Raw genomic sequence first — 57,671 nt, forward strand, 5'->3', positions numbered from 1 at the left:
AAAGAGAGGATCCTATAATCCTCTCTTCCCCGGCAACACTATTTACTTTCTACAATTAAGGTCACCGGACCATCATTGATTAAAGAAACATCCATCATTGCTCCGAACTGCCCTGTCTCCACATGTAGTCCTTGTTTACGAACTTCTTCATTAAAGAAATCATATAAACGCTCTGCATAATCAGGTTTCGCAGCATCCATAAAGTTTGGACGTCTTCCTTTACGGCAATCTCCGTATAATGTAAATTGCGAAATAGATAGAACTTGTCCCTTCATATCAAGTACAGAGTGGTTCATCTTTCCGCTCTCATCTTCAAAAATACGTAGGTTTGCAATTTTTTCTGCGATATAAGTTGCATCTTTTTCTGTATCTTCATGCGTAATGCCAACTAGTAATGTTAAACCGAATGGAATTTGTCCTACAATCTCACCATCTACTGTGACAGACGCTTCCTTTGATCGCTGTAAAACAACTCTCATCTTTTCTACACTCCCTATTAATGCATCATGCGTCGTACGGCATAAATTTCTGGAACACGTTTAATGCGCTCCACTACTTTTTTCAAGTGTTGTAAGTTTCGAATAGAAATCGACATGTTAATCGTTGCCATCTTATTACGATCACTTCTACCAGAAACAGCTGAGATATACGTCTTCGTTTCTGTAACAGCTTGTAATACTTCATTCAATAAACCACGACGATCATAGCCTGAAATTTCAATATCAACATTGTATTCAATTTCTTTTTCAGGACTACCTTCCCAATCTACTTCTAGTAAACGCTCTACCGCTTCTTCTGTATGCACATTGACGCAATCGCAACGGTGAATTGATACGCCTCGACCTTTCGTAATATACCCAACGATATCATCGCCTGGAACTGGGTTACAGCATTTTGATAAACGAATTAACAAATTATCTGCACCACTTACCTTTACACCAGAATCCCATTTTCGAATTTTCATCGGTTTACGAACTTCTTTAACTTCAACGATTTCTTCTTCTTCACGTTGTTTACGGAACTTGTCCGTTAGTCGCGTAACAATTTGTGCAGCTGTAATTCCGTTGTATCCAACTGCTGCAAACATATCTTCTTCATTTGCAAAGTTAAACTTCTCAGCAACACGTTTTAAATTATCAAGTGCTAATACTTCTTTCATTTCATACTCTAAGCCACGCACTTCTTTTTCAACAAGTTCACGGCCTTTTTCAATATTTTCATCTCTACGTTGCTTCTTAAAGAATTGACGTATTTTATTTTTCGCATGAGATGTTTGAGCTAGCTTTACCCAATCTTGACTTGGGCCATACGAATGTTTCGATGTTAAAATTTCAATGATGTCACCAGTTTTCAGCTTATAATCAAGTGTCACCATTTTCCCGTTTACTTTTGCACCAATTGTTTTGTTTCCAATTTCCGAATGGACACGATATGAAAAATCAATTGGGACAGAGCCAAGAGGTAATTCCATTACATCGCCTTTCGGTGTAAAGACAAATACCATATCAGAGAACAAATCAATTTTTAATGATTCCATAAACTCTTCTGCATTAGAAGCTTCATTTTGCCATTCTAATATTTGACGGAACCATGTTAGTTTTTTCTCTAATGTACCCGTTGTTTCTGCTGCTTTACCTTCTTTATACGCCCAATGTGCCGCAATCCCGAATTCTGCAATTTCGTGCATTTCTTTCGTACGAATTTGCACTTCAAGCGGGTCACCTTTCGGCCCAATTACAGTCGTATGAAGAGATTGATATAGATTTGCTTTTGGCATTGCAATATAATCTTTAAAACGACCCGGCATTGGCTTCCAGCACGTATGAATAATTCCAAGCACCGCATAGCAATCTTTAATACTATTCACAACGACACGTACAGCTAGTAAATCGTAAATTTCATTGAATTGTTTATTTTGCAATGCCATTTTACGATAAATACTGTAAATATGTTTTGGTCTTCCAGAAATCTCAGGTTGAATTGAAACCTCTTTTAATTTCTCACGAATGCCAGTCATTACTTCATCTAAATATTCTTCACGCTCTGCACGTTTACGCTTCATTAAATTCACAATACGATAATATTGCTGCGGGTTTAAATAGCGAAGTGACGTATCCTCTAGCTCCCATTTAATAGTACTAATTCCGAGTCTATGTGCTAAAGGTGCAAAGATTTCTAATGTTTCATTTGCAATGCGTCGCTGCTTCTCTTGAGGCAAATGTTTCAATGTACGCATATTATGAAGACGATCAGCTAGTTTAATTAAAATAACTCGAATATCTTGAGCCATTGCGATAAACATTTTGCGATGGTTTTCTGCTTGTTGTTGCTCATGAGATTTATATTTAATCTTTCCGAGCTTTGTAACGCCATCGACAAGCATAGCGATTTCTTTATTAAATTCCCGTTCAATATCTTCTAATGTAATTTCTGTATCTTCCACTACATCATGCAAGAAACCTGCCGATACTGTAGCCGGATCCATGTGTAAATCAACTAAAATACCTGCAACTTGAATTGGGTGAATAATATATGGTTCACCCGATTTTCTATATTGTTCGCTATGTGCATCGCGCGCATATTCATAAGCACGTGCCACTAGCTCAATATCTTCATCCGCTAAATATTGACTTGCTTTCTCGAGTACCTGTTCAGCTGTTAGTACCTGCTCATTTGCCATCGAATCACCTTTTATTGAAAATTGACTTTATCTTTATTAAGTAGAATAAATTATATTCTATCATTATAACCCAATGATTGTGAATTGTGAAAAGGAAAAGATTTTACTGACATTTCACCTTATTTTTTTGTGCAATTATACAAAAGTACCCGTTCCTCTCCAAGAGATTCACGGGTACTTTTTATCACCGTAGTTTTACCTATATAGCGATTAGTATTTTTCTAATACTAATACATCGTAACCATCTAACATTTTACGACCATCTAAGTAAGTAAGCTCTACTAAGAATGCAATTCCTGCTACAACTCCGCCAAGTTCTTCAACTAGTTTAATTGTCGCTTCGATTGTTCCACCTGTAGCCAATAGGTCATCTGTAATTAATACACGTTGACCTGGCTTAATTGCATCTTTATGGATTGTTAAAACATCTGTTCCATATTCTTTACCGTAGTCAACTGTAATTACTTCACGTGGTAATTTCCCTAATTTACGAACTGGTGCGAACCCTAATTCTAATGCATAAGAAACTGGGCAACCGATAATAAAACCACGCGCTTCTGGCCCTACTACAACATCAATGTCTCTTTTTTTTGCATAAGCAACGATTTCATCTGTTGCTGCTTTGTATGCTTTTCCGTCGTTCATTAAAGGTGTAATGTCTTTGAACACAATACCTTCTTTCGGATAGTCTGGTACAATTGCGATATGTTGCTTGAAATCCATATTTCTGAATCCTCCTCAGATATAAAAGGTTTGTAAATGCAAATCCTTTACCCTAACTGTTCTACTTATTTATGATTACGAATCGTTTCAAACCATGTATATAGTTGCTGATATGTGCTATAAACCAATTCTTTCTCTAATTGTAAGTGGTTCATTTTCTCACGATATGTGTTCGATTCAATTAAATCACGCTTTTGTTTTTTTTCTGCCATAAAAATGACACCGTCTTTTATTGTAACAAATTCTAACTCAAAAAACACCTGTGTCATGAAATTTACTGTATCTTTTGACCAACCTTTATGACGACACAGTTGTTCCCCATATTGCTTTAAAGAAAATGGTGTTTTTTGGCTTAAGAAAGAATAGTACCATTTAAAGTGTTCCCTCGTTGGGACTGTACTAAATAAATGATTGTTCTCTTGATAGAATAGCGTGTAAATTCGAGATGGAAATCCTACTTTAAATAAATCACGCAATTCATCTGTTCCTTTCGGCAAATCGAGTAACACAATATATTGATCATCTAAATGCGTTACCTCTGATGCATGCACGAGCTGTTCTTTATAGCCTTCTAAAGAAAACTTATTCAATACCTCTTCAGAAAAATACACCATGGTTATTTTTTCTTTCGGAAGTTCTGCTAAATTTGCTTCTACATTACGCATACTACGCCAGTCAAATAATTGCCATGCCTCTACAGCAATATCTTGCACCATTAATTGCGGCTTTTTAAAGTTATTCCATTCATTAATGGACGCTTCTCCTACTACAGAAACCTTCGCAACTGGAGAGATTTCTTTCGCATAAGCACCAAATCCAAATCCAATTGTATCCAGTGTTGCTTGTCCATCACGAAGAGCCATTTTTAAATGCGAACCATCAGATCCAATTGCACGGATACTTTCTAAGTCAGCATCTTTCACCGCAATACGCGGTTTCGGATTTCCCACGCCAAATGGCGCTAACTTTTGCATCTCCTCAATCGCGGCAAGCGTTACATCCTCTACTTTACAAAATGCATCCACTGCTGTAATCGGAATAAAATCTTCTTCTGTTAAAACCGCATCTGCTTGCTCATTTAACCTGCGTCTTAATTCATCCACATCATTCATATTAAGCGTCATTCCCGCCGCCATCGGATGACCTCCGAAATGCGGTAACAATTCACGGCAATCTGAAAGGTTTGCAAACAAATCAAATCCTGCAATACTACGAGCCGATCCCTTTGCTGTTTCTTTATGAGGATCAATGCTTAATACAATCGTCGGACGATAAAAACGTTCAACTAACTTAGAAGCGACAATTCCAATTACCCCTGGATTCCAACCTTCTTTTGCAAGGACTAATACTTTATTTTCTTCCGGCGGGAATTTATTTTCGACTTCAGCGATAGCTTCTTCTGTAATTTGCTTTACAATATCTTTTCGAAGTGTGTTCAGCTCATCAATTTCTTCAGCTAGCTCTTTCGCTTCCTCTGGATCTTCTGATAATAAAAGGTGTACAGCAGGTGTTGCATCTTCCAAACGACCAACTGCATTAATACGAGGTGCGAGTGAGAATCCGATGCTTTCTTCTGTAATTTCGCTTTGCGAAACGTTAGCAACTTTAAATAACGCCTTTAAACCGATATTTCGAGTCATTCGCATATGCTTCAGTCCACGCTGTACTAACAATCTATTTTCACCGTGAAGCGATACTAAATCGGCTACCGTACCGATTACTGCAATTTCCAATAAATGCTCTGGTACACGGCCCAAAAGTGCATGTGCAACTTTAAATGCAACACCAACACCCGCTAAATAATGAAACGGATAAACACCGCCTTCTAATTTCGGATGAATAATCGCAAATGCCTCTGGTAACTCTGGTGGCGGCTCATGATGATCTGTAATAATAAGATCTATCCCAAGTTCCTTCGCTACCTTCGCTTCATGTACCGCTGCGATACCAGTATCGACAGTAATAATTAGTGAGAACCCTGCACTGTGCGCCCAACGAAACGCTTCTTCATTTGGCCCATAGCCTTCAGTAAAACGATTTGGAATATAAAATTCTACTTCTGCACCTAATTCTTTGAGAGCAAGATATAACACAGTCGTACTACTTACTCCGTCCGCATCATAATCGCCAAATATTAATATTTGTTCTCCATTTTCAATGGCCTTTTTCACACGTTCTACAGTCCGATCCATTCCTTCAAGTAAAAATGGATCATGAAATTCTTGATCTGCTGTATTTAAAAAGTCTACAATCTTATCTTCTGTATTTAAGCCTCTACCGAGAAATAATGAAGTCACAAGAGGTGATAGTTGCAATTTATTTGCTAATTCACTCACTAGTTCCTCATTATATTCTTTTTCTTTCCAACGCGTCTTCGGTTGTAACACGAAATCACCCCTTAACCTATCCATTATACAAGACAGATTAAGGGGTGACAATATAATGCAAACTACGATTCGATATCTATATAATTAAATATCCGTTATGTTTAATTTGGAGAATACGGATTAATATGTACAAAAACATTTTGTACGTTATCTTGTTTCATAAGTTTTTCTTTTACATGTTTTCCGATGCGATGACCTTCTTCTACAGTGATATATGGATCTACAGATACTTTAATATCAACAATAACATAGTGGCCATGTTCTCTTGCATATAAAGAGCCGATTTTTTTCACACCTTCCACTTGAAAAACTGCCTCCCTAAGCGGAACAACATCTTCTTCATGCAGAACATGATCAAGCGTTGCATGAATAGCTTCTGCTCCAATACTCCACGCCATCTTAGCAACGAGAATTGAGACAAATAATCCCGCAATTGGATCGGCATATACAAGCCAATCTATACCTAACTTACCGCCGATAATAGCTGCACAAATGCCGATTAAAGCTGCAATTGAAGAAAACACATCCGAACGATGTTCATATGCATTTGCAATAATTGCATCACTATTTATCCTCTTCCCTAATCGATATTTATACTGAAACATCCCTTCTTTCACTACAATCGAAAGAATAACTGCAAAGATCGTAATTCCTTTTGGTGGTTCTAAATCTTGTGAAAAAGCTTTTATAGACGAAATCGCTATCTCTAGTCCAACAATAAATAATAATACCGCAACAATAATCGCTGAAATCGATTCCGCTTTACCATGACCATACGGATGATCTTCATCAGGCGGTTGCTTTGCTGCTCGTAATCCAAAAAGTACAGCTAACGAGCCAATTACATCTGATCCAGAATGCACCGCATCCGCTAAAAGTGCCTTACTGTTTCCAATATAACCGATTACCGCTTTTACAATCGCTAATATAATATTACCAACGATTCCGACAATAGCACCAAACTCGGCCTGTTTAAAACGTTCATCTTTTTCCATAATTAAAATCCCTTCTTTTCTTAACCTCTCTTTTTATCCCACTTTAACGAGCAGTAAGACTCCCACTGATTAAAGCTTCACTTTATTGTAACAAAAATAAAGATAACATCACCACTTTCTTCCATTTATCTCCCCTTAAAAAAGGCGCTACTTTATTGTGTCCGCAAACGAAAAAGAGATGCCTCATATAGAGACATCATCTTTTTATATGTTTTATGTTTTATTTTTTATACTTGCGGTTCAGATACTTCTTTCTCAACCTTCTTCTTGTTTTTGCCCTTTTTCAAACGGCGGTTTTCAAGCATTAACCAAATTTGAGAAGCAACGAAAATAGAAGAGTACGTACCTACAACTAATCCAATTAATAATGCAAGTGAGAAGTTACGCAGTGATTCACTACCGAAAATAAGTAGTGCAATTACTGGGAATAACACTGTTAACACTGTATTAATTGAACGACCAATTGTTTGGCGAATACTTGCGTTTACGATTTCTTCTAAATCTTTTATATCGCGAACTCGTTTTTTCTGTTTGTATAACTCACGGTTTCTATCAAACGTAACGATTGAGTCATTGATAGAGTAACCAATAATCGTTAATACCGCAGCGATAAACGTTAAGTCTACCTCTATCTGGAAAAGACTAAACACAACAATCATAACGAACGCATCATGTAACAATGCGATTACCGCAGATAATGCATATGTAAAGCGGAAACGAATACTTACGTATAAGATGATAACCAATGAAGCTATCAGAACCGCGATGAATGCATTTCGTGCAATCTCTTTACCGATTGTCGGTGAAACTGTACTTACGTTTGGCTCTGTACCGTATTTATCGTTAAAGAATGTTTTTGTTTTCGCAATTTCATCTTTCGATAAAACGCCTAACGTACGAACGGCGAATCCTTTATTGTCATCACCAGTCGGTACAATATCTTCTTCTTTCACATCAATTTTCAGTTCTTTCAAATCTTTATGAACGTCAGACACAGTAAGTGCTTGTTTTGATTGCAAGTCGATACGTGTACCACTTGCAAAGTCAATTCCAAGGTTCATTTTGAAAATCGGTAATATAATTGCCCCAGCAATTACAACTACAGTTGAGAATAAGAAAAATTTATGACCAATATTTACGAAATTAATACGATCAAATCTCGTCGGTGGATGTACTGCACCTTTCGTTAATGGAATAATATCCTTTTCCTTAACACCAAAGTAAGATAGTTTCTTATCAAAGTAACGGCTCTTTACAAGTAAACCTAGTAAGAAACGAGTACCGAATACGTTCGTAACGAAACCAACTAAAATACTTACGATTAAACTTGTTGCGAAACCTTTTACAGAGCTTGTACCGTAAACGAATAAAACACCCGCTGCTGCAATTGTTGTAACGTTCGCATCTAAAATTGTCGATAATGAACGATGGTTACCAGCACGAAATGCTGACATCATCGACTTACCAATTTTCAGCTCTTCCTTTAACCTCTCGTACGTAATGATATTCGCATCAACTGCGATACCTACCCCGAGCACTAATGCCGCAATACCTGGTAACGTAAGAACTGCATGCATCCAGTTAAAGACAAGCAGTGTAACGAAAATGTATAACCCTAACATAATAACCGCTACAAGTCCTGGTAAACGGTAGAATACAAGCATGAATAAGAAGATAATAGCAATACCGATCGCACTAGCGAAAATCGTTTGCTCTAATGCTTGTTGACCAAATTTCGCTCCAACAGATGTTGAATACATTTCTTTTAAATCAACAGGAAGTGCACCTGCATTTAATAAAGATGAAAGTTCTTTCGCACTTTCAACTGTAAAGTTTCCACCTACGATAGATACTTCAGCTTGGTTAAATACTTGGCTTACTGTTGCTGCTGATAAAAACTTCGGATTCGGTTTTGCAGATTCTGCTTTATATGAATCTTTTCCTTCTTCAAAATCAAGCCAAATTACCATTAAATTCGTTGGTGGTGGCATTTTTGAAATCTTTTCAGTTACTTCACGGAATTTTTCAGCGCTTTTTAGTGTAAGACCTACGCTCGCACGACCTTGCTCATCAAATGTTTGCTTCGCTCCGCCGCCTTTTAAATCCGTTCCGTCCATAAGCAGGTTATCATCCACATCACGGAATGTTAGTTTCGCTTGTGTTGATAACATTTCACGTGCTTTTTGCTGATCTTGTACACCAGCAAGCTGTACACGAATTCGATCTTCCCCTTCGATTTGAATGTTCGGCTCACTTACACCAAGAACATTGACACGATTTTCAAGAGCACCTACTGTACTTACAAGTGCATCACGATCGATTTTATCACCTTTTTTGGCTGGTTTTACTTCATACAGAATTTCAAAACCACCGCGAAGGTCTAGTCCTAGACTAATTCCTTTTGCTATGTCTTTTCCTGCCGCACCAATTACTCCACCAATTAATAAAACGATGAGGAAAAAGGCGGCAATTCTTGTACCACGCTTTGCCATATGTACCCTCTTTCTGCTACTAACACTTTCAATAAATCTCTTACGATTCATTTTTGCACGTGTGCATACGCCTAGTTAGTAGACTTACTTTCTATAAAATACATGTATTTCCGCTAGTTCATCACTAGCTGTGTCGGTAAGCTTTTCACAATACCTACACTTTCATTATTTATTTTTCCTCTTCACTACCTCCTTTATATATAATCTTAGACATAATTAATTCCTCTTTATCAATACCTATCATTATACTGCAAAAGGAAGAACAAACCAATTACAGTCGGTTATTTATTTTCATATTCATCAAACGACCAAAGTGGCGCTTGATATGCTTCAACAGTTAAATAATTCATATATTCATTAGTACTTACTCTTAATACATCATTTACTAATTCATATAACCTAACATCACTGTCTATCTTTTTCCACTTTTTCGCCTTGAGAAACTTCCAAATATCATTATCTGTCACTCGGTCGTAACCGAACATTTGAAACTCTTCTACTTTACTTTCTAAAACGACTTGTAACTGTCCGCGGTATGATTCTACCAAAGCCTCTTTATCCAACATATATAACATCTCCTTCTTATTTCAGCACGAAAAGTCGCTTTTAATCCCGCTCTAATGGACAGTAATAACTTCTTTCAAGAGTACCATTCATACTTTACTCTCTTAAATGCTTGTCATTCTTGTCTCATACGTGCATATAAATTATTGTAAATCATTCCATTGATTTTGAGAAGGTAGGAGAAGAGTATGACGAGACAAAGCTTTTTAAAAGGTGCATTTATTTTAATGATAGCTGGCTTTATTACAAAAATTCTTGGATTTATTAACCGCATTGTAATGGCACGTATTTTAGGCGAAGAAGGCGTTGGCCTTTATATGATGGCTGTCCCCACCTTCATTTTAGCAATTACATTAACACAAATTGGTCTTCCTGTTGCAATCGCAAAATTTGTAGCAGAAGCGGAAGCAGTGAACGATAAACAAAGAGTTAAAAAAATATTAACTGTCTCGCTAGCCGTTACATCCATTATTAGTATCATTTTAACAATTGGGATTATGCTACTCACACCTATTTTAGCAAAAACATTATTAACAGATGAAAGAACTTACTATCCATTAATGGCTATTTTACCTGTCGTCCCTGTTATTGCAGTTTCCTCCGTTTTACGTGGTTATTTCCAAGGGAAACAAAATATGAAGCCGAGCGCTTATGCTCAAGTCATAGAACAAGTTGTCCGCATTACAATTATCGCTGTATGCATTCGGTTATTTTTACCTTACGGCGTAGAATATGCTGCAGCCGGTGCCATGCTATCAGCTGTTCTTGGCGAAGTTGCATCTTTATTATTTTTACTTACTTTATTCCAACGCGAAAAACATTTATCTATACGTTCTGGATTTTTCACTACTGTAAAGGAGAGCAAAAATACATTTTATTCCCTTATGGACATTGCATTACCAACTACAGGAAGCCGTTTAATTGGTTCCGTTTCTTATTTCTTTGAACCTATCGTCGTTATGCAAAGCTTAGCGATCGCCGGCGTTGCTGCTTCTGTCGCAACTCAGCAATACGGTATATTAAACGGATATGCGTTCCCGCTTCTATCACTGCCAGCCTTTATTACATATGCTCTTTCTACAGCACTCGTCCCATCAATTAGCGAGGCAATGGCAAAGAGACAACACAAATTAGTGGAACACCGATTACAACAAGCACTTCGAATTTCCTTAATAACCGGCGGATGGTCAGTTGTTATATTATATGTATTTGCTTCTCCAGTTTTAACTCTCATGTACGGATCAGACAACGCGGCCGCGTTCATCCAGCTTCTTGCACCTTGCTTTTTATTTCATTATTTTCAAAGCCCCCTTACATCTGTGTTGCAAGCTTTAAACTTAGCACGCGCTGCTATGATGAACACCTTTATTGGCGCTATCGTAAAATTAATCGTTATTTTTTCACTCGCTTCACGCCCAGAGTTCCAAATGATGGGGGTTGCCCTCGCCATCGCAGCAAATATAGTAACCGTAACGTTCCTTCACTACGCCACTGTTTTAAAGAAAATTGCATTTACCATTTACGCAAAAGACTATATTTTCGGCGGAATTGCTATCGGGATTGCTGGTACCTTCGGTTTTTATCTTCATAAGCATATCGTTTTTTCTCATTCACTTGGCGTACAAACATTATGGGAAATCACCTTAACAACAATCGTTTATATCGTTCTCCTCTTCGTTTTCAAACTCATTCGAAAAGAAGAATTAAGTCGTCTCCCTATCATTCGGAAACTTTCATTTTTGAAGTAAGCGGGCTTGCCATTCAAAATGGTAAGCCTCTAATTTCCTTTCAAATCAACAAAAAATTGTCCATTTTGAAAACTACAATATACAATCTGTTTCACATCTTTATAACCTAAGTTATTCAATTTCTCAACGAGCCACTCATTTGTATGCTCAATCATTTGCAAATGATTGTATTGAATTTCTCCATCAATAATTAGTGGGAGTGTAAAAATTGGTGTATCATTTTTGCTCTTTTTACTTTTTTGTTTTTGAAAGACAGATAACTTTCCAGATGGTTCTAAAATAGCGTATTCTACATCACGCACATCACCGATTCCTTGCTCACGTAATTGCATCAATAAATCATCTATGTTATATCGCTGCTTCCGCATCTTTTTTTCATCAATTTTACCTGCATTCACAAGAATCGCAGGCTCCCCTTCTATTAAATGCCGAAAACGCTGGAACTTTAAAGAAATGACCGACAAAATGATTTGTATACACATTAGAAAAGTCATTGGAACTAATTGATGCCAAAGTGATTTATCTGTATTTTCAATTGCCACTACAGCCATTTCACCGAGCATAATGAATACAACCAAATCTAATACACTTAATTCTCCAATTTCACGTTTACCCATAAGACGAAAAATAATTAAAATGATTATATACAAAAGCATTGTTCGTCCGATTATTGATACCCATTCCATTTCTACATCCCCTTTTTTTACCTATAGGTTCCCCTACAAAAAAGAAACTAGTCTAACTTAAACAAAATGAAAATATGCTTGTATTAAAAAGGGGGAATGCATAATGGATGGAACGAAAAAATTATCGGGTGCAATCGGCTTCGGTATTATTACCCTATTAATCCTCGCATCTATTACAAGTATGATCATGGCTCTTTTATTAAAATTTACGAATATTAATGAAGGGACATTAGTAATTACTATTTTTATACTAGCCCTTCTATCTATGCTTATGTCTGGATTTATTGCTGGTAAAAAGGCACAAGGAAAAGGTTGGTTAGTAGGTTTCACTACAGGGCTCACATTCACTCTTCTCGTCTTTCTCGTTAACTATTTAGGCTTCTCTCAAACTTTATCGAACTCACAGTTACTCTACCAATTAGCATTAATGGGTGCGAGTACACTCGGAGGCATTTTCGGTGTAAATATGTCAAAACAAAATAATTAAAAAAAGGCCCTGCACATTTCATGCAGGGCCTTCATCATTAGTTTTTCACAACTTCACGAATCGCATTGCGATCGAAAGTTAAGTGTGAACCACCAGATTTAACAACGATTTTCGTTTCGTCTACTGATTCGATTGTACCGTGTAAACCACCGATTGTTACGATAGCATCACCTTTTTTGATTTCATTTTGCATTTGAGCAACTGCTTTTTGACGCTTTTGTTGCGGGCGAATTAATAAGAAATAGAAAATCGCAAACATCGCAACAATCATAACGATATTCATCATACCTGCATTCATCTTATGTTCCTCCTTTTAAATTATGTATTAGAAGTTTTTAGCATTCGGTTTATTAAAGCCATACTGTTCAAAGAACTCTTCGCGGAAATCGCCAAGACGGTCTTCACGAATAGCTTGTCTCACCTGCTCCATTAAGTTTAACAGAAAATGAAGGTTGTGATAAGACGTTAAACGAATTCCGAATGTTTCATCGCATTTCATTAAGTGACGAATGTACGCACGTGAATAGTTTTTACATGTGTAGCAATCACAGTTCGGATCAAGCGGCCCGAAGTCTCTAGCGAATTTCGCGTTTTTCACAACTAGACGGCCTTCACTTGTCATACATGTACCATTTCGAGCGATACGAGTTGGAAGTACACAGTCAAACATATCAACACCGCGAATCGCACCATCAATTAACGAGTCGGGAGAACCTACACCCATTAAGTAACGTGGTTTATCATCAGGAAGAAGTGGTGTTGTAAACTCAAGAACACGATTCATAATATCCTTCGGTTCACCAACAGATAGACCGCCTATAGCATAGCCAGGGAAGTCCATTGAAACAAGATCTTTCGCACTTTGGCGACGAAGTTCTTCAAACTCTCCGCCCTGCACTATACCGAATAAACCTTGATCTTGTGGACGCTCATGCGCCTTTAGACAACGCTCTGCCCAGCGGCTTGTACGCTCTACAGACTTCTTCATGTATTCAAAAGTAGCAGGGAACGGTGGACACTCATCAAATGCCATCATGATATCTGAACCTAATGCATTTTGGATTTCCATTGCTTTTTCTGGAGATAAGAATAATTTATCGCCATTTAAGTGATTGCGGAAATGAACACCTTCCTCTTCAATGCGTCGGAAATCACTTAAGCTAAATACTTGGAATCCACCTGAATCCGTTAAGATTGCACGATCCCAGTTCATAAACTTATGCAAGCCACCTGCTTCACGAATAATTTCGTGGCCTGGACGTAGCCATAAATGATACGTATTGCTTAAAATAATGCCAGAATCCATTGCTTTTAATTCTTCTGGTGACATCGTTTTAACTGTTGCAAGTGTACCAACTGGCATAAATGTTGGTGTATCAAATGAACCGTGTGGCGTATGTACTCGACCTAAACGCGCACCTGTCTGTTTACAAGTTTTAATAAATTCATAACGAATTGCTGTCATAATTTACTCCTTTTATTTGTTTCTCATTTTAGCGTGAGATGCAACGAACATCGCATCACCAAAGCTAAAGAAACGATATTTTTCTTTTACTGCTTCATTATAAGCATGAAGTACATTATCTCTATTTGAAAATGCACTTACAAGCATAATTAATGTTGATTTCGGCAAATGAAAGTTTGTAATTAAACCATCAATTGCTTTGAATTCATATCCTGGGTACATAAAAATATCTGTCCAGCCAGAAGCTGCGCAAAGCTTACCACTATGATCTGTCGCAATCGTTTCTAACGTACGAGTTGATGTCGTACCTACAGTAATAATACGTCCGCCATTCTCTTTCACACGGTTTAATAGGGCAGCAGTCTCTTCAGACATATGGTAATACTCTGCATGCATATGATGCTCTTCAATCGTATCTGCAGAAACTGGTCTAAATGTTCCAAGTCCTACATGGAGCGTAATGAATGCTAACCCGACGCCTTTTTGCTTCAATTTCTCGAGTAAATCTTCTGTAAAGTGAAGTCCAGCCGTCGGTGCTGCTGCTGAACCGATTTCCTTCGCATATACCGTTTGATAACGATCGCGATCTTCTAGCGTCTCTTTAATATATGGAGGAAGTGGCATTTCTCCAAGCTCGTCTAAAATTTCATAAAAGATGCCGTCATATGAAAACTCAAGTTGACGCCCACCTTGATCTGCTGTTCCAATGCAAGTTGCTTTTAACTTTCCTTCACCAAAAGAGATAACAGTTCCTTCTTTTACACGCTTCGCTGGCTTTATAAGCGTTTCCCACTTATCGCCTTCTTCTTGTTTCAAAAGAAGTACTTCAATGTGTGCACCTGTATCTTCTTTCACACCGTGCAAGCGAGCAGGCATAACTTTCGTTTCATTTAAAACTAAGCAATCCCCCTCATGTAAGTAAGAAAGAATGTCCGTAAAATGTTTGTGCTCAATATCTCCTGTTTCACGGTCTAACATCATCAATCTTGATGTTTCACGCTCTTCAAGCGGAATTTGTGCAATGAGCTCTTCTGGTAAATGAAAATCAAACAAATTAATATCCATAACTGTATCCACCTATTTCTTATTTGAATCGATTTATTATATACATAATAAAAGATAATACAATACTTAACACAATACATGTAATGATAGGAAAATAAAAGGTAACGTTACCTTTTTTCACAAAAATATCGCCTGGAAGCCTTCCTATGAACTTCCAAGCTAATCCAGCAACAATGAGCAAAATACCAGCTGTAATAAGCAACTTTGGCATCTCCGTCATACTTTTGGCATCTCCATTCCGAAATGCTCATATGCGAGCGGCGTTACGATCCGGCCTCTTGGCGTTCTTTGTAAAAAGCCAATTTGTAATAAATACGGCTCATACACATCTTCAATCGTATGCGATTCTTCCCCTATCGTTGCTGAAACAGTTTCTAATCCAACTGGACCACCGCGGAACTTTTCAATAATACCAAGTAGTAATTTATGATCGATATGATCAAGTCCTAATTTATCTACTTGTAATAGTTCTAACGCCATTTGTGTAATTTCCATCGCAATGGTTCCGTCACTGCGAACTTGTGCGAAGTCACGTACACGTCGTAATAGACGATTCGCAATACGAGGTGTACCACGAGCACGCCTTGCAATTTCTAATGCAGCTAACGAATCTATTTCAACTTCAAACACTTCTGCTGTACGTTCTACAATCGCAGAAAGCTGATCTACTGTATAGTACTCTAATCGTGAAAGTACACCAAAACGGTCACGAAGTGGTGCTGATAATGCACCTGCACGCGTCGTTGCCCCAACTAGCGTAAATGGAGGTAAGTCTAGACGTACAGAACGAGCTGACGGTCCTTTCCCAATAACGATATCAAGGCAAAAGTCTTCCATCGCTGGGTATAACACTTCTTCAATAGATCTATGCAAACGATGAATTTCATCAATAAATAATACATCCCCAGGCTGAAGTGCTGTTAATACAGCCGCTAAATCTCCTGGTCTTTCAATTGCGGGACCTGACGTTGTTCGAATGTTAACACCCATTTCATTGGCAATAATATTCGCAAGCGTCGTTTTACCAAGTCCAGGTGGTCCATATAAAAGTACGTGATCTAACGTTTCTTCGCGCATTTTTGCCGCTTCAATAAACACTTCTAAATTATGTTTCGCTTTATCTTGGCCAATATACTGACGGAGCGTCTGTGGCCGTAATGAATACTCTAAATCCGCATCTTCATATCCAGATTCCCCTGAAAGGAGACGTTCGTCCATTATACTCACCTCTTACCATTTAGTAAAAGACTAAGTGCCTTTTTGATATACTGATCCGTTGTAAGTGATTCTTTTAATAGTTCTGGTACAACGCGAGAAACTTCTCTCTCCGCGTAACCAAGTGCTCGTAGTGCTTCAAGCGCCTCATCAAGCTCAGTTGATGAACCTTTCTTCTGATCAAAACTTTCGGCATCCGAGAACAGGTCAACAAACGCATCTGGCACGACATCTGCTAGTTTTCCTTTTAAGTCTAAAATCATTTGGCGTGCTGTTTTCTTTCCGACACCTGGGAATTTCACTAAAAACTTCTCATCTTCATGTTCAATCGCTTGAACAACCTGTCCTGTTTGACCAGAAGCTAGAATTGCAAGAGCACCTTTTGGTCCAATCCCCGATACACCTAACAATTTTGTAAATAATAAACGCTCTTCACGTGTTTTAAATCCGTAAAGTGCCATAATATCTTCTCTCACATAATGATATGTATAGACACGAATTTCTTGCTTACTTCTTTGAAATACATACGGATTTGGTGTGAAAATTTGATAACCAATTCCATTATGATCAATTACGACATATTCCGGTCCTACATACTCCACGTAACCTGTAACATATTCAAACAAAATACGATCTCTCCCTCTCAAATCATGTATTCCATTTTAACATATTTAACAATAGAAAAGCGAGACTGCCCCAACAAATGTTCTCTATTTGAAACTTCTGTTATTTTCCATTGACAGAAAGTATAAAGCACCTTAATATACAGGAGTCAATAATGATTATCAATATTAATTAAAGGGGTTACATCAGGATGAAACAAAGGCTATTTATTTTATTTACTATTATGCTAGTTGTTCTTTCTATTGTTGGCTGTTCTTCTCAAAAAGAAGAATCCAAAGCAAAAGAACAACCGAAAACGAAAGTTGTAAAACATGCTAAAGGGGAAGCGACAATTCCAGTTAATCCAAAGAGAATTGTTGACTTATCTGGATCAACAGAGGAATTATTAATCCTTGGACATAAGCCTGTTGGTACAGCAAACACATATAAAGATAAAATCCAAAATCACTTAACAGACAAGCTAGACGGAGTAAAAGCAGTTGGCTGGTACTGGGCACCTAAAGTTGATTTAGAAGCTGTTACTGCTTTAAAACCAGACTTAATTATTTTAAACAATCGTCAATTGAAAATTTACGATCAATTAGAAAAGGTTGCACCGACAGTTGTTCTAGAAACAAATCTAGAAGACTGGCGCGGTAAGTTTAAAGAAGTAGGTAAACTATTTGACGAAGAGAAGAAAGCTGACAAATGGATTGCAGACTACGATAAAAAAGCAGAGTCTTTATCTAAAAAAATTAAAGAAAAAACAAAAGATGAGAACTTTATGTTCGTTGCAGTAACACCACAAAACTTCCGTGTATACGGTAGCTTCGGATATGGTGACATACTCTTTAACGATTTAAAGCTTCCAGCAACAAAAGGTACAGATTTAAAACAAACGATGGCACAAGTATCACTAGAAGGTCTTGTTGCATTCCAGCCTGATCAAATGTTTATTGTAAACTTCGGCGGAGAAGCTGATAAAGTGTACGAAGACTATAAAAACAGTGCCGTTTGGAAAGATAATAAAGCAGTAAAAAATAATCACGTATATGAAGTATCAAATGAAGCCTTCAATACGAAAGCCTTCAATCCAATCGGAAAAGATATGCTAATTGATGAAATCGCAAAAGAGATTTTAGCTAAGAATAAATAAGAAAAAGCAGCTCACCCTGAGCTGCTTTCTTTCTTATTTTGCACTGCGTACTGCTTCATTTTTTCGATTGTCTTTACAAAACCTTCTTTTGATTTTATGCGAATACCACGTTTCAATTCCGCACGCTCATAACTTTCAAGCCTTTTCATATCAATTTGAAAGAAGGAATGGATCGCGTTATCACTTTTCGGTACCCCTTTGAAAATTTGCAATATCCCTTCCTCTGAAACACCAAAATAACCGCTCGTTTTCAGTAAAGGAGAAATATCATCCACTTTCTTTTGTAATACGATTTGCACATCATCACGATCAACAAGTTGCCATTCTTTATATTGCTGCAAAAATTTTTCTAAATCCGCTACTTTCTCTGTCAGTATTTCCTCGCTTACTTCTCCATCAACATACATACGCTCTAATAAAATTGTAACTGCAGGTTCTTTTTCTGTTATTTCTGCCCTCACATCGGATCCATAAGCTAAGCAAAACATCATAACGAAAGCTTGCACTGCAATTAGTATCCATTTCATTTCCATTCACCTCTTCTAGGCAAAATCATACTTTCATTTGTAGCTTTTCCGGAAATGGGGGTTTTATCCATATAAAAAATCGCATTAAATTTCTAAGGAAAATAAAAAATGCAGATAAGAATTTATCCTATCTGCATTTATCATTTACTTTTATATAAAATGAAAGACGCCTGCAAAGCAGGCGTCTTGATGCGTTTACGGCGAGAAACCAGGCGACCACATTCGCGTGTTTAGCACTTAAGCATATCTCTCGACTTACGTAAATTAGCTCATCGCTTTGCTAATATAACATTAATAATGTATAACTGCAACATGTTTATAAAAATATTTCATTTCCTCTTCCATCCAAATAATTTTATGTAAATTATAAATTGATAATTGTAATATATATGTTACAATTAGTATGACAGCGAAATCATAATAAACAGGAGATGGATATTGTGAAAAAAATAAAGGATGAACGTCTCATTCTTCAAACGTTAAAAAACATACGTATTGCCTTTCTTTTTCAATACATTGGTATAATTGGAATTTTAGGCTATATTGGATTCACTGAAGGAGCTAATCAAATTACGAAATCTCCATTATGGTTATTATTTATTCTTACAAGTATGTTATTTAGTTATTTACAGTTAAGTGTTTCAATAGATGTAGAAGAAAGTGAAAAGGAAATAAAGTTAACTCCTTATTACAAACTTGTCTTACGCTCTCTTATTGTTGGAATTATCATAGCTATTATTTATATCATTTTCAGTCCAGAAAGACCTCTGTTTGAAGCCATTCTAACAGGTAGTATTTTCTTCATATGCTTTTTAGTTTCTTACTCCGTTAGTTATTTTATTAAAAAACGTCGTTTACAAGACGAAGATGAATAAAGAGGAAGGGCTATCCCTTCCTCTTTGTTTTGTTATCGTACTGTACCAGTTAAGCCATAACGAATGTCTCGGAACATATTTGTTATGTCACGATTAAAATCATTTGTAACTGTGCCGTTACGTAGACGTGTACTCATTGCATCCACACGAGTAAACATGTCATTTCTTACAGAAACATAAACATTTCTATTTCCAACTTCATTCGCAACAGCTTGACGAATTTCGTTTGCCATTGCTGTTTCATCTGTCGCCGAATTACGCGGTTTTACCGCAATCGCTACATCGTTTCCATATACAACTGTAGAAACTCGATCTACGTTATTCATACGTTTTACACGATTCGTAATTTTCTCCGCAGTTTTACCATCATTGTTAATGTATGAATTGTTCATTGTAATATTACGAGTTGGGTACGGATTAGCAATTTGCCCATTGTAATTTACATCACGGTAATAGTTGGATCCTGCGTCATTACGACCGTTTCTATATGTTACATAATCTGTAGAACGATCGTTACGCGTTACATTATCATTATATCGGTGTGTGTCATTATAAGATGTACGCTCGTAATTATAGTTACGTCCATCCATCGCATTATTATCTTTCGGTGTACCACATGCAGCTAATGCACTGGTAACTAACAAAGAAGCAGCAATAACTTTTACTTTCGTATTCAATACAAAAACCCCCCTTGTTAGAATGAACTTCTCTTTCGAAAAGCTCCCCCTTATGATGAGTAATAGAGAGGGTTTTTACACTGTTAATATTTCACTAGGAATTTTCTAGCACTTAATGTAAATTCACCATATTCCTGACTATCATGAATACAAAAAAGGTGGGAATAACCCCACCTTTTTTAAACTTCCTCTTCATCCTCTTCTTCTGAAACTGGTTCACCAAATACATTTGGTGGGTCCGGCTGATAATACATCGTTCCTGGCTGCGGTGCATATGCTGGCTGAGTCGGTTGATAATATAAAGGATTGGCGTATTGTGGTCCACCCGGTTGCGGACTATATAACCTACTCTCTCCTCCGCATCCACAATCTTCTTCCCCTTGTACGAGTGGTGGCATATTATTATCCATTGGCATCATATTTGGATTTGGCATAGAAGTATATTGCGGTGCCATTTGTTGATACGGCATTTGATTGTATGGATTTTGTTGCTGATAATGCGGATATTGCGGCATCATTGGCTGTTGATATGGCATTTGATATGGCATCATATTTGGTGGTTGGTTGTTATCCATTATTGGCATCATGTTTGGCATTTGATTGTTATCCATTATCGGCATCATGTTTGGCATTTGATTGTTATCCATTATCGGCATCATGTTTGGCATTTGATTGTTATCCATTATTGGCATTATATTTGGTGGTTGATTGTTATCCATTATTGGCATTATATTTGGTGGTTGATTGTTATCCATTATTGGCATTATATTTGGTGGTTGATTGTTATCCATTATTGGCATTATGTTCGGCACTTGAATATTAGGTGGTATTACTTGCGGGATAATAACACTTTCTTTTGATACGTTTGGTGAGACTATGCTTCCTATATTTTCTTTTTTCACTTGCGGTGACACTATGTTTCCTATATTTTCTTTTTTCACATTATCGGCATCATGTTCGGCATTTGATTGTTATCCATTATCGGCATCATGTTTGGCATTTGATTGTTATCCATTATTGGCATTATATTTGGTGGTTGATTGTTATCCATTATTGGCATTATATTTGGTGGTTGATTGTTATCCATTATTGGCATTATATTTGGTGGTTGATTGTTATCCATTATTGGCATTATGTTCGGCACTTGAATATTAGGTGGTATTACTTGCGGGATAATAACACTTTCTTTTGATACGTTTGGTGAGACTATGCTTCCTATATTTTCTTTTTTCACTTGCGGTGACACTATGTTTCCTATATTTTCTTTTTTCACTTGCGGTGACACTATGTTTCCTATATTTTCTTTTTTCACTTGCGGTGACACTATGTTTCCTATATTTTCTTTTTTCACTTGCGGTGACACTATGTTTCCTATATTTTCTTTTTTCACTTGCGGTGACACTATGTTTCCTATATTTTCTTTTTTCACTTGCGGTGACACTATGTTTCCTATATTTTCTTTTTTCACTTGCGGTGACACTATGTTTCCTATATTCTCTTTTTTCGTTTGCGGAGAAATAACGTTGTTAGGCTTCATTTTATTAATTTGAGGAGCAATTAACTCGCTTCCCTTTTTTATTACGTCTGAAATTTTATATTCTTTTTTCGATTTAATTGGCGGTTGCGGCGGCTGCGGTAATACATTGATAGAAAATTTAGTGTTTTCTTTCGTAGTAGGTTTTAGTTTTTCTACTTTCTCTACAACAGGTGGTTTTTGAATGACAGGCGGCTTTTCAACTGGCTTCTCTTTTTGAATCGGAATTTCTTTTTGCACTTCTTTTTGCGGCTGCACCTGTACTTCTTTTTGTGGTTTCACTTGCATTTCTTTTTGCGGCGGCACCTGTATTTCTTTTTGCGGTTTTACCTGCATTTCTTTTTGCGTTTGTTGCATAGCTGGCTGCTGTGTAATAGGTGCTGATTGATACGTAATCTCATCTTCATCTTCTATTCCGAGCGGGGTTGGTGTTGATGCAAACTCTTTTTGCTGTACCTCTTTTACATATTGTTTCGGGGGCGCTGAACCCGATCCAGTCTGTTGCTTCACATGAACGCTATTCGATGGCACTTTAATTTTCATCCCTGGCATAATTAGGTCTGGATTGCTAAGCTGTGTATTTGTTTTTTTTAGCGTCTCAAAATCCACTCCGTACTTTTTTGCAATTTTCCAAAGGGTCTCCCCTTTTTGCACGATATGAATTTTCAAATTTTCCCCCTCCTGTATAACTTATCTATAAGTAAAAAACACTTTGAAGTAACACTTTCTAAACAACATTAACTTCTTTTACTTTTATCACTTCTTCTATTTTCAATATGATTCGAAGTGGAATAAGCATAGAAAAATCGCAATGATTTCCTCAACACAATGTATGCCTCTTTCGTTCTTGTTATGATTATATGTACGAAAAAAAGCAACGGAAATTCCGCTGCTTTAAACACGCTCTAACATACGATTTAATGCAAGAACTGCCTCTTCTGTTACTTGTTTCTCCACACGAATAACGTTAATCTGTTCTCCTCTTTCTATGTTCTCAAGTGCCCATAATAGGTGAGGTAAGTCAATTCGGTTCATTGTTAAACAAGGACACATAAACGGATTTAGCGAAATAATTTCTTTATCAGGGTGTTGCTGAATAATTCGGTTCACTAAATTCATCTCTGTACCAATCGCCCACTTACTTCCCGCTGGAGCAGCCTCTATCATATCAATGATATATTTCGTTGATCCTGCATAATCAGAAGCGGCAACAACTTCATAACAACATTCAGGGTGAACAATAATATTCATATCCGGATGATTTTTTCGCACATTTTCAATATTTTTCACAGTGAAATTTTGATGAACAGAACAATGGCCTTTCCATAAAATCACTTGAATTTCTTCTATATCTCCATCATACTCTAATGAATCTGTATGCGGGTTCCACACTGCCATTTTTTCTAACGGAATACCTAAATCATACGCTGTATTTCTTCCTAAATGTTGATCTGGTAAAAAGACGAGACGCTCTTTTTGTGTAAACGCCCAAGACACCATTTGTTTTGCATTAGAAGAGGTTACTGTTGCCCCTCCATTACGACCGCAAAACGCTTTGATCGCAGCTGTTGAATTTACATACGTTAACGGAATCATCGTATCCCCAAATAATTTCGTGAGCTCTTTCCACGCTCTTTCTGTTTGTTCAATATCTGCCATATCTGCCATAGAACAGCCGGCACGCATATCTGGTAAGATGACAATTTGATCATCTGTCGTTAACATATCTGCCGTTTCTGCCATAAAGTGCACACCACAAAACACAATATATTTTGCCTCTTTATTACTCGCTGCAACTTGCGCGAGTTGAAGTGAGTCCCCTGCTGCATCTGAAAATTGCACCACTTCATCTTTTTGATAATGATGTCCTGGAATAAATAGTAATGCCCCCATTTTCTCTTTAATTTCACGGACACGCTCTTCCATCTCTAATGTAGACATCGTTTGATAACGCTCTGGTAACATTACTTCAATTGGCTGAACTTTCTCTAAAATACCCATTTATGATTCTCCCCCTCTAAACCACTCTCACTAGGCCTCAATATTAAAACTAATATCAAGTGCTTTCACTGAATGTGTTAACGCTCCAAGTGAAATATAATCTACCCCTGTTTTTCCGTATTTTGATAAATCTTCAATTGTAATACCACCTGAAGCCTCCGTAACGATGGCACTTGGTACAATTTTTGAAAACTCACGAATCTCTTCTGGCGTACGATTATCGAACATAATAACATCTGCGCCGGCCTCTATCGCTTCTCTCACTTGCGCCTCTGTCTCTGTTTCGACTTCTACTTTCACCATATGTCCCAATCTTTCTTTCACCGATGTAACAGCTTTTGTAATCGAGCCAGCAAAAGCAATATGATTATCTTTAATCATGACACCATCATATAAACCGAATCTGTGGTTAAATCCACCCCCGCACACTACCGCATATTTATCAAACATACGTAGTCCTGGCATCGTTTTTCTCGTATCACAAATGCGTGTATGACTGCTATCTAAAGCCAAAACCGCCTTACGTGTCATCGTCGCTATCCCGCTCATGCGCTGGATAACGTTTAATATAACGCGCTCTGCCGTTAATAATGATGCGATTGGACCTTGCACAGTTGCAATTATTTCTCCTTTTTCTACAAGATCCCCATCTTTTTTATGAAGCTCAACTTCAATTCTCTGATCAATTAATTTAAATCCTTCTTCAATTACTAAGCGTCCTACAAAAACCCCTGTATCCTTTACAAGAAACGTTCCTTTCGCAAGTGCATTATCGGGAAAGATAAGCTGAGATGTTACATCTCCTTCTCCTATATCTTCTAGAAAAAATCGATTTAATGCTTCCTTAACTTTTAACGTATTCATAAAACCCCTCTTCCCCTTATTAAACAAGTTGTAGTTTTCTTCTCACTCGAATAATCTCTTTTTTTACTCTATTTCTTTCTGGATAATCAATGCGATAATGACCACCAATACTTTCTTCCCTTTGCAAAGCTGATACTGTTATAAGCTCACAAACTGTTAACATATTAATAAGCGTTATCTCTTCATTTGTCAGTGCATCGTATTGTAAGATCATATTTCGCACACCGTACCTACTAAACCATCTCTGAGCATATGATAATTTTTTCTCAGTTCGCACAATCCCAACATGCTTCATCATGTATTCTTTTATTTCTTCTTTCAACGGTAAATCATTAAGAGCTATAAAACTTTTCCCTCTCTCTTCCGTCACATTTTTTCTTTCCTCTGCTGGTTTAGCTAAAATGTGTTTTCCTATTCGCCTTCCAAACACAAGACCTTCTAATAATGAATTACTCGCCAATCTATTCGCACCATGAACTCCATTACACGCCACTTCACCGACCGCATATAAGTTGGGAATGGACGTCTCTCCGTCACAATCTGTCTTCACGCCGCCCATATGAAAATGAGCACCCGGTACGACTGGAATAAGGTTCCCTTTTAAATCAACGCCATTCTTTGTACATAATGATGAGACGGTCGGAAAACGTTGTTCAAAGTTTTGAATGGTTTCGATGTTTAAGTACACTGTTTCACCCGCAAGAAGTTGTTCATGAATAGCCCTTGCCACTACATCACGCGGTGCGAGATCTTTCCCGGGATGTATATCCATCATAAAACGCTGTCCTTTTGCATTTATAAGGACAGCTCCTTCACCACGGACTGCTTCAGAAACGAGACCACAACATCGCCCGTCCACGTATAACATTGTCGGATGAAATTGTACAAATTCTAAATCAACAAGTTCTCCCCCAGCTCGATATATCATCGCAAGTCCATCGCCTGTAATTGTCTCATCATTCGATGTAAAGGCGTACAAACCACCAATTCCTCCTGATGCTAACACCGTATTATCAGCATAGTAACGCTTCAACTTCCCTTCACTATTTCGCGTTAAAGCTCCTATGCATTTATTATTTTCTATAATAAAATCGAGCACCATTTCATGCTCAACGACAGTAACATTCGGAACTACTTCTTGTATTAAATGCTCTAATAGATTTTTACCAGTTGCATCTCCTCCTGCATGTAAAATACGCCGTTTTCGATGCGCTCCTTCTTTACCAAGGTGGAGCCCTTTTTCATCCCCATCAAATTTCATTCCATTTGTAATAAGCTTACTTATTTCTTTCGGCCCCTCTTCAACTAAATAACGAACTGCTTCTTCGTTGTTATAATGGCAACCTGCCACTAATGTATCTTCAAAATGCCCACTCGGATCGTCATATGTAGCAACAGCTGCTGCAATTCCTCCTTGAGCTAAATGTGTATTGTTATTACGTCCTGTTTTTTTTGTGATAATTATCACATTCTTTTCGTGACAAAGCTCTTTCGCAACACGAAGCGCTGCAACACCGCTTCCGATAATCAAGACATCTGCACTTGGCATAATTGTTGCCTCCTACTTTACACTTTTCAACTGTCTTGACACCTATATTTACATAGTTTTAAAATAATGACAAGAGTTTTTTTACAATTCTTATTTTCACTACCATTCTAAAAACGAAAACAAATGTCACTCTTACTGAAGAGAGGAAATTACATGATGATATATCTAGATTATGCAGCGACAACACCTATGAGCGAAGAATCTTTAGAAACATATATAGCAGCGGCAAAAACATATTTCGGAAATGAACAAAGTTTACACGATATCGGCGGAAGCGCATCATCTTTATTACAAGTTTGTAGAGAAACATTTGCAGAAATGATTGGGGGTAAGGAACAAGGTGTATTCTTTACAAGCGGCGGTTCAGAATCTAACTACCTTGCGATTCAATCCCTTCTAAATGCTAGAAATGGAAAGCACATTATTACGACACCTATGGAACACGCATCGATTCGAAGTTATTTTCACTCCTTACAATCGCAAGGTTATACGATTACTGAGATTCCTGTTGATAAAAGTGGGATAATTCATTTAGTAGATTTAGAAGCAGCTATTACGGAAAATACTGTTCTAGCAAGTATACAGCACGGAAACTCTGAAATAGGAACTGTTCAAAACATTGCAGAGATCGGAGCACTTTTAAAAAAATATAATGTTTTATTTCATTCGGATTGTGTTCAAACGTTTGGTAAACTTCCAATAGACGTTATAGCGATGGAGATTGATAGTCTCTCTGTTTCAGCCCATAAAATATACGGACCAAAAGGAGTTGGAGCTTGCTATATAAATCCGCAAGTTCGCTGGGAACAAATATTCCCTGGAACTTCTCATGAAAAAGGCTTTCGCCCTGGTACAGTGAACGTTCCTGGAATCGCTGCTTTTTTAACAGCCGCAGAGCATATATTAAAGAATCAAAAGGAAGAGAGCGTTCGTTTTAAACAATTACGATCTTATTTTTTAGGGCAATTACAAACACTTCCTCTAGAAATTGAAGTGAAAGGACATTCTACTTCTTGTTTACCACATATTATTGGGGTTACAATAAAAGGAATAGAAGGTCAGTATACAATGTTAGAATGTAACCGTCATGGTATAGCCATTTCAACTGGAAGTGCTTGCCAAGTCGGTAAACAAGACCCTTCAAAAACAATGCTTGCAATTGGAAAAACGTATGAAGAGGCAAAACAATATGTCCGCTTTTCTTTCGGACATCAAACAACGAAAGAACAAATTGATACAACTATTCATGCACTACACACAATTGGAAATCAATTTTATAGAGGTGTTAAATCATAATGAAACAAAACGATCAAAAAAAGATTTTAGGCGAAGAAAGACGACAACTCATCCTCGAGTGGCTTCTTGCTGCAAATGAACCGTTATCGGGGAATGAGCTATCTAAAAAGACAAACGTAAGTAGGCAAGTTATCGTTCAAGACATTTCCTTACTAAAAGCACGAAATGAACCAATTATTGCAACTGCACAAGGGTATTTATATTTAAAACCACAAACAAGACAACAAGCTTTTGAACGCGTAATCGTATGCCAACATAAACCGGCAGAAGTACGTCAAGAACTTACCATGTTAGTTGACCACGGCGTTACGATTAAAGACGTAAAAGTTGAGCATCCTGTATACGGCGACTTAACAGCATCGATTATGGTAAGTAATCGCTTTGATGTAGAGCAATATTTACAAAAAATCGAAAACACAAACGCTTCCTATCTTTCGCAACTAACAGACGGTATTCACTTACATACAATTGAAGCAGATTCTAAGGAGAAATTAGATGCGGCTTGTGATGCACTAGATAAAGCTGGATTTCTCGTTTATTAATGTAAAGCACAGAGGTTTTCATCATTCTCTGTGCTTTTATTTTGTAGATGATATAATATTGTAAACAATTGTAAAGGAGTATTAAATATGGGAATTGAACTCGTTCACTTTAGCACCGGTAAACCGAAACAAATGAAATATAACGAAGATAAAGAAATGATAACAGGTATATGTAAAGAACTTACAGAAGAGGCTTTTCTCTCAAAAGATGGATTCCTTGGTGATGATGTAGCGGATTTAAAACATCACGGTGGACCTGACCGCGCTGTCTGTGTTTATCCATATGAACATTACGCACTATGGGAAGAAGAATTTCAAACAACACTTCCAGCTTCCACATTTGGTGAAAACATTACAGTAACAAATATGTTAGAGCGTGACGTATGCATCGGAGATACATATCAACTAGGCGAAGCAATCATTCAAGTAACACAAGCTCGCGTACCTTGTAGTACAATTTCAAAACGTCTTGGCATTCCTGGCATTTTGCCACGCATTGTAGCAACTGGATATACTGGCTATTTATGCCGCGTTCTTCAAGAAGGTACTGTACGTAAAGATTCTAAAATCACATTACTAGAGCGTCCATCAAACAATGTATCTGTTTTGTTCTCTAACGAAATTTATTTTCATAATAGAAAAGATAAAGATGGCATTGAGAAGATTCTTGCTGTCCCAGAACTAGCTGATGTTTGGCGTGGTCAATTAGAAGATCGTCTTTCGAAGTTAAAATAACAAATCCCACCTTTTGCAGGTGGGATTTTATTAATCTATCATTATACTAGTAAATGAAATTATATCGACCGCTTCTTTAATTATATCGGCGATTTTCAAAATATATCAGCGATTCGACATGAAATATCGACTTATCGACAAATACCGATACCTTCACTTCTTACAACCAATAAGAAGAATAGCTCCCCAAAACAGTAACAGAAAAGCCAAGTGCTTCAAGTTCCATCATTACGCCTGGCAATAATACGTCATCATATGCTTTATCTACGTCGATTAAGAAAAAGTAATTTCCAAGACCTGTTTTCATCGGGCGAGATTCGATTTTTGATAAGTTTAATTTTCTCCATGCGAAAGCTGATAACACTTGATACAGCGCTCCTGCATAATCCGCAGGTAACGTTATCATAAGCGTCGTTTTCTCACCTCGATTTTCTCCGTTGTTTGGGAGTACTGCTTTCTTTTTCTTATGCAGAACAAGGAAACGCGTATGATTGTTTTTATGCGTATGAATGTCACGCCTTACAATTGTTAATCCGTACTTTTCTGCCGCTGCTTCATTTGCAATGGCGGCAACTTTTTCTGCAGGATGTTCTTTCACATATTGCGCAGCAGCGCTTGTTGATGTCATATCTCGAACAGTTACGCCTTTTAATTCCTCATTTAAAAATTTATGGCACTGTGCAATGGCATGCGGATGAGAATGTACAGCGTATACTTCTTTCCACACTTCTTCGTACTGCGGGTGTACGAGTAAATGTTGCTGAATTGGCACTGTAATTTCTCCTACAATGGAAAGTGGCTGCTCATGTACGAGATAATCAACCGTTATATTAACTGAACCTTCTATGGCGTTCTCTAACGGTACGACCGCATAATCTACATTTTCATTTGCAGCTGCATCAATACAATCCGGAATCGTTCGATACGGTACATGCTCTGCTTCCGGAAAAAAACGACTCACCGCCATATTTGTAAATGTCGCTTCTGGTCCTAAATATCCTACTCGAATCATCGTCTTTTCCCTCTTTTTCGTTTTCTTACTGTTATACCATACTTTTTTATATTCTTCTATGAGAATTTCGAATATTAAAAAAAAGACTAGCATTCGCTAGTCTAAATGTTTCTTGTATTCTCTTTGAGCGAAGAAGAAATAGATGATACATGCAGCAATGTAAAACAGAATAAACAAGCCCACTTTTCTTAATGATCCGTCCATAAAAAGAGTATTATGAAACGTATATAACGCAACTGCACTATGCATACTCCCTACTATAATAGGTGCAAAAAATAGCATACATAATTGCCAACGAGAAATTTTCCACACTTCTTCCTTCGTCATTCCAAGTTTAGAGAGCGCACCATACTGTTTACGATCCGATGCAATATTATGAAACCATTTAAAATATACGATACTACATGATGTAAGGAAGAATAATATACTAATGAATGAGCCGACAAATAGAGTAATATCGCCGAACTCTTTCATATTCACATATAACTCCATATTACTTCGAAATGCATCATTATTATCTTGTTTCATATGTTTCCGTAAATCTTCATTTAATTTCTTCGTATTTTCAATATTTGGTAATGTGTAGCCTCTATATATCATTTTTTCAGAATCCGGAATTTTATTTGCTACACTGTCAAAATCTTCATCATTCATGACAAAAAACAGACCATTAATGCGCGCGGGATGATAGTTAAATTGCACCCCTTCTTTCTGACCGTTAAATGCGAATTGATACGTTTGATTCATTACTTGCAATTGAATCTCTTTTTGATTATATAAATTCGGATGATTGCGTTTATTATAATAAACAAGTGTAACTGTTCCTTTTTTAGGATGATACGTTTTCTGTTTTTGTTTTCTCGCCTCTTGATTGTATTCACTTTCCTTTATAAGCGGCGCGACTTCTGTTTCTCCCTTATTAGACTGAAAGGATGCATGCAATCCAACAAAACTCATAGATTGAAAATCATCATACCCATATTGATGCAGTAAATTTTCAACCGCACCATCCTCAAAGACTTCATGGGAAGAAACACCTTTTTCTATATATGAAAATGAGTGTGTGCCCCCATCCCGCCACATATCTTGCATACTAGAAAAATACAAGAATACCGTACCTGTCGCCGTAACTACAAACGTCGTTGCCATGGACATTAGAAAGAAAAAGCGACCATTTTCCTTCATTCGATGTGACAATTGATTTACTATAAATAAATACGGATATGTATATATAATCTTTTTATTTCGTTTTATCACTTCTAACAATTGGCTAACACCATGTGTAAAAGAAAAATACGTTCCAAAAAAGATAAGTATAGACACAGGGAAAAAGTATAACGCTATCGTTGGCATCGTCACTTGTAGCGCTAGCGCATATCCCGTTCCTAAACAAGCAAAACCGAATAAACAAAGCCACTTTGATGTTTTCTTCTCTTTTTTATCTGTTCGAAATTCTTTCAATAACCGAATGATTTGTATATTCCATATACGTAAAGCACTTATAAAAGATAACAGAATAAAAACGACCATATATGTAACAAACGTTACACCAATCGCTCTCACGTCAAATATGACAGGGAGTTCTTTCGGAAGACGAAGTAACATACTAAACACCATAAAAAAGAGTTTCAAAAAGATCATGCCAATCCCAATACCGAAAATATTAGCAAAAATTCCAATCAATATTTGCTCGGTCATAATCACTCCTATTACGTTAGACTTCTTCGCTCCCATTAACATATATAATCCTAATTCTTTCTTACGTGCTTCTATGAAAATAGAAGTAGAGTACAAAATAAATATAACGAAAAAAGAAATAATTATAACGTTACATACGATAAGTCCCCAGCGTACGTTTTGATACCACATCGTCTCTTGCATATACGGATGTACAATGACAGACATGTATGCATAAGAAGCAAATATGGCAAAACAACTACTTAAGAAAAACACTTTATAATTACGCCAATTTCCCTTTATATTTTGCAGCGCTAGTTGCCGAATGTTCATCTATCGTCCTCCTGTAACTTACTACACACGTAAAAAGCTAGAGGTTTCCCTAGCTTTTTACGTGTTTTAAATATCCTCTTTGAGCGATCATAAAGTAAATGGCAGAAGCTAAAATATATGCACCTATTACAATCGCACCTGATTTCCATAAATCGATATAAAGCATTTTCCCTAACGTATGAAGAGCAAATCCACTATGAATTGTACCGATTAAAATTGGGATAAAGAAGATAACACCCATTTGTCGAATTGCAATTTTACGAATTTCTTTATCTGTCATACCAATTCTTTTTAATGACTTAAATTGAATACGATCTTGTTCTTTATCATTAAACCATTTAAAGTATGTCATGCTACAAGCGAAGAAGAAGAACAGTACTGCTACGAAGAAACCGATGAACATTGTAATCGCTCCGGATTCTCTTATATCTTTATAAGCAAACACTGAATTTTTCAGTTCTCCTTGCTTTTCTGGCGCAATTTCCTTTTTTAAATCTAGCACAAGATTTTCGGTACTTTTCCAATCTTCAATATAATAACCATAATATTTCGTCTTTTCTCCATCTGGTACGAGCTTTGCATATTTCTCAAAATCTAGATCATTCACAATAAGATATTCGTCATCATTAAACACAGAATATGAAGTTGGTTCATTTAACTGAACAGGCTGTTTTTGTCCATTAATTGTAATTTCATATGGCTTCGTACGATCTATCTTCACTAGATCATTTGTCATATCACTCATGATCATCGTCGCACTACCTGGTGCATTATGAACTTCTCTAACTTCTTCCCTTTTTTGTTTGCGTACTTCCGCATTATATTCTTTCTCTGAAACAATCGCTGTTGGCACTTCATGTTCACTGTTAAAAAACGTTATTTTCTGCGTAGCAGGTAGTTTTACGTAGGTTATTTTTCTTGCATCTTCAAACCCATTCTTTTTTAATAATCCTTGTACTTTCTCCTCGTTAATAATGGTATGCGTATTTATACCCTTTTCTTCATATGAAATAGCATGGGGCGTAAGGTCTACCGTTTTCGCACTCATATTTTCAAAATATACATAAAGCGTACCAACCGCTGAAGAAACAACTGCTGTAATGATAGAAATGACAAATAGAAAACGAGCGTTATCTTTCATTTTATAAATAAGATTGCTAAGGACAAACATATTTGGATACGTATAAAAAGATTGTTTTCTTTTTTGCAATGCTTTTAATACGACTGTACTACCTTGTGTAAATAATAAATACGTTCCGCCAATTGTCAGTCCTACAATTGGTAAGAAATACATAATAAAATTCATAATTGTTACTTGGAAACAAAGTATATACGCCGCAATAATACAGCCTATACCGGCTACACCTAACCATGTAAATGCAAAAGGCTCTACTTTTTGTTTTCTTGCCTCTCTTAATAAATCAATAATTTGCAAGCGGCCTACTGTCCAAACACTAAACAATGATAGTATTAAAAAGAGGATAAAGTATATGCCAGCTGTAATAAGAACTGCTTTTCCATTCCACACAAGCGGCAGTGTTTTATCAATTTCCAGTAAGACACTGAGTGCTTGGAAGAAAAGTTTTGAACAAAGCATTCCAATCCCAATACCTACTACAATTGCAATACTACCTAACATCAGTTGCTCTAATATAATCATTCGGCCGAGCTGAGACTTCGTTCCACCTATTAATGTTAATAAACCGAATTCTTTTTTTCTTGCTCGTAAAAACGTTGAATTCGCATATAAAATAAAGAGTGCTGAGAAGATGACTACAATATAATTCATCGATTCTAATCCTTTTGAAATCATCGTCTTCATACTAATATTACCGCTTACGACATCTGGATGATAAATGAAGGAAGCATACATGAAAAATACGACAATCGATAAACAACTACTAATAAGGAACGCTTTATAATTACGCCAATTTCCTTTTACATTGTTAAGCGCGAGCTGGCGAAAGTTCATGATATTCCCCCCCTAGCATCGCAAGTACGTCCAAAATTTCTTGGAAAAAGGCTTGTTTCGTTCTTCCTTTATGTATTTCTGAGAAGATCTCTCCATCACGTATGAAGAGGATACGTTCACAATAACTAGCCGCTACCGGATCATGCGTTACCATTGCAATCGTTACTTTCTTTTGCTCATGTAAATCTTGAAGTGCTCCCATTAATGATTTCGCTGACTTAGAATCTAAGTTTCCCGTTGGCTCATCCGCTAAAATTAATGTTGGTTCATGAATAATCGCCCTTGCAGCAGCTGCACGTTGTTGCTGTCCTCCTGATACTTCGTATACTTTTTTATTTAAAATTTCTTCGATGTTTAAAAACCTCGCAATTTCAAGTACTTTCGCATCAATTTCTTTTACAGATTTCTTCGCCATTACAAGCGGCAAAATAATATTTTCTTTAATGGATAACGTATCCAGTAAGTTGAAATCTTGGAAAATGAATCCTAGATGTGTACGGCGAAATTCCGCCAATTTTGCAGCACGCATTTGATTAATTTCTTCACCATTTACAAGCACATGACCTGAAGTTTGCTTATCAATTGTCGCTAATAAATTTAAAAGCGTTGTTTTTCCGCTTCCTGAAGGCCCCATAATTCCTACAAATTCGCCTTCTTCAATTTTAAAATTTATATCATTTAAAGCAGTCGTCGCTACTGAACCTTTTGATTGATACACCTTTGTTAACCCTTTTACTTCAAGAACACTCATTTCTAATCCCCCTATGTGTTTTCTTCTTACATTTACTATAAGAAAAATAAGAAAAAGAAACGAGTGATTTCCCTTACAAAACCATTTGTTATCTTACAATTTTGTCATTTTTCTCATTAATGCATGATATTCTTCATCTTTTGCAAATTGGAACGTAACTGTTGTTCCTTCCCCTTCAGTTGATTGTACATACACTCCATGATGTAAATTACCGCAGATTTCCTTCGTAATATATAAACCCATCCCTGTCGCTTCCCTTGTTTTACGGCCGTTTATTCCCGTAAAGAACGGATCAAATATACGCTTTACATCTTGCTCTGGAATACCAATTCCATTATCCCTAATATGCAGTAATACGTTTTGATCCTTCTCTTCAATTTGAAATTGAATTTCTTTTTTCTCTGCTTCTGAAATTTTTGTATACTTAATTGCATTCACAACAATTTGGCTCATAGCGATACTAAGCCACTTTCTATCAGACGCAATCATACAAGTCTCTTCTTCAAACATCATTTTCGGAAATACAGAAGATTGAATGAACGACTTTCGATTTTCATTAATAATATCTCGAATGACCTCTATAACATTTACTACTTCTACTTTATAATCTTTCGAAAACTGATCTAACCTTGCCATATGTAACGCTAAATCTAACCCATTTAAAATACGGTTATTTTCTTCACGAATACTTTCAATCGTTCCCCTTGCTTCACGGTGTTCCTTACCATATTTCTGTAACAATAATTCAATAACGGATACTGGTGTTTTCATTTGATGGATCCATTGATTCATGAAAATCATTTGCTGTTGCTCTTTTGCATGCTGTTTATGAACTTCATTCATATATTGCTGCCTTAATAGCGTAAACGCTTCAACAACCAGTTCTTGCTCTGACGTATAAGAAGTATCGATAAGTAAAGAGTCATGTAATGTATGTCCACCGGCAATATACTGTTCTATTCTCTTTAAAAACACACTTCGTTTTCGGTAATCGTAAATAAGGTATACACTAAACACAACTGTCCCTAATAACAGTCCGTATAACCATGTACTCCAGTCCAGCGAACGCTTTTCTAAAAGACTTTGTAACTGCAATACGAGCCCAAATAAACAAAGGCTTATAATGTAAGAAAGGATTAAGGAAAAACGGTCTATAAGGTAGCTTTTAACCTTCATGCCCTTCGCCCCACTCGGTAAGAAGAGCATAACCGTACCCACGCTTTGTGACAATTGCATTTTTAATGCCTAACTCCTCAAGTTTCTTCCTTACACGCTTTACATTCACAGTTAATGTATTATCATCAACAAAAGCTACTTCATCCCATAAAGCCTCTAACAGCTCTTCACGTGTTACATATTGGTTCGCTTGTTTCATTAAACATTCTAATAAATAAAATTCATTTTTTGTAAGTTCAGTTTGTTGCCCTTTCCACTCTACTGTGTGCTGTGATGGGAATAATAACAATCCATTAACACCTAAACAGTCACTTTCCGCGGCCAAAGCATACTCACCATACCCACGGCGAAGTGCACTCTTCACCTTTGCCATTACGATATCTAAATGAAACGGCTTTGTAATATAATCATCCCCGCCATTCTCAATCGCCATCACTTGATCCATTTCCCCTGTCCTTGCAGACACGAAAATAATTGGCGCATTCGATACAATGCGGATTTGGCGGCACCAGTAGAAGCCATCAAAGTATGGCAAATTAATATCAAGTAACACAAGATGAGGACTTACTTTTACAAACTCATCTTTTATATGACGTAAATCGCTTACTCTGAAAGATTGATATCCATACCTTTCTAAATGCTCCTCTAATATTTCTGCAATTTTTTCATCATCTTCTACAATTAATATTTTATACATGTTCCTTTTCTCCCCATAAAATATTCTTCTAAAATCACTCCTTTTTCTATTATAAATTGAAACTTTAATCAATGGGGATTTTTTCCTATATCGACTTATAGTTCGCCTATACGAATCGGATCTTTACTGAACTCAAATAGTGAAAAAAAAAGACCGCCATATTTCGGCAGTCTTAATCGATAAATTCAAATTGATATTCAAGAATTTTTACAATATCTCCGTCTGTTGCACCACGTGCACGAAGGGCTTCATCGATACCCATTCCACGCATTTGACGAGCAAATCGGCGTACAGATTCATCACGTGAGAAGTCTGTCATCTTGAATGTTTTCTCAATGTCATAACCAGAAATAACAAATGTACCATCACTTTCGCGTGTAATTTCAAAATTAGATTCAGATTCAAATTTGTACATTACACTTGCTTCAGATTCTTCTACATCATCGTACATTGGGAATTCTGGTGTTGTTTCTAATAAGTTCGCTACTTCAAATAGTAAGTCACGAACACCTTGTTTCGTTACAGCTGAGATTGGGAAAATTTTCACTTCGTCTCCCAATTTCTCTTTAAATGCTTGTAAGTTTTCTTCTGCATCTGGCATATCCATTTTGTTTGCAACAACAACTTGTGGACGCTCAGTTAAACGCATATTGTATTCTTTTAGTTCATTATTGATTGTGACATAATCTTCATATGGCTCACGTCCTTCTAAACCAGACATATCGATAACGTGCACAATTACACGTGTACGTTCGATATGACGTAAGAATTGGTGTCCAAGTCCAACGCCGGAGTGTGCGCCTTCAATTAGTCCAGGAAGGTCAGCCATAACGAAGCTGCGGTTATCACCAGTTTCAACAACACCAAGATTCGGAACGATTGTTGTAAAGTGATATTCTGCAATTTTCGGACGCGCTGATGATACAACAGATAATAATGTAGATTTACCTACACTTGGGAATCCAACAAGTCCAACATCTGCTAGCACTTTAAGTTCTAGCGTGACATCACGTTCTTGACCTGGTTCCCCGTTCTCAGCGATTTCTGGCGCTGGGTTCGTCGCTGTTGCGAAACGTGAGTTACCACGGCCACCACGGCCACCTCTTGCGATTACAGCTGTTTGTTCATGCGTTACTAAATCGGCAAGAATTTCACCTGTTTTTTCATCTTTCACTATTGTTCCTGGTGGAACCTTTACGATTAAATCTTCAGATTTACGACCGTGCTGCCCTTTACTCATTCCGTGCTGACCGCGATCAGCTTTGAAATGACGTTGGTAGCGGAAGTCCATTAATGTACGTAAGCCTTCCTCAACAACAAAAACAACATCTGCACCTTTACCACCGTCGCCACCTGCTGGGCCACCTTTAGGTACATACTTCTCACGACGATACGCAACCATTCCGTTACCACCGTCGCCGCCTTTTACATATATCTTGACCTGATCTACAAACATTATTTCACCACACTTTTTTCGATTAGTTGTAATATAACTGAGACTTCTTCGTCTCGTACTGTATAAGAAATGGAATACCATTTATTGTTTTGGTTCGCAAGCCACGTTTGTAGTTCTTCTACATTCGTTAGCTTTCCACGAAAATCAAAAAAGAAACGAGCATTCTCCGCGTCACATTCAATTGTGATACAAACATAATTTTCAACATATACGTCTAAACTATGCTGAAGCATTAAGAAAAACTGATTCGTCCATGTACATACAGTCTCATCTAGATGAGATAAGCTATGTAATTTCCCTAATACTTCGTACTCCAATAAGCACGGTTGCTGTTTCCAATTATATGTTAAAATCCACTCTGAAAATAAAGGCATTGATAGCCCCATCAGATTGGATTCTTGTCTCGCTTCTTGGACAAAACGATCGATGAGCATATGAATCTCTTCCACTTTTCCAAGGGAAAGATTTCCTTTAACCATCTGCAAACGATTAAGCCAATCATGTCTTGAGTGGCTCAACGCATCTATAATTGTCCATTTTTCATTCATTTAGATACCCCTTAATATAGAAAAACTCTAACCTGCACTCAGGTTAGAGTTTTCCGTGAGTTCTTATGCTTCTTGAGCAACAGGATATACGCTCACTTGTTTGCGGTCACGACCAAGACGCTCAAAGCGTACTACGCCGTCAACTTTCGCGTATAAAGTGTCATCGCCACCACGACCAACGTTAACACCTGGATAAATTTTTGTACCGCGTTGACGGTAAAGAATTGAACCACCTGAAACCGTTTGACCATCTGCGCGTTTAGCACCAAGACGTTTTGACTGAGAGTCACGACCGTTCTTTGTACTACCTACACCTTTCTTAGATGCGAAAAACTGAAGATCTAATCTTAACATACGTTACACCTCCTGCACTTTTTCTATTAAACGGATATACTTTCCGTAATCAAGTTCAATCGTCTTAAGTGAAACAACCAATCCTTCTAAAAGTATTTGTGCTTTTTCTGCTGCATGAACGTCTAAATCATTAGGCAATTCATACGTCAAGAATCCGCCATCACTTCCGAGTTCAATAGTTGCCTGCACATTACAAAGTTCTTCCACTGCATTTATAGAACCAAACACAACCGCTGTAGTTCCAGCACAGACAAGATCTTGTCCATGTGGCGCATAATTGGCATGTCCAGTCATTTTAAATGATTGGATACTTCCTAGTTTCGTGCGACTTATCGTAATCTTAATCATCTTAACCAGAATTAAGCGTTGATAGCTTCAACTACTAGCTTAGTGTAAGGTTGACGATGACCTTGTTTCTTACGATTGTTCTTTTTCGCTTTGTATTTGAAAACGATGATTTTCTTAGCGCGACCTTGTTTTTCAACTTTCGCAGTAACTGTTGCACCTTCTACAACTGGGCTACCAACTTTCACGTTTTCGCCACCAACGAAAAGAACTTTGTCAAAAGTAACAGTTTCACCAGCTTCAACATCTAATTTTTCAATGTAGATTGCTTGACCAGCTTCAACTTTAATTTGTTTTCCACCTGTTTCGATAATTGCGTACATACTTGCACCTCCTCTTAATTACTAAGACTCGCCAAAAACGAGGTAGACATAAAATGTCTTTAGGGAACCTGTCTTGTGCGGTTGTAGCATATAGCAGTTTAGGTGCTATAAACTATAACATAAAAATATTACCATGACTCATTGACTATTGTCAATGAATGTTCTGCTAACTATTTTTTCCGTTCTACAATTTCTTTCTTACTTCCAAAACGGATAATAGCGTACTTTTCGATAATATCATCTTTGAAATAAATTTCAAATGGAATATTTTTTTGTAATTCTTTTTGTGAAAAATGTTTTTGCAAAATTTTTGGTGCAGCGATTAATACTGCTTCATCTTCTATATTGCCATATGTAATTAACTCTCTCTCTAGCTCATATGCAATTGTTTCATAAGACATAACATACCCCGTCGCTTTACAAGGTACACATTCTTCTAATAATACGTCACGTAACGAATGTTTCTTACGTTTTCGCGTCATCTCTAAAATACCTAGCTCTGTAAACCCAAGCACTCTTGTATATGTACGATCATCTTGCATAGCAGCTATGAGGCGTTCTCTTACCTTCTCTTTATCTTCCCGTCTTTTCATATTAATAAAATCAATTAATATCATCCCGCCAATATCACGAAGTCTTAATTGACGAGCAATCTCTTCAGCAGCCATTTCATTTGTGCGAAATACGGTATCTTGTAAATTTTGTTTTCCAGTAAATTTACCTGTATTCACATCAATTACAGTCATCGTCTCCATTTGTTCTACAATTAGATAGGCACCATTTGGTAGCCACACAATTTGTTGAAGTGCTTTCTCGATTTCACGATCTATTCCAAAATGGTTAAACATCGAAGATTTTTCATTATAAAAGGATACTCTTTCTTTCCCTACTTTTTCTTCTAATTCTTTTACTATACTTCTCGTATCTACAACTATTTTTTCAATTGTTTCAATTGGGTTCTCCTGAAATACACGATCTAAAAACGTCGCTGGTTGATGAAGTAGTAAGGGCGCCTTCCCTTGATTTTCTTTTCTTTTTAACTCTTCATATAACTTCTGCAACCCTTGCATTTCAGCTTGTATTTCATCGATCGTTCCTTTTTCAGAAGCAGAACGGAAAATGTATCCACCCGTTCCTTCTACTTCAATTCCCAGTAACTGTTGTCTTCTTTTATTATTTTTTATTTTCCGAGAAACAGCGCGCATGTCATCATACGGCATGTAAACGACATATTTTCCGGTAAATTCTACCTTCGCCGTTAATTTTGGCCCCTTCGTATCAATTGCCTCTTTCACAACTTGTACAAGTATCGCCTGCCCTTCATGTATGCGATATGAAGATGGTACATCATCAAACGAAAGATATGCATGTTTTTCTAATCCGATATTTACAAAGGCTGCGTTCATTCCAGCAATTGTTCTTACGATACGCCCAACATAAATATGTCCGACAATCTCCTGCTCTTCATTCCGTTTCCATAAAAGCTCGACAATTTTTTGTTTCTCTTCTATCGCAACACGCTTTTCCGAACCAGTGTAGTTAATATATAACGTCTTCAAAATTATTTCCTCACTTTTCACTTCTTTTCCTTACAATATAAAAGGTTAGTGTCGTCGTCAACACTAACCAATTAATTCTTCAACAGATGAGGTTGTTCGTTTTTCAGCAAAATACGCATACAACAATTCATTTTCGTCCAATGTGTAATGCTCTTTATATTTTCCATGGACGATAATAGAGTGTTTATATCCTCTGCGAAATTTTGTGAAAATCGTATATAAATGATCTTCCGTTTTCACCTCAATAGGTGCTATTTTTTCAATATCTCTTTTATTCCCATAATAACGTTCTAATAAAAAACGCATAAATGCGTACCGTCTTTGTTTCCATTCTTGATATAAAGAAATCGCTAGAAAAACGAGTAATACCCACATCATAATGTTATTACTATTCCAAAGTAACTGCCATCCTAATATTACACTAAAAAAAACACATGACAATTTCATCATCTTTTCATGTGCTTGTAAATAGGGAAAACGATATGATAATACATTAAATAATACTTTTCCGCCATCAAGTGGCCAAATAGGCAATAGATTAAACCCTAAAATAATGACATTATTCCATACAAAGAAATGGTACAAATCATCAGTTACCCAGCCCGCTTGATACAAAATATAAGCGACCGCAATCATCCATATATGCTGAATTGGCCCAGCTATAACGACAATTAATTCTTCTTTTAATGATTTATTCCCATGCTCTTCCATCTCAACTACGCCACCAAACGGCAAAAGCTGAATTTGTTTAATACGCCAATTATAATACGCTGCGGCAAAAGCATGCCCAAGTTCATGAATGAGAACGATACAAAATAACAATAGCAACTCTTTAAAACGCGCCGTAAAAATACCAATAACAATAATAACCCAAAACAACGGATGCACGGAAATTTTCGTGAAAACATCCCTATATTTAATCAAATGAAATCACCTGAATTGGATCAATAAATTTTTCATTCTTTTTTATTGCAAAATAAAATTTACCATTTTTATTATTTTCATCATTACTCACTGTTCCAATTTTTTGTTTCTTTGAAACGTAATCATATAATTTTACTGACATATCATTTAAATTTGCATACCATGACTCCGTACCATCAGCGTGCTGAATTTGAACTGTATTTCCAAGTTCCTCTTTCTTGCCTGCAAAAACAACTAGCCCTTCATTCACTGACTCAACTGTTGCATTTGTAGCTGTTTGGACAAATACACCTTGACCATTTTTTTGAAAACCTTGCATCACCTTTCCAGAGGCAGGAATTGCATAATCCTTTTGCTGAATCGTTCCTTCCTTTCTCTCATTAGGCGAATAGAATACGAGAGGTTTTCCAAACTGCTTTTCGTACCATTTCGCTACAGTGGCAAACTGAAACTCCTCTGTCATCACTTTTTCTGTAACAGCTTTAGCACCATCGAAAGAAGAAGGAGCATTCTTGTATAAAATAGCAACAGAAAGAACTAATATTGCTGATAGCAACACTTTGAAAAGAAAAACTTCTTTTCGAAATAGAGGATGAATTTCCTTCTCCCCCTCTTCAATAAAGACCGTTTCGCTATCAAAATCTCCTCCCGCAAAATACCGCTCTTCCTCCATCCTTTCTTGCTCTGCTTTCCTTTTCGCAATCCGCTTTTTAATTTCTTCCACACGTCTATTCTTCATACTGTCTCCTTTCTTTCGTTAGCCTTATTCAAATAGAAACAGTTATATACAGTTTGTACATATGTATGAGTTATAGAAGGAAGATATTCATGCGAAGAAAAAAGAAAGCACTCCGCATTTATGCGAAGTGCTTTTAACGGATCCCAAAGAAATTTTTCATCTTTGTAAATACCGATACTTTTTCTTGTTCAAATGCTTGTAATGGTACATTCTCACCTAACAAGCGTCTTGCAATATTACGATAAGCTATTGCTGCTTTCCCACTAGGTTGCAGTGCTACAGGTTCACCTGTATTCGTAGCACGAATAACTTCATCATCATCCTCGACAACTCCAAGAAGCTCGATTGACAGTGTACGTACGATTTCATCAACGTCTAACATATCCTGTTCATGAAGCATATGACTACGCACACGGTTAATGACAAGTTTCGGTGGTTCAATATCCTCTTTCTCTAAAAGCCCGATAATACGATCCGCATCACGCATTGAGGATACTTCTGGTGTTGTTACGACGATTGCTTTATCCGCACCTGCTACTGCATTTTTAAACCCCTGCTCAATCCCCGCAGGACAATCAATTAATATGTAATCATAATCTTGACGTAATACTTGTATTAATTCATCCATTTGTTCAGGTGTTACCGCCGATTTATCGCTCGTTTGTGCTGCAGGTAATAAATAAAGATCATCAAAACGTTTATCTTTAATAAGAGCCTGAGGTAAACGACAACGCCCTTCAACGACATCAACAAGATCAAATACAATACGATTTTCCAGCCCCATTACTACGTCTAAATTGCGTAAACCGATATCTGTATCAATTAAACATACTTTTTTTCCAGATAACGCAAGGGCTGTACCAATGTTCGCAGACGTTGTAGTTTTACCTACTCCGCCTTTTCCAGATGTAATTACTATTGCCTCTCCCACAGCTATACAATTCCCCTTTCTAACTTTGTTAAATTAGGTCTAAGATGTGTGAGAAGTTGCAGGCGATCGACAACAATGTGATTGTTCTCATTAATGTACGCACATTCTGCCGCCTCTGCTCCGTCTTCTTTCTCTTCCGGAGCCCGCATTGTCACATCACTAATTCGGAGTTGCATGGGGTTCATACTAGATGCAGCAATAACAGCTTCTGAATCTCCATCATACCCCGCGTGTGCAATTCCTCTTAATGATCCCACGACAAAAATATTCCCCCCAGCGATAACCGTTCCGCCTGGATTAACATCTCCAATTAATAATAAATTGCCTTTTACATGTAACACTTGTCCAGAGCGAACAATTTTGGAAATAGGGACAATTTCTGTTTCTTCTTTCCAAGCTATTGCTTCTGCTTTTGTTATAACATCACTTTCGATTGATTCCACAACAAGGTTCTTCTTATTGCGAATTAACGTACGAATCTCTTCTTGTTGTACTTCTGTTAAATAGCGATTTCCTACTTTAACACGCACTTCAATTAAAGAACGTCCGTCACCCTCATAGTAATGTGTAGAAAGCTTTTCATCCAATTCTTTTAGTAGTTCAGAGAATGAACAGCAATCATCTAAATGAAGTGTTATTCCATCTTTTGTCCCTTTTATCGTTACATTTTGTTGCTTTTTTTCTTCCACTAAAGTTCACCCCACCGATTCAATTCGACATAAAATTAGAAAATCCTTTTTTCTTTTTCTTCTATCGCTTTTGAAAGACGCACTAAATATCGTCTCAGTGGGAAACAAACTATTAACAAGAAAATTCCATTTAGCAATAAAGTAGCAAGGAGACGATCTGTGAAAAAGACAGATGCTGACATGTGAGTACGTCCTAACAAAGTTAAAAACCCATACACATAATACTCTAATGCTGCAATGCCAGCCAGTACGATAGAAGCGACAATAAATAAATTCAATTGTAATACCTTCATCACACTATAAACTAAATAAGCTAAAATCGGATAAGCAAAAATATATATACCGACAAGTTCTGTGTATACGGTATCAAATAAGAAACCAAATAATAGTCCGTAGTAAATCCCTTGAATTGGACTATAGTACACTGTAATAAAACATAACACAATTATAAAGAAATGCGGTGCTGCTATACTGTTGTTCCAAAAGACGTCTGTTGGAACAACAGTAGAGAACATATTTTCAAATAAAAAAACAAAAAGGAGCAGAAGAGGAAGAGCTGCTCTTTTTAAAATCGTCATCATCTCTTCTCCCCCTCCTATTCTAACGACGCTGTAGGCATATCACGTTTTGCAACTATAATATGCTCTACATCATTCAAATCAGCGGATGGTTTTACATAAGCTGTTTTTGTTAAACCGTATGGATCTGGCTGAACATCAACAATTTTCCCAATCGCAAGACCTTTTGGGAAGATATCACCAAGTCCAGATGTTACAACTAGTTGATCTTTTTCTACTTTTGCATCAGAGCTAATCTTTGTGAAAAGAAGTAGTTGTTTTTCTTTATCGTAACCTTCAATCAATCCAAAGATATTTTCTTGTCCTTGTACAATAGCAGAAACACGGTTTGTTCGGCTCATAGAACTTAACAACTCTACTGACGATGTAAACTGAGATGCACTTTTTACGCGTCCAACTAAACCTTTCGGAGTTACAACAGCCATATCTTTTTTAATCCCTTGCTGTGCTCCTTTATCAATTGCAACTAAATCGTACCATTTATCGGGATTACGAGAAACCACACTAGCTTGTACTTCCGTATAATCACCACGGGACTTTTCTTTACCAGTTAATTCTCGTAGTTTTTTATTCTCATCCTCTAAATTTTTCACTACTACAGATAAATCTGCGGTAGTATCTAATTTTGCTTTCAGCTTTTTATTCTCTTCATACGTGCGCTTTACATCTTCTACGTTTTCGAAGAATCCGGCAACATAATTCGCTGGCTTTTGGAATACACGTTCTACAACACCGACAGTATCTTTAATAAACTGCTCTGGCCATGTTAAACTATTCCGTTCTTTCAATGAGATTCCAATCAATGCCACGAGAAGAATAATACTAACTAACAAAACAATTAATCTTTTGTTTAAGAAAAACTGTGGCACGTTCACACCCTCTTAATTTCAGTGATTTTTATTTTGCAATATTATCGAGCAGCAGTTTTGAAAAGGTCGATATTGTCTAACGCTTTACCCGTTCCAATTGCTACGCAATCTAATGGGTTCTCTGCAACAAGAACTGGCATATTTGTTTCTTCACTAATAACTTTATCTAAGTTACGTAGTAATGCCCCACCACCTGTTAATACGATACCACGGTCCATAATATCCGCTGCTAATTCAGGTGGAGTTTTTTCTAACGTATTTTTAACTGATTCTACAATTGCATCTACTGTATCTTTTAATGCGTCTGCAATTTCTTCTGGTTGAATTAGTACTGTTTTTGGTAAACCACTTACTAAATCACGACCGCGAATTTCCATAGGCTCGATACCTTCTGGCTCGCCTGCAGAACCGATTTCTAATTTTAGTGCTTCTGCTGTTCTTTCACCGATCATTAAGTTGTAACTTTTCTTAATGTACTGAATGATTGAATCGTCCATATCATCACCAGCAACACGAACTGATTGACTTGTTACAATACCACCTAAAGAAATAATTGCAACTTCTGTTGTACCACCACCGATATCAACAACCATACTACCAGTCGGCTCCCAAACAGGTAAGTTTGCACCAATTGCTGCTGCAAATGGCTCTTCGATTGGATAAGCATCACGAGCACCAGCTTGACGAGTCGCATCGATTACCGCACGTCTTTCTACAGCTGTAATACCAGATGGTACACATACCATTACGTATGGCTTACGTGAGAAGAATCCATTTGATTTTTGAGCTTGTTGAATGTAGTATTTCATCATTGTTGCTGTTGTTTCATAATCAGCAATTACACCATCTTTCATAGGGCGAAGTGCCACTACGTTTCCTGGTGTACGACCAATCATTTGTTTTGCATCGCTACCTACCGCAACGATTTGTTTCGTATCAGTTTGTAATGCTACTACTGAAGGTTCACGTAAAACTACACCTTTTCCTTTCACATATACAAGCGTGTTCGCTGTTCCTAAGTCAATTCCAAGATCGCGAGTAAATCCACCAAATCCAAACATATCATTTATCTTCCCTTCTTATTTTCACGGACTCATTTTTCTTACTTTATATTTATAAAAACAGTACGTTTTTTTATATCTGTATCCTTCTTGTAGATAATTTTCTACAAAAAACTCATAAATCACATTATAAAACAAAATAGGTAAAAAGAATAGTCTTAAATATGACCTTTTTCCTTTAAACTCACGAATTTATGGTCACCTATTATGATATGATCAAGCACTTCAATTCCAATAATTCGACCACATTCTACTAGTCGTTTTGTAACTTCAATATCTTCACGGCTCGGCGCCGGATCTCCTGAGGGATGGTTATGAAGACATATAATAGAGGCTGCTGCACGGCGAAACGCTTCTTTAAAAACTTCCCTTGGGTGCACAATCGACGTATTTAAACTTCCAATAAAAATAGTTTGCCTATGTATAACTTGATTTTTCGTATTCAAATATAAACAAACAAAATGCTCCTGTTGCAAAAAACGCATCTCTTCCATCATATAACTCGCACAATCTTCTGGACTTCGAATACTATATCTATTTTGATATTCTAAACGTACCATTCTTCTACCTAATTCAAAAGCAGCCATAAGCTGCGACGCCTTTGCAATCCCAACACCATGAATGCTCATCATCTCTTCTAACGTTGCATCCTTTAACATTCGTAGGCCGTCAAAATGATGTAGAATATTATCTGATAACGTTAACACCGTTTCTTCTTTAGAACCCGTTCTGAGTAAAACTGCAAGAAGTTCTCGATTCGATAAACTTCCTGCTCCTTCTAACAATAAACGCTCCCGTGGCTGTTCTTCTCTCACAACATCACGAATACCGTTCATCTCTCCACCCCTTTTTTTACGATTTCTCCTAAAGAAAACCCCATGCAATTTTACGCATGGGTTACATCGCTATCAAACTGTTTTAGTTCACGGACAAGACGCGCAATTGGCAAGCCAACTACACTGTAGTAGTCCCCTTGAATATGTTGAACAAAAATAGACCCTTTACCTTGAATTCCATAGCTTCCTGCTTTATCAAGCGGTTCCTTCGATGCAACGTATACGTCTATTTCCTCTTCTGTTAATTCCCAAAATGTTACTTCTGTACGTTCATAAAAAGTTACCGTTTTTTCTTTCAATATAATTGCAACACCTGTGTATACTTCGTGTGTTTTCCCCGATAATAATCGTAACATTTCTTTCGCCTCAGCCTCATTAGACGGCTTTCCAAGAATACGTGAATCATATGTAACAATTGTATCTGCACCTAATACAACGTGATCACTATGATTTTCTGCCACAGCAGATGCTTTTTGCAAAGCAAGCGACATAACAATATCAGAAGGTGATAAATATGCACCAATCGTCTCTTCTACTTCACTAACAACGATTTCAAATGGCACATCAGCTAATTCAAGCAGTTCCTTCCTCCTAGGTGATCCTGAAGCTAAAATAATTTTCCTCATATTTTCTCCTTCCCTTCTCGCATGAAGCAGAATAATTCAAATCAATCGTATCAAAGGAATAGTTTCCCCACAAATTCTAGAAATATCATTTTCTCTAAACAAAATAATAGTTCTTTTTAAATACGATTATATTCTGTCCATACAGAAAGCACTTTGCTCTAAATTCAAAAGAAAAGAAAGAAGTATATGTACTTCTTTCTCCTTCATCTTATTATCTTATTGTTTTACTTTTTGTGAAACCATTTTTTCGTACGAAAGTAATCCATCAATAATAACTTGATTTAATTTAGCTACAGATTCCTTATCGCCCTTCCCTTCCTTAATCGTTTGCACCGCTATTGACGTATACGTATAAAGCTTCTTCGCATCTTCACGCTTCATACTCTTCGCTTCCTTTTCAATAGCTTTCCACTCTTTTTCAATCGCCTCTATATCTTTTGGATTACTTTTTCCATTAGTTTGTACGCTGGACGCATATTTTGTTAAATGAGTATATAATGGCTGCACTTTCGCTAAAAACATTCCTACTTCTTTATCATTTTTGAGCAATGCTTTATCTGTAATATCCCAATTTTTTTTCAAAACTGAAACACCATCTTGCTTATACTGATCTATTAATTGATTAACAGCCTGTTCATCGCTCGTAATACCAACAACTAACGCATACTTATCACCACTCGGTTTCAAAGCAGCCACGCCCCCATTGCCTTTCCACTCTTCAAGAGCGGCCTGTCCCTTTTCTTCGGAAGAATAAATCCCTCCTTGAACAAAAAATAATTTCATCGGGTCTAATGAGGTTCCTACCTGCGCTTTTTGTTTTTCCTCTTTTGGTGCCGGGGTTTGTTCTGCCGTTCCACCCACCTTTGATACTTCATTCCCCATCTGCTTCGAAGCTGTTACTTCGCTTCCCCCTGTCGTCCCTTGTCCCTTAAGTAAATGCAGCATTCCCATTCCAAACGCCGTACCAATAACAATTGCAGTTGCAACGATTGCAATTATTGTATTACTCCACTTCTTTCGTTTTTTTTCCTTAGACACTAATTTCGCTTTTTGAAACGGAACAACGTTTTTTAGTCTTTCACTTTCTACTACCATCCAGTCAAACTCATCCTTCTTTTTTTCCTCATACTTCGCTTCTGTTCCATTTACTTTCACTGAGATCGTTCGTGATTGCTTGTCCATACACTCACACCTCACCTCTTATCGTTGTCCGCATCATATCATATTCACTTCGCAAAAAAACGAGATATTTGTCAGAGAAATTCGCCAAATAATCCTATATATTTATCTTATATGTATGCATTTGACTTCATTTGTAGAACAAAAAACTAGATAGCAAAGACTATCTAGTTTTTCTCGCGAATATATTTTCGAACTTCAGAAATGAAATAAAGAGAACCTGTTATGATAAAGACATCATTTTCTCCAATCATACCAACTTTTGTATCAATTGCCTCTTTCCAATCTTCAAAAACTAATTTTGACTCTTGTTGTGAATACGATGCAAGCTTGTCAGCAGAAATGGCACGATCAAAGGCAAACGTCGTAAATATTATTTCATCAGCAACTTTTTCTAATTGCCCTACCATGTTATGTAACTGTTTGTCACCAAGAGCAGTAAATAAAACTATTACATTCTTCTTTTTATAATGTGCCTCTACTGTTTTTACAAGACTTTCAATACCTTCTGGATTATGAGCACCATCTATTATAATATCTGGATTACTTTGTAACTTTTCAAATCGACCAATCCAGTAGGCTTCTTGTAAGCCAGCTTTCATTTCCTCTTCATTAATTAAAAATGATAAATATGTTTTTAAATACATTACTGCCATAAGCGCTAGCGCTGCATTGCCTACTTGATGAATACCTTTCATTGAAATTCGAACATTTTCAAATGAGGCGAATGGACAAGCAAAATCAAAATGTTCCCCATCTTCATTAGAATGTTTATGTAATGTTGTAAACTGTTTTCCAAGTTCATATAAGCTTGCATGATTTTCCTTAGCAACCGTTTGAATTACTTGTAATGCTTCTTCATTTTTCACACCAGTAATAACTGGAACACCAGACTTAATAATTCCTGCCTTTTCATATGCAATTTCTCCTAGTGTATTGCCTAAAATATGCATATGATCGTGGCCGATATTCGTAATAATCGTGAGAACCGGATGAATAACATTTGTAGAATCAAATCTTCCCCCAAGCCCCGTTTCAAATAGAACAACATCACAGAAATTAACTTTACCGAAATAACAAATTGCCATTACTGTAATGATTTCAAACTCAGTCGCTTCTCCTAAGTCCGTCTCATCTAATTTTTCAACGACTGGCTTTACCATATTTACAAGTTCCGCAATCTCTTCATCTGCAATCGGTATTCCGTTTACACTAATACGTTCATTGAATGTTTCTATGTAAGGCGATGTAAACGTTCCTACTTTATATTTCGCGCCTTCTAACATGTAGCGCATATATGTTAAAGTTGAACCTTTTCCATTTGTGCCGGCAAGATGCACACATTTTATATGACGCTCTGGATTTCCGAGTTCTTCTAACATCCATTGCATTCTTTCTAGTCCTGGTTTTATCCCAAATTTCAATCGGCTATGAATCCAGCTTATCGCTTCTTCGTATGTATGTATCACGTTTGCTATTCCCCTTTCAAAAGACAAACTTCATAATTCTATTATACGCAAAGAAAAGAGACTCACCAATATAGTGAGTCTCTGAAAAACATTTTATTTTTCAAGATCAGCTAGACGTTGACGAACCGCTTCGCGTTTTTCTAGATAATCTTGCTCTTTCGCACGCTCTCCGTCAATAACTTCTGCAGGAGCTTTTGCTACGAATCCTTGGTTTGAAAGTTTCTTCTGTACACGTTCTACTTCTTTATCGAACTTCTCAAGTTCTTTTTCAAGACGCGCTTTCTCTTCATCAAGATTGATAAGATCAGCTAACGGTAAGAATAACTCTGCACCTGATACGATTGCAGTCATCGCTTTTTCTGGCGCTTGTAAATCAATCTTAATCGTTAGTTCACTTGGGTTACAGAAACGCTCAATGTAAGAACTGTTTTTCGTAAGCTGAGCTAGTACTACCTCGTCTTTTGCTTTAATTTGCATTTGAACTTTTTTGCTCATTGGTGTATTTACTTCCGCACGGATGTTACGAACAGAGCGAATGATATCAACTAGAAGGTGCATTTCTGCTGCCGCTTCTTTATCTTGTAAATCTTCACGAACTGTTGGCCATGCCGCTACTGTAATAGACTCGCCTTCATGCGGTAAATGCTGCCAAATTTTCTCTGTTACAAATGGCATGAATGGGTGTAATAGACGCATCGTTTGGTCTAATACGTAAGCTAAAATAGAACGAGTTGTTTTCTTAGCTTCTTCATCTTCACCGTATAGTGGCAGTTTCGCCATCTCAATGTACCAGTCACAGAAATCATCCCAAATGAAGTTGTATAATGAACGACCAGCTTCACCGAACTCATATTTATCCATGTTACGTGTTACACTTTCGATTGTTTCGTTTAAGCGAGTTAAAATCCACTTATCTGCAACTGATTTTTCACCAGTTAAATCGATTTCTTCATACTTCATGTCATCCATGTTCATTAATACGAAACGTGATGCGTTCCAAATTTTATTAATGAAGTTCCAAGTAGATTCTACTTTTTCCATGCTGAAACGTAAATCTTGACCTGGTGCACTTCCTGTTGATAAGAAATAGCGCATTGCATCTGCACCGTACTTCTCGATAACATCCATTGGATCAATACCGTTACCAAGAGATTTACTCATTTTACGTCCTTGCTCATCACGAACTAAACCGTGAATTAATACATCTTTAAATGGACGCTCTCCTGTAAACTCTAAACCTTGGAAAATCATACGAGATACCCAGAAGAAGATAATGTCATAACCAGTTACTAAAGCATCTGTTGAATAGAACTTTTTAAAGTCTGCTGCATCTTCATTCGGCCAGCCAAGTGTTGAGAATGGCCATAGTGCTGAACTAAACCATGTATCAAGTACGTCATTATCTTGATTCCAGTTTTCAATATCTGCTGGTGCTTCTGTACCTACGTATACTTCACCAGTTTCTTTATGATACCAAGCTGGGATGCGGTGTCCCCACCATAATTGACGAGAAATACACCAGTCATGAATGTTTTCCATCCAGCGTAAGTATGTGTTTTCAAAACGCTCTGGTACGAACGTTACTTTTTCTTCTTCTTTTTGTTGAAGTGCTACTGCTTTTTCTGCAAGTGGAGCCATTTTTACGAACCATTGTGTTGATAAGTAAGGCTCAACAACTGCACCGCTACGCTCACTATGACCTACTGAGTGCATATGAGGCTCAATTTCTACTAATACGCCAGCTTCTTGTAAGTCTTTCACTAACTCTTTACGGCATTCAAAACGATCCATACCGTTGTACTTACCAGCTTTTTCGTTCATCGTTCCATCTTCGTTCATTACTAAAATACGTGGTAAGTCATGACGGTTACCTACTTCAAAGTCATTCGGGTCATGAGCTGGTGTAATTTTTACAACGCCTGTTCCGAAGTCTTTTTCTACGTATTCATCAGCAATAATCGGAATCTCACGGCCTACGATTGGAAGTGTAACTGTTTTTCCGATTAAATGTTTGTAACGATCATCTTCTGGATGAACTGCTACTGCTGTATCACCAAGCATTGTTTCTGGACGAGTAGTTGCAAGGCGAATGTGACCTGAACCGTCTGTTAACGGATAGTTCATATGGTAGAATGCACCTTGAACTTCTTTATGAATTACTTCAATATCAGAAAGAGCTGTGCGTGTTGCTGGATCCCAGTTGATGATATACTCACCGCGGTAAATTAAGCCTTTTTCATATAATTGAACGAATACTTTATTAACAGCATTAGATAAACCTTCGTCTAATGTGAAGCGTTCACGAGAATAGTCTAGTCCTAAACCAACTTTCCCCCATTGTTGACGAATGTGAGAAGCGTATTCTTCTTTCCATTCCCAAGCTTTTTCAAGGAATTTCTCACGGCCAAGATCGTAACGTGAAATACCTTCTTCACGAAGTTTCCCTTCTACTTTCGCTTGCGTTGCGATACCAGCATGGTCCATTCCTGGAAGCCATAATACATCATAACCTTGCATACGCTTTGTACGAGTTAAAATATCTTGAAGAGTTGTATCCCAAGCATGACCTAAGTGTAACTTACCAGTTACGTTCGGAGGTGGGATTACAATTGTATATGGTTGTTTCTTCTCGTCTCCTGTTGCTTCGAAATATTTGCCTTCAAGCCACCACTTGTAAAGGCCTTCTTCAACGGACATATGATCATATTTAGTTGGTAAATTCTTTTCCGTGTTTGACATTATTTTCCCTCCTTAAAATAAAAAATGCCCCTCATCCAAAAAAGGACGAGGGACATCGCGGTACCACCTTTATTTACAAACAAATTCAGAATTTGCTTATACTCTTAATTTGATAACGGACAAATCCGTCTTTTCCTAATGAGAACCATTCCGTTCAGAAAAGATGCTCCAGGGCTACCTTCTAACATAACTATCTAGAGAACCTCCCAGCCAATGGTTCCCCTCTCTGAAGACGTTTCATGTTATACTCTTCCCCTTCGATGCATTTATGTGATTGTTAATTATTATATACAATAGTGTAAAAAACGAAACCTTATTCGTCAAGATAAATTTGAAACTATGACCTTTATCTCTTTATGGAACTAATAAAAAAAGATAAGCAGGGTTCTCCCTACTTATCTTCTTTATCCCGCGTTAACGAGCAGTAAGACCCCCACCTCAAAATCCGGCTGAAACAAAGAAGTTAGGTGGGAGATCCACTGCCCGTAAACGCCCGATTGGTGAAGGCTAATAATCAGTGGGGGATGAACAAAACCCCCACTGATTAAAGTTTCACTTTATCCGTTCCCTTGCTGGGCAGCTTGTAACTGCGAAAGGAAATATTCTATATTGCTAATGAGCCAATGCGATTGCTGCAGGCTTTTCACCCCGCGGAGCTCATTTTCTTCATTACGACTCTTTCTTCTTTTCGTATACGACTGAATTTGCCGAATAAAATGCGACGGGTACGTCATATACGCAAACATAAGAATCTGCTCCTCTTTCGTAAATGGAAAATTTTTTTGATACATTTGATACCATTCAAAGCGGTCACTCCGCGCAATTGGATATGTGTTTAAAGACCTTGAATAAAAGCTGACGATATCCTGTACCGGTGTAGCAAACTGAGACTTTTCTAAACTAATAAAATAACCGTTTCGTTCATAATCAAATAAAAAGTGATTAAGCGATACATTCCCATGAACGAAAGTAGTACGTGTCGTTTCCTTTTCTTTCATTGCATCATGCCATTCACTTAATTGTTTCGTTGCGAACTCACGCGCTCTCATAACATGGTGATAATACGTACAATATTGTAATTCAAATGGCGACATATACCACTTCGCTTCAGATTCTACAAGAAACTCTTCTAATATCTCACCATCATTTTCCCAACGTTCGGATATATTTGTATAATGTTTTTCTAAATCTTCTTCTGTATAAGTTTCCTCTTTCACCGTTTTTTGATGCAACGTCCCGAGCGTTTGAAACATCTTATGGTATTGATCATTATCTTCGCCATTTCCTTCCGCACGTTCTAACCAAGGCATTAAATAATAGCTATACGTCCCATCACTTAAAACATAATTCCCGTCCGTCGCATGATAGATAGGTACATAATTCGAAAAACCTTTCTCCTTCAAATATTGAATATGGTGCAAAAAATTATTCCGCTCTAATTTTCTATCTTGTATTTTCTTTAACGCATACGGACCTTGATTCGTATAAATTTTCATCACACTTCCGTGCTCTTCCATATGTTGAGTGTCCAATCTATATTGCCTCACAATGGGTTCATAGCGATTTCGTAATTCAATATCCATACGAATAACCCTTTCTTATTCAAAACATAGCTTCTAGGAAAAGAAAAGAGGTGAGTGAAAAAACTCACTCACTTATTTCGCTGTTGCTTTTGAAACAGGAATATATATAATTTGCCCTGTAGTTAAATATATATCTTCTGATTGATTTACACGATATAAGCTTTGTACAGTCGTTTCATAACGTTCTGCAACAGCTTCAATTGTGTCTCCTTCTTGTACGAAGTACATTCTTAACTTCGTAAATTCTTCTTCTGGTTCTTTCGTAAATAATTTCGTTAAATAAAGTGCATTTTCATCTCGCTGTGAATATGCTTCTTCCTCTGGCTCTTCCTGCTTTTTCGCTTTTTCTTTCTTGAAATTTTTTCGCCCGAACAATTCAAATTGTGGCGTCGTTTCTTTCTCCTCTTCACGCCCCGCAAATTCATGTTCTTCTAATTCCTCTTCTTCTATTTCTTGCTCTTTTCTTTCTTCTAACTGAAACGGTTCAAATGCATAATCTTCCCATCCATCTGATTCTTTATAGGCTGGTACCTCTTCGTGCGGTGCAGGTCTACTTTCATCATCTTCAGCTGAATCAGCTTCCAACTCGGCATACGCCGTCTCTTCCTCTTCACCCTCGGTTCTTTCTTCGTCACATAAACCTGTAATAGATATATCCGCTAATAGTTGTAAGCAACCATTTTCCTTTAATTCATAATCAAATTCCTCGATTGATACATATAATTCTTCAATTACTTTCACTCGATTTCTTGGAATTGATATTTCGAGCGGAAAGGAATGGACAAGCTCATTAACCCCATCTGCCCTTGTTTCTACATAATCAATTGCCTTTGCTGGTGATAGCTCTCTTAATGAATAAGCTGAATCATCTTGCCTTGCAACATACTCTCCCGTTAAATCTAATTGCCCTCTCACGATAACTTCATGATCGAGCTCCTCTATCTCAACGTCTGGATCTAACGAAATTGACAAAAGTTCTTCGACTTCCTGTCCCTTTTGGAACCAAACAGATTCTTTTAACGAAAATCGTAATGAATGATCTGTTGCCACTTCTTTTCCCCCTCCCAAACTATAGGTCATTACAGATTTATGTTCCCTAAGGCTACTTTATGAATAAAAAAAATCGCTCCCCTAATGGAAAGCGATTTTCTCTAAGAAATTATGCTTTTAATTTTGACATTGCAATTTCAGCCGCCGCAATTGTCGCCTCAATATCTGCATCACTATGTGCTGTCGATAAGAATAAACCTTCAAATTGAGAAGGTGGTAAAAATACACCTTGTTCTACCATTTCACGATAGTAAGCTGCAAAGAATTCTAAGTTTGAAGATTTTGCTGTATCATAATTAATAACCTGCTCATCTGTAAAGAAAATACCAATCATAGAACCTGCACGATTAATATGATGCGGGATATTATGCTTTTCAGCTGCCTTACGTAGTCCAGCCTCTAACATTTCTGCTTTACGCTCAAATTCCACATATGATTCTGGCGTTAACTGCACTAACGTTTCATAGCCTGCTGTCATGGCAAGTGGATTACCCGATAATGTTCCGGCTTGGTAAATCGGTCCGCTTGGTGCAACTTGACGCATAATCTCTGCCTTACCACCGTATGCTCCTACCGGCAAGCCACCACCGATTACTTTACCTAAACAAGTTAAATCAGGAGTTACGCCGTAGTAACCTTGTCCACAATTATAAGCAACACGGAATCCTGTCATTACTTCATCAAAAATAAGTAGTGCACCGTTTTGCTCTGTCACTTCACGAAGTCCTTCTAAAAATCCTGGTTGCGGGGGAACAACACCCATATTCCCTGCCACTGGTTCTACAATTATACAAGCGATGTCATCACCGAATTGTTCGAAAGCATATTTTACACTTTCTAAATCGTTGTACGCTACTGTAATCGTATTTTTCGCTACACCTTCTGGTACACCAGGGCTATCTGGTAAACCTAGCGTCGCCACACCAGAACCTGCTTTAATTAATAACGAATCGCCATGACCATGGTAACAACCAATGAATTTCAAAATTTTGTTACGCCCTGTATAACCTCGAGCTAAACGTAGTGCACTCATTGTCGCTTCTGTTCCAGAGTTAACCATACGTACAATTTCAATTGATGGCACGCGCTCAATAACAAGCTGCGCTAATTTATTTTCAATTTCTGTTGGTGCACCAAAGCTTGTTCCTTTTTCAGCAACAGCTTTTAAAGCCTCAACAACACGGTCGTTCGCATGACCATGAATTAAAGGTCCCCACGATAATACGTAATCGATGTATTCATTCCCATCGATATCATATACTTTAGAGCCTTTTCCGCGCTCCATAAACAGCGGATTCATACCAACAGACTTAAAGGCACGAACAGGGC

53 protein-coding genes, 2 pseudogenes and 2 other annotated features (1 of these 57 cut by a window edge) are annotated in these 57,671 nt (G+C 37.2%); of the genes and pseudogenes, 7 read left to right on the forward strand and 48 right to left on the reverse strand.

The features are described 5' to 3' along the window. Positions 1-38: 38 nt before the first annotated feature. The 7 genes from EXW56_RS21085 to EXW56_RS21115 all read right to left on the reverse strand — a co-directional run bounded on the left by EXW56_RS21085 (position 39) and on the right by EXW56_RS21115 (position 9,843). On the reverse strand, positions 39-479 hold the full coding sequence (locus EXW56_RS21085) for a D-tyrosyl-tRNA(Tyr) deacylase (RefSeq protein ID WP_002111994.1): 441 nt from the start codon (positions 477-479) through the stop codon (positions 39-41). A gap of 17 nt (positions 480-496) precedes the next feature. Beyond that, positions 497-2,680 carry a GTP diphosphokinase gene (gene relA, locus EXW56_RS21090; protein ID WP_002111995.1) on the reverse strand — a complete coding sequence of 728 codons (2,184 nt, stop codon included), beginning with the start codon at positions 2,678-2,680 and terminating at the stop codon, positions 497-499. A gap of 210 nt (positions 2,681-2,890) precedes the next feature. Continuing rightward, on the reverse strand, positions 2,891-3,403 hold the full coding sequence (locus EXW56_RS21095) for an adenine phosphoribosyltransferase (protein ID WP_002111996.1): 513 nt from the start codon (positions 3,401-3,403) through the stop codon (positions 2,891-2,893). 65 nt (positions 3,404-3,468) lie between these two features. After that, complete coding sequence (recJ, locus tag EXW56_RS21100; protein ID WP_002199283.1) at positions 3,469-5,790, reverse strand: single-stranded-DNA-specific exonuclease RecJ; 2,322 nt, start codon at positions 5,788-5,790, stop codon at positions 3,469-3,471. A gap of 101 nt (positions 5,791-5,891) precedes the next feature. Beyond that, entirely contained in the window at positions 5,892-6,785 is an 894-nt protein-coding gene (locus EXW56_RS21105) for a cation diffusion facilitator family transporter (RefSeq protein ID WP_002111998.1), read from the reverse strand. A 227-nt stretch (positions 6,786-7,012) separates the two neighbouring features. After that, entirely contained in the window at positions 7,013-9,277 is a 2,265-nt protein-coding gene (gene secDF, locus EXW56_RS21110; protein WP_215596917.1) for a protein translocase subunit SecDF, read from the reverse strand. A gap of 281 nt (positions 9,278-9,558) precedes the next feature. Then, a complete protein-coding gene (locus EXW56_RS21115) occupies positions 9,559-9,843 on the reverse strand; it encodes a post-transcriptional regulator (RefSeq protein ID WP_002112000.1) in 285 nt (94 codons plus the stop codon). Positions 9,844-10,029: 186 nt separating this feature from the next. Between EXW56_RS21115 and spoVB the strand changes: the two genes are divergently transcribed. Then, positions 10,030-11,589 (forward strand): stage V sporulation protein B, encoded by a 1,560-nt coding sequence (gene spoVB, locus EXW56_RS21120; protein ID WP_215596918.1) that lies wholly within the window; start codon positions 10,030-10,032, stop codon positions 11,587-11,589. Positions 11,590-11,618: 29 nt separating this feature from the next. On the opposite strand, the gene EXW56_RS21125 is transcribed toward spoVB, so the two are convergent. Further along, complete coding sequence (locus EXW56_RS21125; protein WP_002199280.1) at positions 11,619-12,275, reverse strand: DUF421 domain-containing protein; 657 nt, start codon at positions 12,273-12,275, stop codon at positions 11,619-11,621. A 103-nt stretch (positions 12,276-12,378) separates the two neighbouring features. On the opposite strand from EXW56_RS21125, the gene EXW56_RS21130 reads away from it, so the two are divergent. After that, complete coding sequence (locus EXW56_RS21130; RefSeq protein WP_002112005.1) at positions 12,379-12,762, forward strand: TIGR04086 family membrane protein; 384 nt, start codon at positions 12,379-12,381, stop codon at positions 12,760-12,762. A gap of 37 nt (positions 12,763-12,799) precedes the next feature. Here the strand turns inward: EXW56_RS21130 and yajC are convergent, their stop codons facing one another. The 6 genes from yajC to ruvA are packed head-to-tail and all read right to left on the reverse strand — an operon-like array spanning position 12,800 to position 17,133. Further along, positions 12,800-13,060 (reverse strand): preprotein translocase subunit YajC, encoded by a 261-nt coding sequence (yajC, locus tag EXW56_RS21135; RefSeq protein ID WP_002112007.1) that lies wholly within the window; start codon positions 13,058-13,060, stop codon positions 12,800-12,802. Between the two features lie 27 nt (positions 13,061-13,087). Next, entirely contained in the window at positions 13,088-14,227 is a 1,140-nt protein-coding gene (tgt, locus tag EXW56_RS21140) for a tRNA guanosine(34) transglycosylase Tgt (RefSeq protein ID WP_002015319.1), read from the reverse strand. A gap of 12 nt (positions 14,228-14,239) precedes the next feature. Beyond that, positions 14,240-15,292: a tRNA preQ1(34) S-adenosylmethionine ribosyltransferase-isomerase QueA gene (queA, locus tag EXW56_RS21145; protein WP_002199279.1), complete on the reverse strand. Its 1,053-nt coding sequence runs from the start codon at positions 15,290-15,292 to the stop codon at positions 14,240-14,242. Positions 15,293-15,311: 19 nt separating this feature from the next. Continuing rightward, positions 15,312-15,512, reverse strand: coding sequence for a DUF2905 domain-containing protein (locus EXW56_RS21150; RefSeq protein ID WP_002112011.1), 201 nt, complete (start codon positions 15,510-15,512; stop codon positions 15,312-15,314). Next, entirely contained in the window at positions 15,509-16,510 is a 1,002-nt protein-coding gene (gene ruvB / locus EXW56_RS21155) for a Holliday junction branch migration DNA helicase RuvB (protein WP_000344470.1), read from the reverse strand. Before ruvB ends, EXW56_RS21150 begins: the two co-directional genes overlap by 4 nt. A 5-nt stretch (positions 16,511-16,515) precedes the next feature. Continuing rightward, the gene (ruvA, locus tag EXW56_RS21160) at positions 16,516-17,133 is read right to left on the reverse strand and encodes a Holliday junction DNA helicase RuvA (RefSeq protein ID WP_002112013.1); all 618 of its coding nucleotides are present in this window, start codon (positions 17,131-17,133) and stop codon (positions 16,516-16,518) included. 188 nt (positions 17,134-17,321) lie between these two features. On the opposite strand from ruvA, the gene EXW56_RS21165 reads away from it, so the two are divergent. Next, positions 17,322-18,266 (forward strand): iron-hydroxamate ABC transporter substrate-binding protein, encoded by a 945-nt coding sequence (locus EXW56_RS21165; RefSeq protein ID WP_070139970.1) that lies wholly within the window; start codon positions 17,322-17,324, stop codon positions 18,264-18,266. An 11-nt stretch (positions 18,267-18,277) separates the two neighbouring features. Here the strand turns inward: EXW56_RS21165 and EXW56_RS21170 are convergent, their stop codons facing one another. Continuing rightward, positions 18,278-18,793, reverse strand: coding sequence for a BofC C-terminal domain-containing protein (locus EXW56_RS21170; RefSeq protein WP_002199277.1), 516 nt, complete (start codon positions 18,791-18,793; stop codon positions 18,278-18,280). A gap of 431 nt (positions 18,794-19,224) precedes the next feature. Between EXW56_RS21170 and EXW56_RS21175 the strand changes: the two genes are divergently transcribed. Further along, on the forward strand, positions 19,225-19,668 hold the full coding sequence (locus EXW56_RS21175; protein ID WP_078179603.1) for a branched-chain amino acid ABC transporter substrate-binding protein: 444 nt from the start codon (positions 19,225-19,227) through the stop codon (positions 19,666-19,668). Positions 19,669-19,700: 32 nt separating this feature from the next. On the opposite strand, the gene EXW56_RS21180 is transcribed toward EXW56_RS21175, so the two are convergent. The 6 genes and pseudogenes from EXW56_RS21180 to nadB form a co-directional block, all read right to left on the reverse strand. Beyond that, complete coding sequence (locus tag EXW56_RS21180) at positions 19,701-20,345, reverse strand: YhcN/YlaJ family sporulation lipoprotein (RefSeq protein ID WP_002199276.1); 645 nt, start codon at positions 20,343-20,345, stop codon at positions 19,701-19,703. Between the two features lie 179 nt (positions 20,346-20,524). Further along, positions 20,525-21,169 (reverse strand): annotated as a pseudogene (locus EXW56_RS27755) (peptigoglycan-binding protein LysM); the annotation flags it as partial. A gap of 1,222 nt (positions 21,170-22,391) precedes the next feature. Beyond that, positions 22,392-22,548, reverse strand: a pseudogene (safA, locus tag EXW56_RS28130) (SafA/ExsA family spore coat assembly protein); the annotation flags it as partial. 225 nt (positions 22,549-22,773) lie between these two features. Then, positions 22,774-23,880 carry a quinolinate synthase NadA gene (gene nadA / locus EXW56_RS21190; protein WP_002199273.1) on the reverse strand — a complete coding sequence of 369 codons (1,107 nt, stop codon included), beginning with the start codon at positions 23,878-23,880 and terminating at the stop codon, positions 22,774-22,776. 30 nt (positions 23,881-23,910) lie between these two features. Continuing rightward, positions 23,911-24,744: a carboxylating nicotinate-nucleotide diphosphorylase gene (gene nadC / locus EXW56_RS21195; RefSeq protein ID WP_215557502.1), complete on the reverse strand. Its 834-nt coding sequence runs from the start codon at positions 24,742-24,744 to the stop codon at positions 23,911-23,913. Between the two features lie 19 nt (positions 24,745-24,763). After that, positions 24,764-26,293 carry an L-aspartate oxidase gene (gene nadB, locus EXW56_RS21200; protein WP_215596919.1) on the reverse strand — a complete coding sequence of 510 codons (1,530 nt, stop codon included), beginning with the start codon at positions 26,291-26,293 and terminating at the stop codon, positions 24,764-24,766. A gap of 153 nt (positions 26,294-26,446) precedes the next feature. Between nadB and EXW56_RS21205 the strand changes: the two genes are divergently transcribed. The 3 genes from EXW56_RS21205 (at position 26,447) to EXW56_RS21215 (ending at position 28,866) form a co-directional block, all read left to right on the forward strand. Continuing rightward, positions 26,447-27,589 (forward strand): IscS subfamily cysteine desulfurase, encoded by a 1,143-nt coding sequence (locus tag EXW56_RS21205; protein ID WP_215557504.1) that lies wholly within the window; start codon positions 26,447-26,449, stop codon positions 27,587-27,589. Continuing rightward, positions 27,589-28,131, forward strand: a complete 543-nt coding sequence (locus EXW56_RS21210) for a transcription repressor NadR (protein WP_002112027.1) — start codon at positions 27,589-27,591, stop codon at positions 28,129-28,131. The genes EXW56_RS21205 and EXW56_RS21210 overlap by 1 nt, the downstream gene beginning before the upstream one ends. 87 nt (positions 28,132-28,218) lie before the next feature. Further along, positions 28,219-28,866: an MOSC domain-containing protein gene (locus EXW56_RS21215; protein WP_215557505.1), complete on the forward strand. Its 648-nt coding sequence runs from the start codon at positions 28,219-28,221 to the stop codon at positions 28,864-28,866. 160 nt (positions 28,867-29,026) lie between these two features. Here the strand turns inward: EXW56_RS21215 and pheA are convergent, their stop codons facing one another. From pheA to hemL, 27 genes are all read right to left on the reverse strand, one after another. Continuing rightward, positions 29,027-29,878 (reverse strand): prephenate dehydratase, encoded by an 852-nt coding sequence (gene pheA / locus EXW56_RS21220; RefSeq protein ID WP_002112030.1) that lies wholly within the window; start codon positions 29,876-29,878, stop codon positions 29,027-29,029. A gap of 96 nt (positions 29,879-29,974) precedes the next feature. Further along, entirely contained in the window at positions 29,975-31,888 is a 1,914-nt protein-coding gene (locus tag EXW56_RS21225; RefSeq protein ID WP_199659374.1) for an ABC transporter permease, read from the reverse strand. A gap of 49 nt (positions 31,889-31,937) precedes the next feature. Continuing rightward, on the reverse strand, positions 31,938-33,860 hold the full coding sequence (locus EXW56_RS21230) for an ABC transporter permease (RefSeq protein ID WP_002112032.1): 1,923 nt from the start codon (positions 33,858-33,860) through the stop codon (positions 31,938-31,940). Then, entirely contained in the window at positions 33,835-34,611 is a 777-nt protein-coding gene (locus EXW56_RS21235; protein ID WP_002015381.1) for an ABC transporter ATP-binding protein, read from the reverse strand. Before EXW56_RS21235 ends, EXW56_RS21230 begins: the two co-directional genes overlap by 26 nt. A gap of 93 nt (positions 34,612-34,704) precedes the next feature. After that, the gene (locus EXW56_RS21240; RefSeq protein ID WP_070139978.1) at positions 34,705-35,787 is read right to left on the reverse strand and encodes a HAMP domain-containing histidine kinase; all 1,083 of its coding nucleotides are present in this window, start codon (positions 35,785-35,787) and stop codon (positions 34,705-34,707) included. After that, positions 35,777-36,484 (reverse strand): response regulator transcription factor, encoded by a 708-nt coding sequence (locus tag EXW56_RS21245; protein WP_002112034.1) that lies wholly within the window; start codon positions 36,482-36,484, stop codon positions 35,777-35,779. The genes EXW56_RS21240 and EXW56_RS21245 overlap by 11 nt, the downstream gene beginning before the upstream one ends. A gap of 172 nt (positions 36,485-36,656) precedes the next feature. Next, positions 36,657-37,940 carry a GTPase ObgE gene (obgE, locus tag EXW56_RS21250; RefSeq protein WP_002015378.1) on the reverse strand — a complete coding sequence of 428 codons (1,284 nt, stop codon included), beginning with the start codon at positions 37,938-37,940 and terminating at the stop codon, positions 36,657-36,659. After that, a complete protein-coding gene (locus tag EXW56_RS21255; protein ID WP_215557506.1) occupies positions 37,940-38,488 on the reverse strand; it encodes a Spo0B C-terminal domain-containing protein in 549 nt (182 codons plus the stop codon). Before EXW56_RS21255 ends, obgE begins: the two co-directional genes overlap by 1 nt. 63 nt (positions 38,489-38,551) lie before the next feature. Beyond that, entirely contained in the window at positions 38,552-38,842 is a 291-nt protein-coding gene (gene rpmA / locus EXW56_RS21260; protein WP_000944957.1) for a 50S ribosomal protein L27, read from the reverse strand. Positions 38,843-38,845: 3 nt separating this feature from the next. After that, positions 38,846-39,190, reverse strand: coding sequence for a ribosomal-processing cysteine protease Prp (locus tag EXW56_RS21265; RefSeq protein WP_002112038.1), 345 nt, complete (start codon positions 39,188-39,190; stop codon positions 38,846-38,848). An 11-nt stretch (positions 39,191-39,201) separates the two neighbouring features. Next, positions 39,202-39,510: a 50S ribosomal protein L21 gene (rplU, locus tag EXW56_RS21270; protein WP_000270907.1), complete on the reverse strand. Its 309-nt coding sequence runs from the start codon at positions 39,508-39,510 to the stop codon at positions 39,202-39,204. 14 nt (positions 39,511-39,524) lie between these two features. After that, positions 39,525-39,603, reverse strand: a sequence feature (ribosomal protein L21 leader region). 77 nt (positions 39,604-39,680) lie between these two features. After that, a complete protein-coding gene (locus EXW56_RS21275) occupies positions 39,681-41,069 on the reverse strand; it encodes an Rne/Rng family ribonuclease (protein WP_215596920.1) in 1,389 nt (462 codons plus the stop codon). Between the two features lie 63 nt (positions 41,070-41,132). Continuing rightward, positions 41,133-41,993, reverse strand: a complete 861-nt coding sequence (locus tag EXW56_RS21280) for a M50 family metallopeptidase (protein WP_002199263.1) — start codon at positions 41,991-41,993, stop codon at positions 41,133-41,135. After that, positions 41,986-42,732 (reverse strand): stage IV sporulation protein SpoIVFA, encoded by a 747-nt coding sequence (gene spoIVFA / locus EXW56_RS21285; RefSeq protein WP_002199262.1) that lies wholly within the window; start codon positions 42,730-42,732, stop codon positions 41,986-41,988. Before spoIVFA ends, EXW56_RS21280 begins: the two co-directional genes overlap by 8 nt. 133 nt (positions 42,733-42,865) lie before the next feature. Further along, a complete protein-coding gene (gene minD / locus EXW56_RS21290) occupies positions 42,866-43,663 on the reverse strand; it encodes a septum site-determining protein MinD (protein WP_000503308.1) in 798 nt (265 codons plus the stop codon). A 2-nt stretch (positions 43,664-43,665) separates the two neighbouring features. Beyond that, a complete protein-coding gene (minC, locus tag EXW56_RS21295) occupies positions 43,666-44,352 on the reverse strand; it encodes a septum site-determining protein MinC (RefSeq protein WP_002112042.1) in 687 nt (228 codons plus the stop codon). Between the two features lie 35 nt (positions 44,353-44,387). Beyond that, positions 44,388-44,933 carry a rod shape-determining protein MreD gene (mreD, locus tag EXW56_RS21300; protein WP_002112043.1) on the reverse strand — a complete coding sequence of 182 codons (546 nt, stop codon included), beginning with the start codon at positions 44,931-44,933 and terminating at the stop codon, positions 44,388-44,390. Positions 44,934-44,947: 14 nt separating this feature from the next. Further along, complete coding sequence (gene mreC, locus EXW56_RS21305) at positions 44,948-45,799, reverse strand: rod shape-determining protein MreC (RefSeq protein WP_002145588.1); 852 nt, start codon at positions 45,797-45,799, stop codon at positions 44,948-44,950. A gap of 41 nt (positions 45,800-45,840) precedes the next feature. Then, a complete protein-coding gene (mreB, locus tag EXW56_RS21310; protein ID WP_000466738.1) occupies positions 45,841-46,860 on the reverse strand; it encodes a cell shape-determining protein MreB in 1,020 nt (339 codons plus the stop codon). Between the two features lie 158 nt (positions 46,861-47,018). Next, on the reverse strand, positions 47,019-47,696 hold the full coding sequence (gene radC, locus EXW56_RS21315) for a DNA repair protein RadC (protein WP_002015368.1): 678 nt from the start codon (positions 47,694-47,696) through the stop codon (positions 47,019-47,021). Between the two features lie 50 nt (positions 47,697-47,746). Next, positions 47,747-48,322: a Maf family protein gene (locus EXW56_RS21320; protein ID WP_002112047.1), complete on the reverse strand. Its 576-nt coding sequence runs from the start codon at positions 48,320-48,322 to the stop codon at positions 47,747-47,749. A 216-nt stretch (positions 48,323-48,538) separates the two neighbouring features. Next, a complete protein-coding gene (locus EXW56_RS21325) occupies positions 48,539-49,504 on the reverse strand; it encodes a hypothetical protein (RefSeq protein WP_002199261.1) in 966 nt (321 codons plus the stop codon). Positions 49,505-49,668: 164 nt separating this feature from the next. Beyond that, positions 49,669-50,970: a bifunctional folylpolyglutamate synthase/dihydrofolate synthase gene (locus EXW56_RS21330; protein WP_215557508.1), complete on the reverse strand. Its 1,302-nt coding sequence runs from the start codon at positions 50,968-50,970 to the stop codon at positions 49,669-49,671. A gap of 93 nt (positions 50,971-51,063) precedes the next feature. Then, the gene (locus EXW56_RS21335) at positions 51,064-53,709 is read right to left on the reverse strand and encodes a valine--tRNA ligase (RefSeq protein WP_215557509.1); all 2,646 of its coding nucleotides are present in this window, start codon (positions 53,707-53,709) and stop codon (positions 51,064-51,066) included. Between the two features lie 38 nt (positions 53,710-53,747). Next, positions 53,748-53,979 (reverse strand) — a binding site (T-box leader). A gap of 287 nt (positions 53,980-54,266) precedes the next feature. Next, positions 54,267-55,292, reverse strand: a complete 1,026-nt coding sequence (ysxE, locus tag EXW56_RS21340) for a spore coat protein YsxE (RefSeq protein WP_215557510.1) — start codon at positions 55,290-55,292, stop codon at positions 54,267-54,269. 72 nt (positions 55,293-55,364) lie between these two features. Further along, entirely contained in the window at positions 55,365-56,372 is a 1,008-nt protein-coding gene (gene spoVID / locus EXW56_RS21345; RefSeq protein WP_199659369.1) for a stage VI sporulation protein D, read from the reverse strand. 79 nt (positions 56,373-56,451) lie between these two features. Next, positions 56,452-57,671, reverse strand: the 3' portion of a protein-coding gene (gene hemL, locus EXW56_RS21350) for a glutamate-1-semialdehyde 2,1-aminomutase (protein WP_002112056.1). 70 nt of this gene lie beyond the right edge of the window; only the last 1,220 of its 1,290 coding nucleotides appear in the window; its start codon lies beyond the right edge, outside the window; its stop codon occupies positions 56,452-56,454.

The organism is Bacillus mycoides (assembly GCF_018742245.1).
GTDB lineage: Bacteria > Bacillota > Bacilli > Bacillales > Bacillaceae_G > Bacillus_A > Bacillus_A cereus_U.

Bases quoted from the DNA above. Each gene is read 5' to 3' on its own strand.
- EXW56_RS21115 (WP_002112000.1), bottom strand. From the start codon at position 9,843: ATGTTGGATAAAGAGGCTTTGGTAGAATCATACCGCGGACAGTTACAA.
- EXW56_RS21105 (WP_002111998.1), bottom strand. From the start codon at position 6,785: ATGGAAAAAGATGAACGTTTTAAACAGGCCGAGTTTGGTGCTATTGTC.
- EXW56_RS21215 (WP_215557505.1), top strand. From the start codon at position 28,219: ATGGGAATTGAACTCGTTCACTTTAGCACCGGTAAACCGAAACAAATG.
- EXW56_RS21085 (WP_002111994.1), bottom strand. From the start codon at position 479: ATGAGAGTTGTTTTACAGCGATCAAAGGAAGCGTCTGTCACAGTAGAT.
- EXW56_RS21095 (WP_002111996.1), bottom strand. From the start codon at position 3,403: ATGGATTTCAAGCAACATATCGCAATTGTACCAGACTATCCGAAAGAA.
- EXW56_RS21125 (WP_002199280.1), bottom strand. From the start codon at position 12,275: ATGGAATGGGTATCAATAATCGGACGAACAATGCTTTTGTATATAATC.
- yajC (WP_002112007.1), bottom strand. From the start codon at position 13,060: ATGAATGCAGGTATGATGAATATCGTTATGATTGTTGCGATGTTTGCG.
- mreD (WP_002112043.1), bottom strand. From the start codon at position 44,933: ATGATGACGATTTTAAAAAGAGCAGCTCTTCCTCTTCTGCTCCTTTTT.
- nadC (WP_215557502.1), bottom strand. From the start codon at position 24,744: ATGAATACGTTAAAAGTTAAGGAAGCATTAAATCGATTTTTTCTAGAA.
- spoVB (WP_215596918.1), top strand. From the start codon at position 10,030: ATGACGAGACAAAGCTTTTTAAAAGGTGCATTTATTTTAATGATAGCT.
- EXW56_RS21210 (WP_002112027.1), top strand. From the start codon at position 27,589: ATGAAACAAAACGATCAAAAAAAGATTTTAGGCGAAGAAAGACGACAA.
- EXW56_RS21130 (WP_002112005.1), top strand. From the start codon at position 12,379: ATGGATGGAACGAAAAAATTATCGGGTGCAATCGGCTTCGGTATTATT.
- EXW56_RS21335 (WP_215557509.1), bottom strand. From the start codon at position 53,709: ATGTCAAACACGGAAAAGAATTTACCAACTAAATATGATCATATGTCC.
- EXW56_RS21235 (WP_002015381.1), bottom strand. From the start codon at position 34,611: ATGAGTGTTCTTGAAGTAAAAGGGTTAACAAAGGTGTATCAATCAAAA.
- secDF (WP_215596917.1), bottom strand. From the start codon at position 9,277: ATGGCAAAGCGTGGTACAAGAATTGCCGCCTTTTTCCTCATCGTTTTA.
- spoIVFA (WP_002199262.1), bottom strand. From the start codon at position 42,732: ATGAAGAATAGACGTGTGGAAGAAATTAAAAAGCGGATTGCGAAAAGG.
- EXW56_RS21265 (WP_002112038.1), bottom strand. From the start codon at position 39,190: ATGATTAAGATTACGATAAGTCGCACGAAACTAGGAAGTATCCAATCA.
- mreB (WP_000466738.1), bottom strand. From the start codon at position 46,860: ATGTTTGGATTTGGTGGATTTACTCGCGATCTTGGAATTGACTTAGGA.
- tgt (WP_002015319.1), bottom strand. From the start codon at position 14,227: ATGACAGCAATTCGTTATGAATTTATTAAAACTTGTAAACAGACAGGT.
- EXW56_RS21230 (WP_002112032.1), bottom strand. From the start codon at position 33,860: ATGAACTTTCGCCAGCTCGCGCTTAACAATGTAAAAGGAAATTGGCGT.
- spoVID (WP_199659369.1), bottom strand. From the start codon at position 56,372: ATGACCTATAGTTTGGGAGGGGGAAAAGAAGTGGCAACAGATCATTCA.
- ruvB (WP_000344470.1), bottom strand. From the start codon at position 16,510: ATGGACGAACGTCTCCTTTCAGGGGAATCTGGATATGAAGATGCGGAT.
- obgE (WP_002015378.1), bottom strand. From the start codon at position 37,940: ATGTTTGTAGATCAGGTCAAGATATATGTAAAAGGCGGCGACGGTGGT.
- EXW56_RS21175 (WP_078179603.1), top strand. From the start codon at position 19,225: ATGGATATTGTGAAAAAAATAAAGGATGAACGTCTCATTCTTCAAACG.
- EXW56_RS21325 (WP_002199261.1), bottom strand. From the start codon at position 49,504: ATGGACAAGCAATCACGAACGATCTCAGTGAAAGTAAATGGAACAGAA.
- nadA (WP_002199273.1), bottom strand. From the start codon at position 23,880: ATGGGTATTTTAGAGAAAGTTCAGCCAATTGAAGTAATGTTACCAGAG.
- EXW56_RS21245 (WP_002112034.1), bottom strand. From the start codon at position 36,484: ATGTATAAAATATTAATTGTAGAAGATGATGAAAAAATTGCAGAAATA.
- rplU (WP_000270907.1), bottom strand. From the start codon at position 39,510: ATGTACGCAATTATCGAAACAGGTGGAAAACAAATTAAAGTTGAAGCT.
- EXW56_RS21320 (WP_002112047.1), bottom strand. From the start codon at position 48,322: ATGAGGAAAATTATTTTAGCTTCAGGATCACCTAGGAGGAAGGAACTG.
- EXW56_RS21225 (WP_199659374.1), bottom strand. From the start codon at position 31,888: ATGAACATTCGGCAACTAGCGCTGCAAAATATAAAGGGAAATTGGCGT.
- pheA (WP_002112030.1), bottom strand. From the start codon at position 29,878: ATGATTCGAGTAGGATATTTAGGACCAGAAGCGACATTTACAAATATG.
- EXW56_RS21255 (WP_215557506.1), bottom strand. From the start codon at position 38,488: ATGAATGAAAAATGGACAATTATAGATGCGTTGAGCCACTCAAGACAT.
- EXW56_RS21240 (WP_070139978.1), bottom strand. From the start codon at position 35,787: ATGAAGGTTAAAAGCTACCTTATAGACCGTTTTTCCTTAATCCTTTCT.
- EXW56_RS21205 (WP_215557504.1), top strand. From the start codon at position 26,447: ATGATGATATATCTAGATTATGCAGCGACAACACCTATGAGCGAAGAA.
- ysxE (WP_215557510.1), bottom strand. From the start codon at position 55,292: ATGGATATTGAATTACGAAATCGCTATGAACCCATTGTGAGGCAATAT.
- queA (WP_002199279.1), bottom strand. From the start codon at position 15,292: ATGGATATTAATTTGTTTGATTTTCATTTACCAGAAGAGCTCATTGCA.
- EXW56_RS21170 (WP_002199277.1), bottom strand. From the start codon at position 18,793: ATGAAATGGATACTAATTGCAGTGCAAGCTTTCGTTATGATGTTTTGC.
- radC (WP_002015368.1), bottom strand. From the start codon at position 47,696: ATGAACGGTATTCGTGATGTTGTGAGAGAAGAACAGCCACGGGAGCGT.
- EXW56_RS21150 (WP_002112011.1), bottom strand. From the start codon at position 15,512: ATGACGGAGATGCCAAAGTTGCTTATTACAGCTGGTATTTTGCTCATT.
- nadB (WP_215596919.1), bottom strand. From the start codon at position 26,293: ATGCCAAGTGCAGATGTCTTGATTATCGGAAGCGGTGTTGCAGCGCTT.
- rpmA (WP_000944957.1), bottom strand. From the start codon at position 38,842: ATGTTAAGATTAGATCTTCAGTTTTTCGCATCTAAGAAAGGTGTAGGT.
- EXW56_RS21165 (WP_070139970.1), top strand. From the start codon at position 17,322: ATGAAACAAAGGCTATTTATTTTATTTACTATTATGCTAGTTGTTCTT.
- relA (WP_002111995.1), bottom strand. From the start codon at position 2,680: ATGGCAAATGAGCAGGTACTAACAGCTGAACAGGTACTCGAGAAAGCA.